Here is a 56,453-nt window from a genome sequence, read left to right as displayed (position 1 = left end):
CCAGCGGCTTTGTCGAGATCAACCCCAATTCGAAAATCCCGGCGCTGCTGGATCGCAGCGTAGAACCGACCATTCGCGTATTCGAATCCGGCTCGATCCTGCTCTATCTGGCAGAAAAATTTGGCGCCTTCCTGCCCACCGACCTGGCGGCACGCACCGAAACCCTGAACTGGCTGTTCTGGCAGATGGGATCAGCACCTTACCTGGGCGGCGGTTTCGGTCATTTCTATGCGTATGCGCCGGAAAAGCTCGAATACCCGATCAACCGATTCACCATGGAAACCAAGCGGCAGCTGGATGTTCTCGACCGCCGCCTGAGCGAAAGCGCCTTCCTCGCCGGCAACGACTACACCATCGCCGACATCGCGGTCTGGCCGTGGTACGGGCAATTGGTGCGCAACAACGTGTACTCCGCCGCCGAGTTTCTTTCCGCTCACGAATACACCCACGTGCAACGCTGGGCGCAAGAGATTGCTGACCGGCCTGCGGTAATTCGCGGCCAGCGCGTCAACCGGACGTGGGGCGATGAAGCCGGCCAGGTTCCGGAGCGGCATCAAGCAAGCGATCTGGACTGAAGTTCGCTGACACCACCCAACGCCCGCACTGCTCGGGCGTTGGGTGGTGTCCCACCCTTCTCAGGCCGTCTGCCGACGCATCGTCGCAATCGCAGTCCTGAAGTAGCGGCATACAGAAGCGCGAGACAACGGACCTCCGGCCGCTACGCTTTACTTCTCGGTATCAGCAGCCCAATGATGGAAAACGGCACCGACCTCGAATAACGACAACGGAGGGTCGTCCAGCGATCATGAACATTCTCTATGACGAACAGGTCGACGGCGTTTTGCCCGATGTCGACAAAGCCGCGCTGTTGCAAGCCCTGCACCACCAATGGCCGGATCTTGAAGTCCTGCATCAGCTTGAAGAACTGAAGCCGTATGAATGCGATGGCCTCTCGGCCTATCGCACCACGCCGCTGCTGGTGGTGCTGCCACGGCACATCGATGAAGTTCAGGGCGTGTTGCGAATCTGCCACGAACGGCGGGTACCGGTGGTGGCCCGGGGCGCCGGGACCGGTTTGTCCGGCGGTGCCCTGCCACTGGAAAAAGGCGTGCTGCTGGTGATGACGCGCTTCAACAATATTCTGCGGATCGACCCCGAAGCACGTACCGCACGGGTTCAACCCGGCGTGCGCAACCTGGCGATTTCCCAGGCCGCTGCGCCGTTCGGGCTGTATTACGCGCCTGATCCTTCCTCGCAAATCGCCTGCTCCATCGGTGGCAATGTGGCGGAAAACGCCGGTGGCGTGCATTGCCTCAAGTACGGCCTGACCGTTCACAACCTGCTCAAGATCGAGATTCTTACCGTGGATGGCGAACGCCTGACGCTGGGGTCCGATGCGCTGGATTCTCCCGGCTTCGACCTGTTGGCGCTGTTCACCGGCTCCGAAGGACTGCTCGGGGTGATCACCGAAGTCACGGTCAAACTCTTGCCCAAACCGCAAACCGCCAAAGTGCTGCTGGCGGCGTTCGACTCCGTGGAAAAAGCCGGCCGTGCAGTAGCCGACATCATCGCGGCCGGCATCATTCCCGGCGGCCTGGAGATGATGGACAACCTGGCGATCCGCGCCGCCGAAGACTTCATACACGCCGGTTATCCAGTAGACGCCGAGGCGATTCTGCTCTGTGAACTCGATGGTGTTGAAGCGGATGTCCACGATGATTGCGCGCGGGTTCGCCAAGTGCTCGAACAGGCCGGCGCCGCCGAACTGCGCCAGGCCCGTGACGAAGCCGAGCGCGTACGGTTCTGGGCCGGACGCAAGAATGCCTTCCCCGCCGTAGGTCGGTTGTCGCCGGACTATTACTGCATGGACGGCACCATCCCGCGCCGCGAGTTGCCCGGCGTACTGCACGCGATAGCGCAGCTTTCAGCCGAATATGGCTTGCGGGTCGCCAACGTATTCCACGCCGGCGACGGCAACATGCATCCATTGATTCTGTTCGATGCCAATCAGCCCGGCGAACTGGAACGAGCCGAAGCGCTGGGTGGCAAGATCCTCGAATTGTGCGTGAAGGTCGGCGGCAGCATCACCGGCGAACATGGCGTGGGCCGGGAAAAAATCAACCAGATGTGCGCGCAGTTCAACCGCGATGAGTTGACCCTTTTCCATGCCGTGAAAGCAGCCTTCGACCCCGGTGGACTGCTCAATCCCGGCAAAAATATTCCGACCCTGCATCGCTGCGCCGAATTCGGTGCCCTGCACGTACACCACGGGCAATTGCCCTTCCCCGAACTGGAGCGGTTCTGATGGGTGACACCAAAGATTTCGATGACAGCGCCGCACTGCTCGAACAGGTCAACCGGGCACTGGTAAACGCTACGCCGCTGCGCATTCAGGGAGCCAACAGCAAAGCGTTTCTCGGACGCATCGTCGGAGGGGAAATTCTCGATACCCGCGCCCATCGCGGCATCGTCAGCTACGACCCGACCGAATTGGTGATCACCGCGCGCTGCGGCACTCCGCTGGCAAAGTTGCTGGCCGTGCTGGACGCCTCGCAACAAATGCTGGCGTGCGAGCCCCCCGCCTTCGCCGACGACGCAACGGTCGGCGGCATGATCGCCACTGGGCTGTCCGGGCCGCGTCGGCCCTGGTCGGGATCGGTGCGCGATTTCGTGCTGGGCACGCGGATCATCACCGGTCATGGCAAACACCTGCGTTTCGGTGGCGAAGTCATGAAGAACGTCGCCGGCTACGATCTGTCGCGCCTGATGGCTGGCAGTTACGGGTCGCTGGGTGTCATCACTGAAGTGTCGCTCAAAGTGCTGCCCAAACCGCGCGCGTGCCTTAGCCTGCGTCTGGAAATGACCAGCGAACATGCTCTGCTGCGCCTGGCCGAATGGGGCCAGCAGCCGTTGCCGATCAGCGCCGCGTGTCACGATGGCCGGCAATTGCACTTGCGCCTGGAGGGTGGTGAAGGTTCAGTGGCGGCCGCCCGTGATCGCCTTGGCGGCGAGCTGATCGACAATTCGTTCTGGGCCGACCTCAACGAACAACGCCTGGACTTCTTCGATGAAGACCACCCGCTCTGGCGCCTGTCCGTACCACTCAACACACCGCCGCTGGACCTGCCCGGCAAGCAGTGGCTCGACTGGGGCGGAGCGCAACGCTGGCTCAAATCGACGGCCGAAGCGTCGGTCATTCGCAAAGCGGTCGGCGACGTCGGCGGCCATGCGACCTGTTATAGCCACGGTTTGATCGATGAACCGTTCCATCCACTGGCGCCCGCCTTGCTTCACTATCACCGTCAACTCAAACGACAACTCGACCCCCGGGGCATTTTCAACCCCGGCCTTCTGTACGCGGAGCTTTGAGCCATGCAGACCACCCTCAGCCCGCAAGCCCGACAACTGCCCCGCGCCGAAGAGGCCGAAAGCATCCTGCGCACGTGCGTTCATTGCGGATTCTGCAACGCGACCTGCCCGACTTATCAATTGCTCGGCGATGAACTGGACGGCCCGCGCGGGCGCATCTACTTGATCAAGCAGGTGCTCGAAGGCAACGAAGTCACGGCGAAAACCCAGCAACACCTGGACCGCTGCCTGTCGTGCCGCAACTGTGAAACCACCTGCCCTTCCGGCGTGGATTATCACAACCTGCTCGACATAGGGCGGGCGGTAGTCGACGCCGCCGTCCCGCGACCGCCCGGACAGCGCCTTCTGCGAGAAGGACTTCGAAGTGTCGTACCCAATCCACGGTTGTTCAAAGGATTGGTCAATGGCGGGCAGATGTTCCGGTCGCTACTGCCCGATACCTTGCAAGACAAACTGCCACGCAATGCGTTGACGCCTGCATCACGTCCAGTCATCCGCCATGCACGGCAAGTGTTGATGCTGGAGGGTTGCGTGCAACCGGGTTTGTCACCCAATACCAATGCAGCAGCGGCACGGGTGCTGGATCGTCTGGGCGTCAGCGTGATTCCCGTCCGTGAGGCTGGCTGTTGCGGCGCCGTGGATTATCACCTCGACGCCCAGATCACCGGCCTTGACCGCGCCCGCCACAACATTGATGCGTGGTGGCCGGCCATCGAACGGGGGGCCGAGGCGATCGTGCAGACCGCCAGCGGTTGCGGTGCGTTCATCAAGGATTACGGGCATTTGCTCGGCGCCGATCCGGTATACGCCGAGAAGGCAAGACGTGTCAGCACGCTGGCTCGGGATCTCGTTGAGGTGCTGCGCGAAGAACCGCTCGAATCCCTGGGCATCCACGCTGATCAGCGTCTGGCTTTCCACTGCCCTTGCACCCTGCAGCACGCACAAAAACTCGGCGGCGCGGTGGAATCGGTGCTGAACCGGCTGGGCTTCAACCTCACGACCGTACCGGACGCACATCTGTGCTGTGGCTCGGCAGGCACCTACTCGCTGACCCAGCCAACACTGGCCCGGCAACTGCGCGACCAAAAGCTCAACGCCCTGGAGAGCGGCCATCCTGATGTCATCGCCACCGCCAATATCGGTTGTCAGGCTCACCTCGACGGCGCGAGGCGTACGCCAGTCAGGCACTGGATCGAGCTGGTGGATGCCGCATTACCTTCGCTCAACGAGGCATAGACACGGCGACGACGCAAACGACAGGCGGAAAAAATCGCCTTTGCGGGGCTTTTTTTCGGCAAGACTCAGTGTGCGGAGGGTATGGCACTGGGCGACATCACGTTGTCGGTACGAGAAAAAGAAGTCTGCCTGGGCTTGCTGACCGGCGGCGCCGTACCGCAGATGGCCGAGAAGCTGAGGGTCAAAAAACAGCTCGATCGAAACCTACCTCAAGCATGCGGCCGCCAAGCTCGGTGTCAGCGGACGACACGGTCTGGCCAGATGGATGGCCGGCGCCTGATCCGCGCTTCCTTTTATCGGACGCCCGGCCTCCGCTCTTATTCGTGAACGAGGCTGTTTGATGTCCAGGCTCCCGATCTCCCTCCTGTCCGTGGCACTGCTGCTGGGCGGTTGCTCGTTGACTCCCGACTACCAGCGACCGGCATCGCCGAGCGCTGCGCAGTATCCACAAGGTCCGGCGTATGCCGCGCAATCCCCGCGCACACCCCGGGTCGAAGACTGGCGCGCGCTGTTCAATGACCCGGCGTTGCAGCAATTGATCGAAAGCGCGCTGATCAACAATCGTGATCTGCGGGTAGCCGCGCTGAACGTCGATCAGGAGTTGCTGACGCTGGCCCGGGAAACGCTGGCCGCCGACGAGCGAAGCCTGCACCTGACCATCCGCAACCGCGAGGCCGGCAAGGGTTGGCGCAACTGGTCGCGCAAGTGAACCTGTACACCGCACTGGGCGGTGGCTGGAGCCCGCCCGAGCCGTCTTCGCCATCACCTTGAGTCATTTTTTCTTACACCTTTTGTCGCCCGCTCCGACATTGACGGGTGATCAAAAACCGACCTGCCGGATCATTTTGGTATCATGCGCCGCTTTTACGGTTAACCCGCCCGCCTGTCCTGCCGACTGGCGGGCTCCAAAGGGCGGTATGAAATGACGGCTTTGTTGACTCGCCGCAAGGTGCTTGCGGGAATGGGCGTACTCGGTCTCGGCCTGCTCGCCGGCTGCGACACCCGCGGCGAACTGTCGTACAAGTACGGCAAGGATCTGAGCGACAAGATCCTCGGACGCACCTTCAAGCTCAAGGACACCGAAGGCAACACCGTGACGCTGTCGAGCTTTCGCGGCCTGATGCCGATGATCTTCTTCGGTTTCACCCAGTGCCCGGCGATCTGTCCGACGACGCTGGCCCGCGCCGCGAAAATCAAGAAATTGATGGGCAAGGACGGCGACATCCTGCAAGTGGTGTTCATCACCCTCGACCCGGAACGCGACACCCCGGAAATCCTCGACGCTTACGTCAAGACCTTCGATCCAAGCTTCGTCGCGCTGTATGGCACCCTCGAAGAAACCAAGGCCACCGCCAAGGAATTCGACGTGTTCTACGAAAAAGTCCCGGCCGGCGACACCTATACCCTTTCCCACACCGCCACCAGTTATGTCTACGACACCCGGGGCACGTTGCGTGTGGGCCTGTCTCAATCGCTTTCGGCACAAGAGTGCACGGAAGATTTGCTTACCGTCATGGAGGTCTGCTGATGAATCCTTTTCTGAACAACATCAAACGTGCCGTATTGGGCCTGTCGCTGCTGGGCCTGGCTTTCCAGGTCTCGGCGCAGACCAGGGTCGACGACGCGTGGGTGCGGGCGACCGTGCCGAACCAGTCGGCCAGCGGTGCGTTCATGACCGTCACCGCCGACAGCGACAGCAAGCTGCTCAGTGTTGCATCGCCCGCGGCCAAGAACGTGCAGATTCATGAGATGACCATGAAGAACGACGTGATGAGCATGGGCCCGGTCAACTCGGTCGACCTGCCGGCCGGCAAAGCCGTCAATTTTGATCCGAATGGCTACCACGTGATGCTGATGGGCCTGAACGGTCAGCTGAAGGAAGGCGACAGCGTGCCGCTGACCCTGACCGTCGAAAACGCCAAGGGTGAAAAGGAAACCGTTGAAGTGAAAGCGCCGGTCAAGGCGCTGACCATGGAAGGCCACGATCACAGCAAGATGCATTGATCGCTGATTGACAGATACGGCTTAAAAAAACAAAAGGGGCGGCATGATCGATGATCATGCCGCCCCTTTTGCGTCTGGAGGTCAGACCAGTTTCAATTCGACCTCGATGTTGTTGCGCGTGGCCTTGGAATACGGGCACACCTGATGCGCCGCATCCACCAACTGCTGCGCCGCACCGCGCTCCATGCCCGGCAGGCTCACATTCAGTCGCGCCTGCAGGAGATACCCTCCCGAATTAGTGCCCAGGTCCACTTCGGCATCCACCGCCAGGTCTGCCGGCAGGCTGATTTTCTGCTGCCCCGCCACCGCTTTCATCGCGCCGATGAAACACGCCGACCAGCCTGCGGCGAACAATTGTTCCGGATTGGTCCCGCCGCCACTGGAACCGGGCGACGACAGTTTTACATCAAGGATCCCGTCGGAACTGCGCGATGCGCCGTCACGTCCACCGGTGGTGTGGGTTTTCGCGGTATAGAGGACTTTTTCAATCTGACTCATGGCGATCTCCTGAATGAAAAACAGCAGATTGTTCACTCGGCGCCTCCCGTCGCAACTTGAGGTGCGCCACCCGTCTCACACAGCCCTCTCACTATAGACGCGGGTTTACCGCCCATCCGGCAAGCGGACGTGCGGGTTGTTCAACAATGACGAGTATTCAAGGCGTACGCTGGTTGAACCGGGTTTTGAGACCGTCGGCGTTCGACGACAAGCGTTTGGCGGTGTCCACGAACGGCGTGACGATCAGGCTGTACAGCGTCAGGTAGCGGGCGTGGTCCTGCTCGCCCGTTCCGAAGCGCAAGTCTTCGGGCTTTGAAGTGGTGACGTACAGCGTGCCGAACAGCCAGTCCCACAGTGACAGATTGATCGCGAAGTTCTTGTTGAAATGTCGTGGCGCGTCGCTGTGGTGGATCTGGTGCTGGGCCGGGCTGTTGAGCACATGTTCGACCACTGGCCCGAACGACAGCCAGACATGGCTGTGCCGTAGATTGGAGGCCAGGCTGTTGATGATCAGCGCCAGCCAGGTCACGCCGAACAGCGTATAGCGGCTGACTTCACCACCGCAGGCGTACCAGACCACACCCGCAAACGCGCCGAGGCCGGCGGTGATGACGATCCGTTCAACGATCGATTCGACGATGTGAATCCGGCTGGCGGTGGCCGGCACCAGCACCGGCGCCGAATGGTGAACCTTGTGAAACTCCCACAGATAGCGGGAGTGGAAGGCGCGGTGAATCCAGTAATGCAGAAAATCCCTGAACAGGAAAACGCCCAGACCGTAGAACAACGCGATCAGCGGGTGATCCGGAACCTGCTCGCGAGCGCCCCAGAGTTGGGTGAAAAACCGCGCATAGTCGCCCGAACGAAGGATGTACGGGTCGACGAGACCAACAACCGGCAATACCAGGGCCACCTTCAGAATCGCCTTGATGAAGTAATAACGGTAATCCAGCCAGGCCGAACGATGCCCGTGGACACGACCACCGCCGACAAATTGCCAGAAGGAGCGGGCCTGTGTCAGGTGTCGGGATTTTCGGTAGCGATAAAGGCCGTACGCCACGCCGTAGGACGTGAGCAGAAACGCCACACCAAGACGGCCGTTCAAATCGAACAGGCCAAGGAACCGCTGGGTGACCGGATCGATCACCCAGCGGCTGAGCTGCGCATGAAGTTGCGTGAGTAAATCCACGACGACCGACTCCATCAGGGAGCGCGCATTGTAAATCGGACTGGTTCGCAAATGCAGCAGCAATGGATCAAAAGCCGGTTAAACAGCCTGAAACAATAAAACCGCTGCCTCGCTCAGGCCGAAAAATCGCCAGGACTGACGCCGATCAAGGCCCAGCCTCGTCCGGGTGGCTCACCGTGGCTTTCAAGATCAGATCACCCGGCCGTTTAAAAAGGCGATCAGACAGCCCACCCTTGGTATGATCGCCCACACTTTTGTGACGATTTGATGGCTGGAAGGTCTTTTTTGTGAGCGCTCTTTGTCAACGGTTGCGGCGCCTGGATGCCCGTCTTCTTTCTCTGGTTTTCCTGGTACTGATCGTGCCGGTGTGCCTGCGGGCGGCACTCGGCTGGTCGAGCCTGTTCGGTTATCTGTCGGATCTGGCCATCGGCAGTCTGTTGATGGTTTTGTTACACCGCCGTCCCTGGTGGCTGGCGCTGCCGGTGCTGCTGTTTTGGGGATTGCTGGCGGTAGCGACCGCGGAACTGGTCAGCGCGGTCGGTCGCCTGCCGACCGTGGCAGACCTGCATTACCTGATCGACCCGCAGTTCGTGGAAAACTCCACCGGCGGTGGCTTCGCCCATCCCGGTGTGGCGGTTGCGCTGCTGGTGGCTCTCGCCCTGTGGCTGCTCAGTCATTGGAATCGACGTGCAACACCGGTTCGCGCTCTGCCCCGCGCAATCTGGGCGATGCCGGTGCTGCTGTTCTCAGCGTACTGGGGCGCGCAACACCTGGCCCCGAGCGATGACGACCCGTGGCGCCTGTACAACCTGCCGCACCAGTTGCTGGCCGCGCAGGTCGCCGATCTTCAAATGCAGACCGAAGAATGGCTGGACGGCGACACTCAGGTCGCTCCTCCGCCCATGGCCGGGCTCACCGATGTTGATCTGAATGGTCACCCGTTGCTGGCGGCCAAGGGCAAGGCGCGCAATGTGCTGATCGTTGCCCTCGAAGGCATTCCCGGCGCTTACATCGGCGCCAATCGCCGGGCCATCGGCAGTCATTATCAGGAAGACCTGATGCCCAACCTCAGCCGCTGGGCCGAGCGCGGCATGAACACTCCGGATTACGTGCTGCACACCCACCAGACCATTCGCGGTCTGTACGCCATGCTCTGCGGCGACTACGACAAACTCGACAACGGCACGCCCAAAGGCGTGGAAATGCTGACCCAGCACGAACGCAATCAAGCCTGCCTGCCGGCACAGCTGCGCCAGCACGGTTTTGCCACGCATTACCTGCAAGGCGCAGGGCTGCGGTTCATGGCCAAAGACAAGATCATGCCGCACATCGGTTTCGACGCGACCCATGGTCTGGAGTGGTTCACCAACGCCAACTATCTCGAGTTCCCGTGGGGCAAGGACGACAAGGCGTTTTTCGAAGGCGCGCTGAAATACGTCGGCGAACTGAAAAAACAGAAACAGCCGTGGATGCTCACGCTGTTGACCGTCGGCACGCACCAGCCCTACTCCGCGCCCGAGCAGTACCTGCAACGCTACGACACGCCCAAGCAGGCCGCCGTCGGTTATCTGGACGATGCGCTGGAGCAGTTTCTCAGTGGCCTGGAACGCCAGGGCGTGCTGAAAGACACACTGGTGGTTATCACTTCTGACGAATCCCACGGCATCGACGGCGTCCGCCTCGCGTCGTCCTGGGGCTTCAACCTGACCCTCGCGCCGGAGCAGGCGCAATTGCCCCGCCTGAACGCCGGGGTCTACGGTCACGTCGATCTGAGCGCGTCGATCCTGGATTACTTCGACTTTCCGGTGCCTTCCGCCCTCAGCGGCCGCTCGCTGTTTCGCGATTACGATTCGGGCCGCGAAATCATGTCGTTCACCAACGGCAAGCTGCGCTATCACGACGGTCGCGGCCTCCTGACCGAATGCGACATGCCACGCCGTTGCCGCAATTACGCCAGCGAAGGATTCATCGCCGAAAGCGCCACGTTCAAAGGCAACGCCAGCGGCCAGAACGCCCGGGACATCGCCGCCCGCGCCTCGGCCCTGGACCTGTCGCTGTTGCGCACCCCGCTGAACCAGCGCTATCAGTTCGGCAGTACCAACGTCATCCCGCTGCAAGCGCAGATCAAGGACGACTGGGCCGACAACCTGATCGGCGCGCAATACCTGGAAATGCCCAAGGGCTCCCACACCCGCGTGCGCCTGACCGTGCGTTCGGTCGACCCGCAGCAGGCAGCGTACATTCAGCTCAAGGCCAAGGAGTTCGAACAGGACGTGCAACTGGGACTGCCGACCGAGATGGTCGCCACGGCAGATCAGCCGCTGGAAATGGATTTCAGCTTCGACAACCCGCAACCGCGCAAGGCGTTCTCGTTCCACTTGTTGGGGTATGGGCTGGGCGCCGTGGAGGTCAGTGATTTCAGCGTGATCACAGAACTGCCGGGGCAACAGGATCTGCTGGACGAGATCCCGGAAGAAGACACCGCTCAATCGAGTTGAGATCAACGCCAGCGTCGCAACGACGCTGGCGCCTGTCCGGTGTGAACGATCAGAACGTGGTGCGCAGCCCGACCTGAATGCTGCGCCCTTCTGCCGGCGCAATATCGCGCAGGATCGAGCTGGCGTAACGCACGGTCTGGTTGGTCAGGTTCTCGGCATTGACGAAGGCCAGCCATTTGCTCTGACCAACATCAAAGTGATAACCCACATTTGCCCCCAGCGTGGTGTAGCCGTCGGTGCTGCTTTCGTTGTCCGGCACCCGGTGCTGGGAACTGGCGTGTTCCACATCGATCCGCGCCTGCCAGCGATCCAGCTCCCACAACAAACCGGTGTTCAATCTAAGCGGTGCGATGCGCGGCAGGTCCTGACCGTTGTCGAGGTTCTTGGCCCGGGTGTAGTCGCCCGACAGCTCCAGTGCAAACTTGCCGTAGGCGTTTTCGCCGAGGGTCCAGCGATCCTGCGCTTCGATGCCGCTGAAACGGGCCCGAACGCCGGAGTAGGTGTACTCGGGAATGCCGTCGGCGTCCCCCTCGCCTTCGTCGTTGAGTGTGCGGCCCGTCCCGAGCAGGCCGATGTAGTTGGAGAAATGGCTATAGAAGACGCCGACGCTGCCCTTGTGCGTACCGTTGTCGAAACGCAGGGCCAGGTCGCTGGAGACGGCTTTCTCTTTCGACAGCCCCGCGTCCCCGACTTCATAGGTGCCGGTGGCGACGTGAGCGCCGTTGGCGTAAAGCTCATAGAACGTCGGCGCGCGTTCGGTGTAGCCGAGCGTGGCAGCCACCGACCAGACCGGCGTCAGCGTGTACACCGCACCGGATGACAGGCTGCCGGCGGTGAAACTGCTGGAGCGATCGGCATTGGCGAAGCGCTCTTTGCCTTTGGCGTCGGGGTCGACCGTGGTGTGTTCAAGGCGTCCGCCGAGGGTGAACAGCAGGCGATCCGTGGCTTGCAGCTCTTCGAGAATGAATAGCGCGCCGACATCGGTATCAGTGTGCGGCACGAACGCTTCTTCGCCCAACGCCGAGAACTCGTTGCGACTGACTTGCGCGCCAATCACCCCGTTGAACGGCCCCAGCGGCTGATGCCGGGCTTCGACCCGCGCCTCGTAGCCCTTGTTCTTGAACGTGGTGCCGACCTCGCCGCCCTCGATTTCACGGTGCTGGTAATCGGTGTAGCCAGCGTCGAGTTTCACCGAGCTGAACGGGCCGTCGAGGTTGCGGATTTCCGAGGCGAAGGCGTAGTGCTCCTGCTCCATGCGGATGCGCACATCGTCTTCAGCCGGCGAGCCGTAGTTCGAATCGTAATTGCTGTACGACAGCCCCGCGTAACCGTCATCCCAGGTGTACGACCCGCCCACCGCACCGCCGTCCTGACGACCGTCGCTGTTGGCCAGCCGATGCTTCTTCGAATCGCCATCGTCGTTCGCCCGTTCACGACGGGTCTTGGCGTAGCCGGGAATCTTCAGGTCATTGAACTCGCGGGCGCTGGCGTCTAGGTGCAAGGCGAACTGACCGTTACCGGCTTCGAGCTTGCCAGCGCTGCTGCGGGTGGTGTCGGCGCCGCCGTAGCGCAACTCGCCGGCACCGTGAATGCCTTCGATGGCTTCGGTCGGGATGCGGTTGTCGAAGGTGTTGACCACCCCGCCGATGGCACTGCCGCCGTACAGCAAGGCCGCGGGGCCACGGACGATTTCGATGCGCTCGACGTTGACGGGGTCCAGCGGCACCGCGTGATCGTAGGACAGCGACGAGGCGTCCAGCGCGCCGACGCCGTTACGCAGGATGCGAATGCGATCGCCGTCCTGCCCGCGAATGATCGGGCGACTGGCACCGGGGCCGAAGTAGGACGAGGACACGCCCGGCTGCTTGTTCAGGGTTTCGCCGAGGCTGCCTTTTTGCTGCAGCGTCAGGTTGTCGCCGCTCAACACGGTCGAGGGCGAGGCCAGGGTCTGACTGCCCAGCGGATTGCCGGTGATGACTTGCGGTTGCAGCTCCAGCGGGTCGGCGGCGAATGTCGGGGAAGCGATCAGCAACGCAGAGGCCATGAGCGTCAGGCGGGGTTGGAAGGAGTGGAAACGGGAAGGCATTTCAGGAATCCGTCAGGCAGAAAAGTGAGGATCAATGCCGGCGAGACAGAGTGCGTGTGACCGGCATCAATCAGATGAAATCATTTTTATGTTATACAATAACATTTCCAATGACCATCACGTTTCTTCCACACATTGGCAAAACATCGCTCAAGCACGGGCATTTCAGCGCCCTGCCCGGCGCCGGCGCCCGACAGTTCACGTAAGAGACTGCGCCTATCAGGCACCAATAGTCGGCCTATTAGCTGACTCTCCGAGTCGGGTCTAGCCTTACTACTCCGAAGTCGGCACGAGCCGGCCGCAGATGACCTGATAAGGACCCGAACATGGCAAATGAATCGAAATGCCCGTTCAATCACGCCGCCGGCGGTGGCACGACGAACCGCGATTGGTGGCCGAATCAACTGAACCTGAAAATCCTGAGTCAGCACTCGCCCGCGTCCGATCCGCTGGGCAAGGACTTCGACTACGCCAAGGCTTTCAAAAGCCTGGATTTCCAGGCCCTCAAACGCGATCTGACGGCGCTGATGACCGACTCGCAGGAGTGGTGGCCAGCGGACTTCGGCCACTACGGACCGCTCTTCATCCGCATGGCCTGGCACAGCGCCGGCACCTATCGCACCGCTGACGGCCGTGGTGGCGCCGGCTCCGGCCAGCAACGCTTCGCCCCGCTCAACAGCTGGCCGGACAACGTCAGCCTCGACAAGGCCCGCCGCCTGCTGTGGCCGATCAAGCAGAAATACGGCCGCAACATTTCCTGGGCCGACCTGATCGTTCTCACCGGCAACGTCGCGCTGGAGTCCATGGGCTTCAAGACCTTCGGTTTCTCCGGCGGCAGGCCCGACGTCTGGGAACCGGATGAAGACGTGTACTGGGGCTCGGAAAACAAATGGCTGGGCGGCGACAACCGCTACGGCAAGGATCCGGAATCCATGCAGCCGCCGGGCGAAGGCACGCTGGTGGCCGAGCCCGCCGAACACGGCAATGAAGAAAGCCGCACCAATCAGGGCGAACGCAACCTCGAGAACCCGCTCGCCGCCGTGCAGATGGGCTTGATCTATGTGAACCCGGAAGGTCCGGAAGGCAATCCGGACCCGGTGGCCTCGGCCAGGGACATCCGCGAAACCTTCGGCCGCATGGCCATGAACGACGAGGAAACCGTCGCCCTGATCGCCGGCGGCCACGCTTTCGGCAAGACACACGGCGCGGGCCCGGCCGATAACGTCGGCCCGGAACCGGAAGCCGCCGGCCTTGAAGAACAAGGCCTGGGCTGGAAAAGCACCTTCGGCACCGGCAAGGGCGCCGACACCATCACCAGCGGCCTGGAAGTGACCTGGACCACCACCCCGACAAAGTGGAGCAACAACTATCTGGAAAACCTGTTCGGCTTCGAGTGGGAACTGACCAAAAGCCCGGCCGGCGCCCATCAGTGGAAACCGAAAAACGGCGCCGGGGCCGGCACCATTCCCCACGCCCACGACCCGAACAAACGCATAGACCCGACCATGCTTACTTCCGACCTGGCCCTGCGTTTCGACCCGGCCTACGAGAAGATTTCGCGACGTTTTCTGGCCAATCCCGATCAACTGGCCGACGCCTTCGCCCGCGCCTGGTACAAGCTGATTCACCGTGACATGGGCCCACTGTCGCGCTACCTCGGCCCGGAATTGCCCCAGGAAGAACTGCTGTGGCAAGACCCGATTCCCGAGGCCAGACATCCACTGGTGGACGACAGCGATATCAAGGCGCTCAAAGACAAAGTGCTGGCATCGGGGCTGTCCGTTTCGGAACTGGTCTCCACTGCCTGGGCGGCCGCATCGACCTTCCGGGGTTCGGACAAACGCGGCGGCGCCAATGGCGGGCGTCTGCGTCTGGCGCCGCAAAAGTTCTGGCAGGCCAATCAGCCGGAGCAACTGGACAAGGTGCTGAAAGTCTACGAAGGCATTCAGAACGAGTTCAACGCCGGGGCATCCGGCAAGCAAGTCTCGCTAGCGGATCTGATCGTGCTGGCTGGTAATGCCGGGGTCGAGCAAGCGGCGAAAAATGCCGGGCACACGGTGACCGTGCCGTTCAATCCGGGGCGCACCGATGCGAGTCAGGAGCAGACCGACGTCGAATCGTTCGGTTTCCTTGAGCCGCACACCGATGGCTTCCGCAACTACGCTGCCACCACCTATCGCGTGCCGGCCGAAGCGTTGCTGATCGACAAGGCGCAACTGCTGACCCTTTCGGCACCGGAAATGACCGTGCTGATTGGCGGCCTGCGCGTACTGGACACCAACGTCGGTAAAACCAGACACGGGGTGTTCACCGACAAACCCGGCACCCTGACCAACGACTTTTTCCGCAACCTGCTAGACATGGGCGTGGAATGGAAACCGACGTCCAAAACCGAGTTCGAAGGTCGTGACCGTAAAACCGGCAGCGTGAAATGGACGGCGACCCGGGTCGATCTGGTGTTCGGTTCCAACTCGGTACTGCGGGCGCTGGCCGAGGTGTATGCCAGTTCCGATGCGAAGGAACAGTTCGTCAACGACTTCGTTGCCGCGTGGGCGAAGGTGATGGACCTGGACCGGTTTGATCTGAAGTAACTGAGGAAACGCAAAACAACTGTGGGAGCGAGCTTGCTCGCGAAGAGGGCGTATCAGACACGCAGATGTCGTTTGAACTACCGCATTCGCGAGCAAGTCGAATCGTCGCACCGTCGCCCCCACAGTTTTAAGCGGTGCTATCCCAGCTTACGCCAGGCTTTTGCTGACCACTTCATACACATCACTGGACAGCTGACCGGACGCCAGAATCCGCTCCAGCTCCGCCTTCATCAGCGCCTGACGAGCACCGTCATACTTGCGCCAGCGAGTCAGCGGCGCCAGTTGACGCGAAGCGATCTGCGGGTTGAAGCCGTTCAGCTCGATCACCAGATCCGCAAGGAAGCGATAGCCCGAACCGTCCGCCGCGTGGAAGTTGATCAGGTTCTGCCCGGCAAAGGCGCCGACCAGCGCACGCACCTTGTTCGGGTTCTTGATGTTGAACGCCGGGTGCTGCATCAGCGCCTTCACACGTTCCAGACCGCCCGGCAAGGTGCTGCCGGCCTGCACGCTGAACCACTGATCCATGACCAGCGGGTTGTCCTTGAAGTGCTCGGCGAAACTGGCCAGCGCCTTGGCTTTCTGTTCGTCGAACGGCGAGTTGACCAGCACGGCCAGCGCGGTCAGGCGCTCGGTCATGTTGTCGCAGCTGTCGAACTGTTCGAGCGTCGCCGCCAGCACTTCCGGCTTGCCGCTGAGCATCAGGTACGACAGCGCGATGTTCTGCAACGCGCGACGGGCGAAGTGCTCGGCTTCGGCCACGTACGGGGTTTGCTTCGACAGATCGCGGTTGGCCTGATAACGCAGCCACAGCGCCTCGAACAGGTTGTCCGCCAGTTGCTGACGGGCGAATTCGCGGGCGGTGTGGATCGCCTCCACGTCGGCGATTTCGCTGATTTCGGTCAGGTAGGCTTCGCTTGGCAGCGAGAGCATTTCCGCGACCATCGCCTGATCCAGCGACTCGTCCGACAGCACGGTACGCAGCGCGGAAACCAGACGCGGGTCGAGCACCAGACTTTCGCCCTTCTGCTGCTGACCGATCAACTCTTGCAACACCTGCACCGACAATTGCTGGCCGGCATCCCAACGGTTGAAACCGTCGGTGTCGTGCTGCATCAGGAACATCAACTGATCGCGGTTGTACGGGAAGCTCAGTTTCACCGGCGCCGAGAAGCCACGCAGCAATGACGGCAGCGGCTGTTCGGCGATGTCGATGAAGGTGAAGGTCTGCTCGGCTTCGGTCACCGAGATCACACGAGTGGTGCCTTGAGCAGCGCTTTCGCCGGCCAGACGCAGGGCGATTTCGTTACCTTGGCTGTCGAGCAGGCCGAGTTCCACCGGGATCACGAACGGCAGTTTTTCAACCTTGTCCGGGGTTTCCGGGCAGCTCTGGCGGAAGGTCAGGCTGTAGGTTTTCGCAGCGGCGTCGTAAGACTCGCTGACCGCCAGTCGCGGTGTACCGGCCTGGCTGTACCAGCGTTTGAACTGGGTCAGGTCGACGCCGTTGGCATCTTCCATGGCCTTGATGAAGTCATCGCAGGTCACGGCCTGGCCGTCGTGGCGTTCAAAGTACAGGTCGCTGCCCTTGCGGAAGCCTTCGGCGCCGAGCAGGGTGTGGATCATGCCGACCACTTCCGAGCCCTTTTCGTACACGGTCAGGGTGTAGAAGTTGGAAATCTCGATGAAGCTGTCCGGGCGCACCGCGTGGGCCATCGGGCCGGCATCTTCGGCGAACTGGTGGGTACGCAGGTACGCCACGTCCTGAATGCGCTTGACCGTGGCCGAGTTCATGTCGGAGGAGAACCCGGCGTCGCGGAATACCGTGAAGCCTTCTTTCAGCGACAGCTGGAACCAGTCGCGGCAGGTCACGCGGTTGCCCGACCAGTTGTGGAAGTATTCGTGGGCGACGATCGCCTCGACCCGCTGGTGCGCAGCGTCGGTGGCGGTTTCGGCACGGGCCAGTACGGCACTGGAGTTGAAGATGTTGAGGCCCTTGTTCTCCATGGCGCCCATGTTGAAGTCGTTCACGGCGACGATCATGAAGATGTCCAGATCGTACTCGCGACCGTAAACCTCTTCATCCCAGCGCATCGACTTCTTCAGGCTGTTCATGGCGTGCTGGCACTTGTCGATGTTTTCCGGCTCGACATAAATGCGCAGCGCCACGTTGCGGTTGGTCATGGTGGTGAAAGAGTCTTCAACGCACCACAAGTCACCGGCCACCAGCGCAAACAGGTACGCCGGCTTCATGAACGGGTCTTCCCAGGTTGCCCAATGACGGCCGTCTTCGCCGGGGCCGCTGGCAATCGGGTTGCCGTTGGACAGCAGCACCGGATAGCTGTGCTGCTCGGCCACTACGGTGGTGGTGAACTTGCTCATCACGTCCGGGCGGTCGAGGTAATAGGTGATCTTGCGGAACCCTTCGGCCTCGCACTGGGTGCAGAACATCGTGCCGGACTTGTACAGGCCTTCCAGTGCGGTGTTGGTTTCCGGGTGGATCCTGACGCTGGTGTCGACCGTGAATGTTTCGCTGGCCGGTTGCAGGGTCAGGTGGTTTTCCGTCAGCTGGTAGTCGGCGGCGCTCAGTTCCTGGTCTGCCAGGGTCACCGACAGCAGTTCCAGCTGTTGGCCGTCGAGCACCAACGGCGGCAGGCCCGGGCCACGGGCCGGGTTGCGGCGCATCACCAGTTGCGCGTGGACCAGACTGTGGTCCTCGAACAACTCGAAGGTCAGGTGTGTTTCATCGATCAGGTACTCGGGCGCCTGATAGTCCTTCAGGTAAATCATCTTCGGTTGTTCGGTGCGCATGCTGAAGTCCTTATTGATGCACGGCGAGCTGATAGGCCGTGTACTTGCGAATGTTGATCACGCCGGTGTCGAAGATCAGGTACTGGCCCTTGATCCCCAGCAGCGTGCCTTCGGCAATCGGGTTCTTGTCCAGGTTGAAGCTGACGATCTTGGCCGGGTACTGCTCGACCGGGTAGCGGATTTCCAGCGGCTCGACGTCGGCGATGGTCTGAATGGCCTGCAGACCGAATCGCTCCTGCAAACCTTGCAAACCCGGGGCGCAGCTTTCGAACAGCTGATCGCGCACCTGCGCCAGATCCACCGCCGCCGCGTCGCCCTTGAGCAAGGCGCGCCAGTTGGTCTTGTCCGCCACCTGACTGCGGAACAGGTCTTCGACGAAGCCCGATTGCTGGCGCGTGGAAACGCGCATGATCGGCAACGCTTGACTGGCGCCCTGATCGAGCCAGCGGGTCGGCAACTGGGTGGCGCGGGTGATGCCGACCTTGATCCCCGACGAATTGGCCAGGTAGACGATGTGGTCGGTCATGCAGAACTTCTCGCCCCACTCAGGCTCTCGGCAGGTGCCGGCCTCGAAGTGGCAGCGCTCCGGGCTCATGATGCATACGTCGCATTGGGCCAGTCTGGTCATGCACGGGTAGCAGTAACCCTGACTGAAACTGGTCTTGGTCTTGCGCCCGCAATGGGTGCAGTGAATCGCCCCCAGGTATTCCAGACGCACCGTGCTGCCAATCAACGGGTTGACCGGCACCTCGACGTCATCCAGACGAAACGCGTACTGCACGTTCGGCCCGTCCAGGCGCGCCGACATTTTGCTGATTGCACCGCGGCCGATCTCGATCAATGGATGGCGTCCGACTTGAACAGGATGTTCGGCACTTCGATCGACTTCGACGCACATTCCTGCGGGCCCATGTAACCGGTGCGCTCTTCCTCGGGCAGGTTCTGGATTTCCCAGGCGATCATCGCCTGCAGCGACAGCTCACGCTGTTCGGCGGTGAGCTTGCCACCGTCCGACCATTTGCCGATCTCTACGGCCAGTTTCAGGCTCTGGTAGATGTCCGGGGTGATGTTCTTGATCAAATCGTTAAAAGAGGACATCAGGGTCTCCGTGCTCTTTATTCAAAAAATTCAGGCGGCCAGTTTACGGCGGTTGTACAAACCGCCCAACAAACCGGTGAAGCATCCGATGAGTAACCCGCCGACGTGGGCGGCATTGGCGATTTCGCCGAAACCGATCATCGAGATCAGCCCCGACATGCACACCAGCAACCACACCAGCATCATCACCAGCACACCGCGCGGCAGGCGATAGGCCGGGTTCGGCGCCAGCAGCTGGAAGATCCAGCAGTGACCGAGCAACCCGTAAAGCACGCCGGACAGACCGCCGAACAGGCTCGGACCGCTCCAGGCGAATTGCGCGTAGTTGGACACCAGGCTGAACAGCAGCGTCAGGCCGATCAGGTTGACGCTGCCCTGGCGCGACTCGATGCGCCGCCCCAGCTCCCAGTACCACATGCCGTTCATGGCCAGGTGCAGGATGCCGAAGTGGATCAGCATGGGGGTGAACAGGCGCCACCATTGCCCCGCCGCCAGGCTGTCGGCCAACGGTGTGAAGTGGATGTAGTCGCCGACCACGCGAAAATCGAGGAAGGTCAGCCAGCGCATCGTGTCGAGGTTGTCGCCCAGATACGTCAGCCCCGCTACCAGCAGGCTGAGCAACAGGATGAAGCCGGTGGCCCTGGCATGTTTCAGTTGCTCGGCGAAGCTCGGACGCTTGAAGGTCGGCGCCACCGGAATGTCCAGTTGCTGATCCGGATCACCCGCCGGAAAGCGCTCGTATAGCGAACGCACGTCTTCGCTGATTTCCGACGGCACCCACAACACCTGCTCGCCCGACTCTTCGCTGACGCGGTGAGGCACCTGCATGCGTTGCAGCAGTTTGACGAAACCGCTCAAGTCCGCCGCCAGTGGCAGACGCAATACCGCTACCGCGCTCATCGCAGCACCTCCGGCCGCTCGACGTCGACCCAGACAAATTTATGCGGATCGAGGCGGGTTTCCTGATCCAGACGATAGGCCACCAGTTTGCCGTACAGCACCGCGCTGTAATCCAGGCAGGCGAGGTTCGGCCGGATGGGCGCCGGTTTGCCGCTGCGCCAGTAATGACCGACGAACAGCAATGGCTCATCGATGCCATAGCGCAGCAGGGAATTCTTTTCGCTGGAGGTCAACGGCTTTTGCGCCACCGGTTCCGGCAGTGCGTCGGGCTGGAACACGATGTCGCCGTAAGTCTGCGGATCGTCTTCCCAGAATTTGGTGCGGAAGAATGAACGCACCAGGCCGTCGCCACTGGTCATGGTCAGGCCATCCGGCAGGCGCATGTCGGTGCCGCGCAGCAGGCGGTCGAACACGGTGCAGGCGAAACTGCCCGGTACCGCCGAGGCCTGGAGGAAGTGTTCATCGACGCAGCCATCAGGGAACAATGCGCGCAACGGCTCGATCAGGCCGGCGTCCCAACAGGCATGCACCACCCGGAAGCGACCGGCGTCGACAAACAGCGGCAGCTCATAGAACCATTGCTGGAAATCGTGCCAGTCGCCGGGATGCTGTTCGAACTGGGTCAGGGTTTCGTGCAGCAGACGGGCATGGCGCGGCGTGTGCTCGCGCACGAACTGCTTGCCGCTGCCCGGAGGCGCCGGCGTGCTCCAGCCCAAGGCATTGAACTCGTGGTTGCCCATGATGCACAACGCCTGACTGGCCTCGACCATGTCGTGGACGATGTGCAGCGCCTCGCGAATCCGCGGGCCGCGGTCGATGATGTCGCCGACAAACACGGCCATGCGCGATGGATGCCGCCAGACCCCGCCCTGCTTGTGGTAACCAAGACGGTCCAGCAGGTGTTCCAGGGTCAGGGCGCATCCGTGCACGTCACCAATCAGGTCATAACTGCGCGCGGGATCGAGCATCAGTCGCCTCCACCACCCAACTTGCTGCCCCAGCCGAGCTTGGTCCGGCAGACTTCGTAGTAGTTGTGGTCGAGCGGATGGATCAGCCGCAACTTCTGCGCTTTCTTGCTGACGGTGATGGTGTCGCCCGGCGCGCAGGTGAAGTGGTTCTGCCCGTCGCAGGAGACCTGCGGGTAGATCTGCATATCTTTGGACACGACGATTTTCAGCTCACTGTTGCCATCGACCACGATCGGTCTGCCCGACAAGGTATGGGGGTACATCGGCACAATCACAATAGCGTCAAGCTTGGGATGCATGATCGGGCCGCCGGCAGACAGTGCGTACGCGGTGGAGCCGGTCGGGGTCGACACGATCAGGCCGTCGGCCTTCTGGCTGCAGACGAACTGGCCGTCGATGTACAGCTCGAACTCGATCATCCGCGTCGATTTGCCCGGGTGCAGCACCACGTCGTTCAGTGCATCGCCCTGGCCAATGGCTTCGGCGTGGCGACGGACTTCGGCTTGCAGCAGGAAGCGGTTTTCCACCAGATAGTGGCCGTCGAGCACTTCGGCGACCTTGATTTCCAGCTCGTCAGGGCGGATATCAGTGAGAAAGCCGAGGCTGCCACGGTTGATCCCGAGCACCGGAATATTGTGCTTGGCCAGTGCCCGCGCCGCGCCGAGCAGGCTGCCGTCACCGCCGACCACGATGACCATGTCGCAGACCTCGCCAAGCATCTTGCGCGACGAGGTTTGCAGGCCATGGCCCGGCAGGACTTCGGCGATGGTGTCTTCGAGAATCACATGCAGGTGACGATCGAGCAGGAAGCGTTTCAGTCGGCGGACGGTATCCAGCACCTGGGAACTGCCCAGGCGACCGATGATGCCGATATTACGAAATTGCTCCATGGGACTCCTGCGGGGGACTGAGACGGCGAAAAGCACGATTATGGGCGAAAGCGCCGGATAGACAAAATCCTTTCAGCCCCGAGGAGGCCGCGGTGTTTGAGGCTATGCTCGCAAGATGATCCTATTTCCCGATTTGTTGCAGTTGCCCCACCAGTTGCGCCACCCCGAGGTGCGTGATCTGGCGTGGGTGATCCTCGCCCCGCCGATGCTCGCCGCCACCCCGTGGCCGCAGCGCCATCCGCTGGCGGGCAGCGACTGGGTCAGCGACCCCGAGCGTCTGGAACACTGGTTGCGCCAGCTCGACCGCGACAGTTACGGCCTGCTGCACTGGCTGTCCCAGGCTCGCACCCGGCGCCTGGGTCTGTATTACGAGCGGTTGTGGCAATTTGCGGTGGAACACGCGCCGGGCATTGAGCTGATCGCCGCCAACCTGCCGATCCGCCGCGAAGGCCACACCCTTGGCGAATTGGACATGCTGCTGCGCGACCGCGACGGCGTGCATCACCTGGAACTGGCGATCAAGCTCTACCTCGGCCCGCAGAACGGCGACGGCCATGATCCGGCGTCGTGGCTGGGGCCGGGTTGCCATGATCGACTGGACCGCAAACTGGCGCATTTGAACGAACATCAGCTGCCGATCTCCGCGCGCCCGGAGAGCCGCGAAGTGCTGGCGGCGCTGGATGTGGGGTCTTTGAGTGCGCAATTGTGGCTTGGCGGGTACTTGCTGTACCCGTGGCCCGGTCAGTCCGCACCTCCCAACGGCGCCCACCCGCAACATTTGCGTGGCAGCTGGCTGCATCAGAAAGACTGGCCGGCCTTCGTCACCCAGCGCCCGGACGGACGCTGGCAACCCCTGCCCCGCCACGCCTGGCTGGCGCCGGCGCACTACCCGGCAGACCAGACCTGGAGCAACGGCCACTTGCAGGCCTGGCTCGACGAACTCGAACCGCTGGCCCCGGCGCAACTGATGGTGCGCCTGACCGAAAATGCCCGGGGCGAGTGGGAAGAAGCCGAGCGGCTGTTTCTGGTGTCGGATCTGTGGCCGAATGTGCCCGGCCAATCCTGATTTCTGTGGCGCCTGATCTGGCCCCTTCGCGAGCAAGCTCGCTCCCACAGGTTCAGTGTTCACCGCATCACCCGTGGGAGCGAGCTTGCTCGCGATTGAAGCCAACCTGTTCTAAAGGGATAACCGCACGGCGAGTGCCGCCAGGGTAACCAACAGAACCGGCACGGTCAGCACGATCCCGACCTTGAAGTAATAACCCCAGCCGATCTTGATGTTCTTGCGCTCCAGCACATGCAGCCAGAGCAGGGTCGCAAGACTGCCGATCGGGGTGATTTTCGGCCCCAGGTCGCTGCCGATCACGTTGGCGTAGATCATCGCTTCCTTCACCACGCCGCTGGCCTGGCTGGCATCGATCGACAGCAACCCGACCAGCACCGTCGGCAGGTTGTTCATGATCGATGACAACAACGCCGTCAGCACCCCGGTGCCCATCGCCGCGCCCCATATGCCGTAGCCGGCGAACACATCGAGCCAGCCGGCCAGATAATCGGTGAGCCCGGCGTTGCGCAGGCCGTAGACCACCAGGTACATGCCCAGCGAGAAAATCACGATCTGCCACGGCGCCTCTTTCATGACTTTGCGCGTGGAAATCTTGTGTCCGCGCGCCGCAATCGCCAGCAGCAGCGCCGCACATACTGCCGAGATCGCGCTGATCGGAATCCCTAGCGGCTCCAGCGCGAAGCAGCCGATCAACAGAATCAGCAACACCGCCCAACCCGCGTAGAACGTGGCTTTGTCGTGGATGGCGGTTTCCGGGTGCTCAAGCTGTTCCGGGTCGTAACTCTTGGGAATGTCTCGGCGGAAGAACCACAGCAACATGCCCAGCGTGGCCGCGACGCTGACGAAGTTGACCGGCACCATCACCGCTGCATAGCGGTTGAAACCGATGTGGAAAAAGTCGGCCGAAACGATGTTCACCAGGTTCGACACCACCAGCGGCAGGCTGGCGGTGTCGGCAATGAACCCAGCGCCCATGACGAACGCCAGGGTCGCCGCCGGGGAAAAACGCAGGGCCAGCAGCATGGAAATCACGATCGGCGTGAGGATCAGCGCCGCGCCGTCATTGGCGAACAGCGCCGACACCAGTGCGCCGAGCAGCACCATGAAAGCAAACAGCCTGCGCCCACTGCCCCGCCCCCAGCGCGCCACGTGCAACGCGGCCCAGGCGAAGAACCCGGCCTCGTCGAGCAGCAGGCTGATGATGATCAGCGCCACAAACGTGCCGGTGGCGTTCCAGATGATTTGCCACACCAACGGGATGTCGCCCAGGTGCACCACACCAAAAATCAGCGCAACGATGGCGCCGAACGTTGCACTCCAGCCGACCCCGAGGCCTTTGGGTTGCCAGATCACCAGGGTAATGGTCAGCAGGAAAATCAGTGACGCAGCGAGCATTCGCGACAGCCTTCAATAAAGTTTTGGGGGAAATCAAACCACACGAAAAAACCTGTGGGAGCGAGCTTGCTCGCGATTGCAATGTGTCATTCAACTGATGTGTCAGCTGATACACCGCTATCGCGAGCAAGCTCGCTCCCACAGGGTCGATATCTTGTCAGAAAAAACGGTGGATCACTTCTTGTGCTGTGCCACCCACTCTCCAAAGGCATTGATGAAACTTTGCAGGAAAGGTTTCACCGATTCGTTCAGCTTGCCCGCCTCGTCGAACGCGGTGCCCGCGCCGCCCAGATAGGCTTCCGGCTGCTGCATGCATGGCACGTTAAGGAAAACGAAGGACTGGCGCAGATGCTGGTTGGCGCCGAAACCGCCGATGGCGCCCGGCGAAACGCTGATCACCGCCCCCGGTTTGCCGCTCCAGACACTCTTGCCATATGGCCGCGAACCGACGTCGATCGCATTCTTCAACGGCGCCGGCACCGAGCGGTTGTACTCCGGAGTGACAAACAGCAGAGCGTCGGACGAACCCACTTTTTGCCGGAAAGTGCTGTAGGCTGCCGGCGGTGAATCGCCGTCGATGTCTTCGTTGTAGAGTGGCAAATCGCCAATTTCGACAATGTTCAGCTTGAGATTGGCCGGTGCCAGTTCCGCCAGCGCCAGGGCAACCTTGCGGTTGATGGACGCTTTGCGCAGGCTGCCGACCACTACTGCGACGTTATAGACATTGCTCATTGGAGGACTCTCGACTGTCCGTGGGAGGAGCCAGTAGTTATAGATGATCCGGCGACGATTCCACCAGACGCTGAAGGTAATTTCCTGCGTCTGGAATATTTTTTTCCTGTAGGAAAACTTACCAAGCTCGATGACGGTCTACCAAGCCGCAAATCAGGCGTTTTATCTCCAGAGGTTCTAAGCAGATGGCAGCAGTACTCGTCGGTCAGTTCCATGCAAGAGATGCGGAAGGCCGCGTTTATTCCGTGCATGAGTTCCAGGAATCCAACCCGTCGGCAGACGGCTTCACCGGCACGGAGCCCGTTACCACCTACAAACTGGCGATTGGCGACCGCGTCAACAAGATCGACGACAACGAGTTTTTGCTGGTTCAGTCGGGCATCACCCTGATCCGCGAACCCGAACCATCGGTCGCTTCATAACCGATCGTTATGAGCAGAAGTCATCCGCGCCGAGTTGGGGTAGGATTCAGCCACTGACCCCAACGGCCGGACATGGACTTCACGCATGCGTTTACGTCATATCGAAGTGATTCAGGCGCTTTTGCAGACCGGTCACGTGGGCACCGCCGCCGAATGGCTGCAACTGGCGGCGCCCGAGGTCGAGGAGCGTTTGCGCGAAGCCGAGAGCCAGCTCGGTTTCATGCTGTTCGCCAGCGTACGCGGACGACTTCAGCCGACCCCGGAGGCCCGGGCGCTGCAAGTCGAGATCGGTCACATCTATGAAGCGCTGGAACCGGTGCAACGGCTGGCCAGCAGTCTCAAGCAATACCTTGCCCCGCCCCTGCGGATCATCGGCACCCCGCCGCTGGCCCAGCAACTGCTGCCGCAAAGTCTCGCTGCCCTGCGTCGGCGTCTGCCCGACGTGCCCTGCACCCTGCTCAGCGAACCGACCCGCGACATCGTCCGTCACCTTCTGCTGCGCGACAGCGATCTGGGCCTGAGCCTGCACGATCCACAGCACCCCGATATTCATTGCCAGCCGCTGGCCCAGGGCAAGCTGCAGTTGCTCGCGCCCCACGGCTGGCTGCAACCGAAGCAGAAGTACATTTCCCTGCAGGATCTGGCCGGCCAGGCGATGGTCGGCCTCGAAGGCCAGGACCCGCTGAGCCCGGCCCTGGAAAACAAGCTTCAGGCCCTGCGCCCGGCGCCGACCATCCAGACCCGGGTGCAAACTCACCAGATGATGCGCGGCATGGTCGAGGCCGGCGAAGGTCTGGCGATCGTCGACCCGTTCACCGCCCTCGGCGCGCGGGCGGGCGGTCTTGATGTCTGCCCTCTGTCGCCGGCGGTGCCGATCAGCCTCTATGCCCTGACCTTCAAACACGCCACGCCGTCGGCGGCGATTCAGACGCTGCTCGCAATCGTCACGGAACAAGCCGAGGCGATGCTGGCGAGCTGATCGGGTGTTCCAGCGGGTTATCGAACAATCGATACCAGAACAGCGCCACTTCGGCGGTATTCGGATCGATACCGCGATAACGCAGGTGGTCGATGCCGCCAATCACATAACCGCAACGCTCATACAGGCGACAGGCGCCAAGGTTGTTGTTCTGGGTTTCGAGCATGATCCCCGGCAGCTTTTTCTTGCGACTCCAGAACTGCGCCACGTCGAGCAAGGCCTTGGCCACGCCATGGCGCCGCGCCGGCGCGTGCACCGCCAGTTCATCGATATGGGCGAAACCGTTCCAGTTGGTACTGATCACCAGATGACCGACCGGCTCGTCCTCCAGATACGCCATGAATATTGCACTGTCGGCGGCATCGCGAAAGCTGCTGAATTCCTCCGGATCGATGCCGTAGCACTTGCGGTACGGCACGATAGGTGTCACGCCCCATTGCGCCACGGGTTTGCCGATTTCGGCCACGCCGTAGGCGGCCACCTCGAAACTGAAATCGCTGCCCCAGATATATTCAGCAAAACCCTCGTCGGCGACCCGCACCGACAGCCCTGGGTATTTCGGATTCATGACCGGTTGCATACTCGGAAAAGCCCTCATTCCTTGACGCAATCGACGGTGTAATGCCGTCCATTGCCCTCATCTTCGTGTTGCAGACCGTGCACATCGACCACGAACCCCGGAAACATTGCATCGAACGTGCGAGCAAACCTGAGGTATTCGATGATCGAGCGCGTAGATTCGGTAAAACGCTCGCCGGGCATGATCAGCGGAATGCCCGGCGGGTACGGCACCAGCATCACCGCCGCTACCCGGCCTTCCAGTTCATCGATCGGCACCGCCTCGACTTCGCCGCGCACCAACTGGTCGTAGGCGTGGGCCGGTTTCATGGCGATTTCCGGCAGCACCGTGTACATGCGCTTGAGGTGTTTGGCGGTGGCATTGCTGCGATAGCAGGTGTGGAGCTGATCGCACAGATCGCGCAGACCCATGCCCCGATAGCGCACAGGATCTTCCTGGGCAACGCATTTCAGGCAGGTGTCGAGGCTGACATTGGCGTCGTAACTGCGCTTGAACTCCAGCAGTTCGGTCAACAGCGTGCTCCACTTGCCCTTGGTGATGCCCATGGAGAACAGCACCAGAAACGAATAGAGCCCGGTTTTCTCCACTACCAGTCCGCGCTCCCAGAGGAAACGGCTGACCACCGCCGCCGGAATGCCCTTGTCGCTTAACGCGCCGCCGGCGGTCAGGCCCGGCATGACCAGGGTGACCTTGATCGGGTCGAGCAGGACGTAGTCGTCGCTGACTTCGCCGAAACCGTGCCAGTCCGCCTCGGGCTTCAGCAGCCAGTCCTCGGTCTGTACCCGGTCAATCCCCTCGACGCCCGGCGGCTGCCAGATCGAGAACCACCAATCGTCAGCCGCGATGTGCTGGCGCAAATTGGCCAGGGCCCGGCGAAAACTCAAGGCTTCATCGAAAGTTTCCTGTAGCAGCGAGCGGCCGGCCGGCCCTTCCATCATTGCCGACGCCACGTCCAGCGAGGCGATGATGCTGTACTGCGGCGAAGTCGAGATGTGCATCATGAACGCTTCGTTGAACCGGTCGCGATCCAGCTGCCGCGCGCCGCCGTCCTGCACATGGATCATCGAGGCCTGGCTGAACGCCGCCAGCAGTTTGTGGGTGGAGTGGGTGGTGAACACCAGCGGACTGTCATCGCTGCGCGAGGTGGCCATGCCGTAACGGCCGGCAAAGAATTCGTGAAACGCCGCGTAGGCATACCAGGCTTCGTCGAAATGCAGGACTTCGACGCTGTTGCCCAGACTCTGCTTGATCAGCTCGGCGTTATAGCAAAGGCCGTCGTAGGTCGAGTTGGTGATCACCGCCAGTTTGACTTTCGGTTCGCGGCCCTTGGTCAGCGGGCTGGCATCGATCTTGGCCTGGATCGATTCGCGGCTGAATTCACTGAGCGGAATCGGGCCGATAATGCCCAGCTCATTACGCTCCGGGCACAGGTACAGCGGAATCGCGCCGGTCATGATGATCGCGTGCAACACCGACTTGTGACAGTTGCGATCCACCAGCACCAGATCATCGCGCCCGACCATCGAGTGCCAGACAATCTTGTTGGCGGTCGAGGTGCCGTTGATCACGAAAAAGGTGTGATCGGCGCCGAAATTGCGTGCAGCCCGTGCTTCTGCCTCGGCCAATGGACCGGTGTGATCGAGCAGCGACCCCAGCTCCGGCACCGAGACCGACAAGTCCGAGCGCAGAGTGTTTTCACCAAAAAACTGATGAAACGCCTGCCCCACCGGACTCTTGTGATACGCAACCCCGCCGCCATGGCCGGGGGTGTGCCAGGAGTAGTTGGAATCGGCGGTGTGCTGCACCAGCGCCTTGAAGAATGGCGGCAACAGGCCGTCCAGATATTTGCGCGCCGCCCGCGCCACCTGCCGGGCGAGAAACGGCACCGTGTCTTCAAACAGGTAGAGAATGCCGCGCAACTGGTTGAGCTCGGCCATGGCATCGGCCGGGGCGTTTTCCAGGGTGACTTGCTCGCCGAGGGCAAAGATCGGCAGATCCGGCGCCCGCACCCGGGCCAGACCGATCAGTTCGGCCATGTTCTGCAACAGATGGGAATTGGTGCTGGCATCTTCGGCAGCGATCAGCATGCACGCCAGACCATGGTGGGTCGACGCAACCAGCCGGCCCTCGGTGTAGTCCGTGGCCGAAACGATACTGAAACCTTCCTGCTCCAATTCATGGGCGATGCCGCGAATGCGTTCGCCAGCAACCGTATCGGCCTTGATGTCGCGGTGAACGATCAATACCGGGAACTTCAGATCTTTGTACATGGGGCTCAGTGTCCTGAGGCGGCGGAGAGTGATCTGCCAATGTCCTCAGGGTAGAGGGTCGGAGCGGATGTGGCGAGGGTGGCCAGTTGTCAGTACTGCCAAAAACAAAGGATCGCCCGAATACGGCTGGTATGTTCGGGCGATCCCCTTTGCTTTACGCCTGAGCTTCGGCTTCCAGCAGTTGAGTCCACAACGCCGGGGCGCCGGCCGACTTGGCGATGATTTCCAGGCGCACCTGGTGTTCGGCCAGTTCGGCTTCGGTGGCGCGAATGATTCGCCCCGGCTGACGATCCGCCGGCAGACGACGGATTTCGGTGGCGGAATTGTCCGCGCCCTCGCCCGTGCCATTGCCGTCGGAGGCATTGCCGGCCAGCGACAGGCTGGTCTGGCCGCCGGTCATGGTCAGGTAGACGTCGGCGAGAATCTCCGAGTCGAGCAGTGCGCCGTGCAGCTCACGGCCGGAGTTGTCGACGCCGTAGCGTTTGCACAAGGCATCGAGGCTGTTGCGCTGACCCGGGTGACGCTCCCGGGCCATTATCAGGGTATCGAGGATCGTGCAGTGCTGCGTGATATCGGCACGATCGTGCTGCCCCATCAAGGCGAATTCGTTGTTGATGAAGCCAACGTCGAACGCCGCGTTATGGATGATCAGCTGCGCACCGTTGATGAACTCGAAGAACTCGTCGGCCACTTCAGCGAAACGCGGCTTGCCGACCAGGAATTCATTGGTGATGCCGTGGACGCCGATCGCGCCTTCGTCACTCTCGCGGTCCGGTTGCAGGTAAACGTGAAAGTGCCGGCCCGTCAGGCGTCGACCGATCAGCTCGACACAACCGATTTCAATAATCCGGTGGCCGTCGGTCACCGGCATGCCGGTGGTTTCGGTATCGAGTACAACGGATCTGGTGGCCATCAGTGTTCAGCTCTCAACGGGTCAATCGTGCAAAAGCGGCGATGTTAACACGCTCGCCGGAAGGGTTTCAGTGCCAAGGGCTCAGCTCTGCTTGTAACCGCGAACCTCATCCACTCCGCGGTTGGCCAACTGGTCGGCCCGTTCGTTGCCGTGGTGACCGATGTGGCCGCGGACCCATTTCCAGGTGACCTTGTGGCGGTTGACCTGCTCGTCGAGCTCCTTCCACAGGTCGGCGTTTTTCACCGGCTCCTTGGCCGCGGTTTTCCAGCCGCGCTTTTTCCAGTTGGCCATCCACTCGTTGATGCCTTTCATCACGTATTGCGAGTCGGTCACCAGCAACACTTCGCAAGGACGCTTGAGGGCTTCGAGGCCGCGAATCGCGCCGAGCAGCTCCATGCGGTTGTTGGTGGTATTGGCTTCGCCGCCCCACAGCTCCTTTTCGACGCCCTTGCACACCAGCAAGGCGCCCCAGCCACCCGGGCCGGGGTTGCCCTTGCAGGCGCCGTCAGTGAACAGTTCTACGCTATCGACACTTTCGCTCATGCCAGTCTATCCAGAAAAATGCGTGGCCTCGCCGATCACGAATCGACGATGGCCGAGGCCGGGATTGACCCGGCCGTAAATAAAAGAAGGTTTTACGGTTCGATGCGCCGGCGGTTGACCTTGGCCATCGGCAGCGGAATCAGCTTGCCCATCGGCTCGCGGCGTTCCTGCCGCACCGGACGCAGGCCGACCACGATCTTGCGTGCGACCAGTAAATAGAAGCCGCCGCCTGACAATTGCCAGTCACCGGCCTTGCGTTCCCAGCCGGCCAGACGGGCCTGCCACTTGGGTGACGCGAGCGGCGGACGATAGCACCCGAAGCGGCGTTTCTCCAGCGCGAAGCCCAGCAGATTGAGCCAGTCCGCCACACGTGACGGCGAGATGCAGCGCGCCTTGCGCAAGGCATCATGGGCGAACACATGGCGCAGTCCCCAAGTGCTCCAGGGGTTGATGCCGACGATCAGCAGATGCCCGCCGGGGCGCACGCTGCTGGCCGCTTCGCGCAAAAGTCCGTGGGGCGACAGACAGAAATCCAGACCATGCTGCAACACCACCACGTCGGCGGCGTGCTCGCTCAATGGCCAGGCCTGTTCTTCGCAGACGATCTCCACGCCCGGCAACGGCGCGCCCAGCCGCACATTGCGCTGCACTTGCGGCGCCGACGGCGGCGTCTCGGCGGACGGACCGTAATGCACCAGATAGCCGCCGAAGAACCGGCCCAGTTCGTCTTCGAGCATGCGCCGTTCTTCGTCCAGCAGAAATTGCCCGAGGGGGCCGGACAGCCATTCACGGGCTGCACCGATCAGCGCGAGCCAGTCAGGATCGGCCTGAGCGAACGCTTTATCGATCATTGCATTCTCCAACACGCCAGGAACCTCTAAGATGCGCCAATGTTACCCGCTTGGCGAATTCGACGATGATACAGATCAGTGCCCTGCCCGCCTTCACCGACAACTACATCTGGTTGTTACAGGATCATGCCACCCGGCGTTGCGCAGTGGTCGATCCGGGAGATGCCGCCCCCGTACAGGCGTGGCTCGACGCACATCCGGGCTGGGTGCTCGGCGATATCCTTATCACTCACCATCACCACGACCATGTCGGCGGCGTCGAGACACTGAAAAAGGCCACCGGCGCCACGGTCTACGGACCGGCCAGCGAGAGCATTCCGGGGCGGGACGTGGCCCTCAAGGACAACGACACGGTGCGCGTGCTCGGCTGGGACTTCGACGTCCATGCCGTGCCCGGCCACACCCTGGGACATATCGCCTACTACCATCACGGCCTGCTGTTCTGTGGCGACACCCTGTTCGCCGCCGGTTGCGGCCGTCTCTTTGAAGGCACGCCGCAGCAGATGCACCAGTCACTGAGCCGTCTGGCAGCGTTGCCGGAAGACACGCTGGTCTACTGCACCCACGAATACACCTTGAGTAACCTGAAATTTGCCGCCGCCGTCGAGCCGGGCAACCGGGACATCGCCGCCCGTCTGGAAAAAGTCACCCAGCAACGTGCGAACGGCGTCATGACCCTGCCCTCGACCCTTGCACTGGAAAAGCTCACAAACCCCTTTCTGCGCACCAGTGAAATATTAGTTACACAAAAAGTGGACGAACGGAACGGCCCTCAAAACCGGGCGCCGAGTGAGGTTTTTGCGGCTCTGCGGGCATGGAAAGATACGTTCTAAGCAGCGCACCGCTTGGTTCAAAAGTTCTGAATGGTTGACCGCAGGGGGGGCGCTTTCTAGAATCGCCCGACATTTTTGCCCGGAACTTACTTCCAGCCAATGTCGTCATCCATACGTAAGTCCGTCAATTCAGATGCATTGACCCGCCTGGCGCAAGCCATCGCGGTGGCTGTGTCCGCCACACTGGCGGGTTGTTCCAGCCATGCTCCGCAGACTGAAGCGACGCATACGCCGAACATTGCTGCGCGAGCCAAGCAGAAGCCTATCTGGTTGTCGGAAAAGCCCAGCCCGCAGGTGCCCCAGGACATCTGGGAGCGCATGCGCAGCGGTTTCCAGCTGCAGGAAGGCCTGGGCGTAAACCCGCGCATCGAGCAACAGCGCCTGTGGTTCGCCAGTAACCCTTCCTTCCTCGAGAACGCCGGTGAACGCGGCAGCCTCTACATTCATTACATCGTCGAGCGCCTCGAAGAACGCAACATGCCGCTGGAACTGGCGCTGCTGCCGGTCATCGAAAGCGCCTACAACCCGATGGCCTATTCCCGGGCCGATGCGGTGGGCCTCTGGCAGTTCATCCCTTCCACCGGGCGCTACTTCAACCTGCGTCAGACCCGTTTCTACGATGGCCGTCGCGACATTACGGCTTCGACCACCGCAGCGATGGACTACCTGACCCGTCTGCACGACATGTTCAACGGTGACTGGCTGCTGGCACTGGCCGCGTACAACGCCGGTGAAGGCACAGTGAGCCGCGCCATCGAGCGCAACGAGAAGCTCGGCCTGCCGACCGATTACTGGAACCTGCCCCTGCCGGCGGAAACCCAGGCTTACGTGCCGAAACTGCTGGCACTCTCGCAAGTGGTTCTGACCCCTGAAGCCTATGGCGTGAACCTCAACCCGATCGCCAACGAACCGTATTTCCAGGTCGTCGAAATCAACCAGCGCATGGACCTCTCCAAGGTCGCGGCGGTGGCCAACATAGACGAAGACGAACTGTTCCAGCTCAACCCGGCGTTCAAGCAGCGCACCACCATCGATGGCCCGCAGCACCTGCTGGTGCCGACCTCGAAGGCGCAACTGCTGACCGCCAGCCTGCAAACCATGCGCCCTGAAGAGCTGATCAGCCCGCGTTCGCTGAAACCAGTGTTCGAAGGTGCCGATCCGAGCGAAATCGCCCAGGCCAAGCGCGCCTATCGGGTCAAGCGTGGCGACAACCTTGGCTCCATCGCCAAGGCCAACAAGGTCGAGGTCAAGGACCTGCAACGCTGGAACAAGCTGACCGGCAAGAACCTCAAGGTCGGCCAGACCCTGGTCATGCAGGACACCACCAAACGTACGCCGGTACGCAAGAGTGGCGGGCGCATCAATACGGTCATCGCCGCCAACAGCAAGACCAGCAGCAAGACCAAAGACAACGACGACGGCAAGCAGACCCAGTACAAGGTCAAGCGCGGCGACACCCTGTACGTGGTGGCCAAGCGTTTCAACGTCGAGATGCAGCACCTCAAGCGCTGGAATCCGGGCGCTGGCAAGGCGCTCAAGCCTGGGCAAATGCTCACGGTCTACCAGCCGCACTGACAAGGAGCCCCTGCTTTTCAGGGGCTTTTTTTCGTCTGTCATTTTTTTGATATTTGCGTAGATCGGCGCAGACGGCTCCCACAATTAACCGCGCATTAAGCCCCTGTCTTTTTCCTGTCCATACAAGCTGTTACTGTACGGCCCACAAAGCCCAAGCCGCCTGGATCGGATCTGACTTGAAGCGTCCCCTCCTCCTGCTCCTGATCAGCCTGGCCTTGAGCTCCCCCGTCAGCGCGACGATCACCGAAAGCCACGGTTATGCGCAGTTCGGCACGCTCAAGTACCCGGCCAGATTTACCCACTTCGACTGGGTCAACCCGCAAGCGCCCAAGGGCGGCACCTTGCGGGTGATGGCGTTTGGCACCTTCGATACGCTCAATCCCTACACCTTCAAGGGCACCAGCCCGGTCACCACGGCGAACTTCCTCCAATACGGCATCAACGAGCTGAACGAGCCGCTGATGGTCGGCACCGGGCAATACGCACCGTCGGGGGACGAACCAGCGTCCAGTTACGGTCTGATCGCCCAATCGGTGGAGTACAGCGAAGATCGCAGCTGGGTGGTGTTCAATCTGCGCCCGCAGGCGCGCTTCCACGACGGCACGCCGATCACCGCGTACGACGTGGCGTTTTCCTATCGCCTGCTGCTCAAGGAAGGTCATCCGCTGTACCGCACCGCCCTTCAGGAAGTGCTGCGCGTCGATATCCTCAACCCGCAACGTATCCGTTTTGTGCTCAAGCGCAGCGGCAATCCGTTGCTGATCCTGCGCCTGGGCGAATTACCGGTGCTGCCCCAGCATTACTGGAAGGGTCGCGACTTCAAGGCCACCACCTTCGAGCCACCGCTGGGCAGCGGGCCGTACCGCATCACCTCGGTCACGCCGGGGCGGCAGTTGATTTTCGAGCGGGTCAAGGACTACTGGGGCAAGGATCTGCCGGTCAATCGCGGCAAATACAACGTCGATCGCATGGAAGTCGAGTTTTATCGCGACAGCGATGTGGCCTTCGAGGCGTTCAAGGCCGGCGAGTTCGACATCTATATCGAGCATCAGGCCAAGAACTGGGCCAACGGTTACAACTTTCCGGCGATCCGTCGCAGCGACGTGATCAAGGCACAAATCCCCCACCAGATCCCGACCCAGAGTCAGGGCCTGTTCATGAACACACGGCGCCCGGCGTTTGCCGATATCAAGGTGCGTGAAGCGCTGGGCCTGATGTTCGACTTCGAATGGACCAATCGCGCACTGTTCAGCGACGCCTACAAGCGCACCACCAGTTACTACCCCAACAGCGAGTTCAGCGCCGTCGGCCTGCCGGTCGGCCATGAATGGCTGATGCTCAAACCCTACAAGGATCAACTGCCGGCGCGCCTCTTCACTGAGCCATTCACGCTGCCGCAGACCGATGGCCGCGGGATCCCCCGGGAAACCATGCGCAAAGCCTTGGCCCTGCTGGCCGAGGCCGGCTGGAAGCTCAACGGCCAGCGTCTGCAGAACGCCGCCGGCCAGCCGCTGCGTTTCGAGCTGCTGCTGGTCAATCCGAACCTGGAGCGAATCCTCCAGCCGTACATTGAAAACCTCAACAGCATCGGCATCGACGCGCGCCTGCGCACGGTGGACCGCGCCCAGTACAAACAGCGTCTGGACCAGTTCGATTTCGACATGATCCTGATGACCCTCAACCAGACCCTCAGCCCAGGGCTGGAACAGTGGCAGTACTTCCACTCCAGCCAGGTCGGGGTCAAGGGCAGCAAAAATTACGCGGGCATCGCCAACCCGGTGGTCGACCACTTGCTCGAGCAACTGCTCGCCGCCCGTACCCGCGATGAACAGGTCGCCGCCGGCAAGGCGCTGGACCGCGTGCTGCTCTGGCAGCACTACAGCATTCCCAACTGGTACCTCAATTATCACCGTCTGGCGTACCGCAACCGGTTCGCCTTTGTCACTACGCCGCCCTACACCTTGGGCCTTAGCGCGTGGTGGCTGAAATCTTCGGAGAAAGATCGATGAAGCCTATCCGCGCCCTGCTCGTGCAGGCCAGCGGTCTGCTGTTCGCCGGGCTGGCCTTTGCCGCCCCGCAACACGCCGTGACCCTGTACAACGAGCCGCCGAAATACCCCGCCGACTTCAAGCACTTCGATTACGTGAACCCCGACGCGCCCAAGGGCGGGATCTTCCGCCAGGCCGGCTTCGGCGGATTCGACAGCCTCAACCCTTTCATCAGCAAGGGTGTGCCGGCGGACGATATCGGCCTGATCTACGACACGCTGGCCAAACAGGGTCTGGACGAGCCGTTTACCGAATACGGCCTGATCGCCGCCAAGATCGAAAAGGCCCCGGACAACAGTTGGGTGCGCTTCTACCTGCGCCCCGAAGCGAAGTTTCACGACGGCCACCCGGTACGTGCCGACGACGTGGTGTTCAGCTTCCAGACCCTGACCAAGGAAGGCGCGCCGATGTACCGCGGCTACTACGCCGACGTTGAAGAAGTGATCGCCGAAGACCCGCTCAAGGTGTTGTTCAAGTTCAAGCACACTAACAATCGCGAGCTGCCGCTGATCCTCGGTCAGTTGCCGGTGCTGCCGAAGCACTGGTGGGCCGATCGTGATTTCAACAAGGGCAACCTGGAAATCCCGTTGGGCAGCGGTCCTTACAAGGTCACCGAAGTGAAGGCCGGACGCTCGGTGCGCTATGAGCGGGTCAAGGACTACTGGGGCAAGGACCTGCCGGCCAACCGCGGTTTCTACAACTTCGATGTGATGACCACCGACTATTACCGTGACAACACCGTCGCGCTGGAGGCGTTGAAGGCCGGGCAGTTCGATTACTGGCTGGAAATGGCCGCAAAAAACTGGGCCAACGCCTACAACGTGCCGGCAGTGAACGAAGGGCGGCTGATCAAGGAACAGATTGCCAACAGCAACCCGACCGGGATGCAGGGTTTCGTCTTCAATCTGCGCCGCCCGGTGTTTCAGGACGTGCGGGTACGACAGGCTCTGGGCTTGTTGTTCGACTTCGAATGGACCAACAAGCAACTGTTCAACGGTGCTTATGCGCGCACCCGCAGTTATTTTGAGAATTCGGAAATGGCCGCCACCGGCCTGCCTGATGCCGAGCAGGTGGCGATCCTTGATCCGTTTCGCAGCAAGCTGCCGGCGCAGGTGTTCAGCGAAGCCTTCGAAAATCCGAAAACCGACGCCAGTGGCATGATTCGCGCGCAACAGCGCGAGGCGTATCAGTTGCTGCAAGAGGCCGGCTGGAAAATCGTCGACGACAAAATGGTCGACGCCACCGGCAAACCGGTGGTCATCGAATTCCTGCTGGCGCAGACCGAGTTCGAACGCGTGCTGTTGCCGTTCAAGCGCAACCTCAGTGACCTCGGCATCGATCTGGTGATCCGCCGTGTCGACGTCTCGCAATACGTCAATCGCGTGCGATCGCGGGATTTCGACATGATCGTCGGCAGCTTTCCGCAGTCCAACTCGCCGGGTAACGAACAACGCGAATTCTGGATGAGCGCGGCCGCCGACAAGGCCAGCAGCCGCAACTCGATGGGCCTCAAGGATCCGGTGGTCGATCATCTGGTGGAAAGCCTGATCAACGCCGATTCGCGCAAAAGCCTGGTGGCCCACGCCCGCGCCCTCGACCGCGTGCTGCAATGGGGTTACTACGTGATTCCGAACTGGCACATCAAGACCTGGCGCGTGGCGTACTGGAACCACATCGGCCACCCGAAAGTCTCCCCCAAGTACGACATCGGCATTAACACCTGGTGGGTCAAACCCGATGCGAAACCGGCGGTAGAAGTCGAAACCCAACTGCAAGCCGACCCTGCGGGCACGGAGTAATCAGATGCTGGCGTACATTTTTCGGCGACTGCTGCTGATCATCCCGACCCTGTTCGGCATTTTGCTGATCAACTTCGTGATCATCCAGGCCGCGCCCGGCGGGCCGGTGGAGCAGATGATCGCCAAGCTCGAAGGCTTCGAAGGCGCCACCAGCCGCATTGCCGGCGGTGGTGCCGAAGTGTCGGTGGCCGGTTCCTCCTATCGCGGTGCGCAGGGTCTGGACCCGGCGCTGATCAAGGAAATCGAAAAGATGTACGGGTTCGACAAGTCGGCCCCTGAGCGTCTGTGGATCATGGTCAAGAACTACGCCCGGCTGGATTTCGGCGACAGTTTCTTTCGCGACGCCAAGGTCATCGACCTGATCAAGGAAAAGATGCCGGTGTCGATCTCGCTCGGATTGTGGAGCACGCTGATCATGTACCTGGTGTCGATCCCGCTGGGGATCGCCAAGGCCACGCGGCACGGCAGTCATTTCGACGTCTGGACCAGTTCGGCGATCATCGTCGGTTACGCGATCCCGGCGTTCCTGTTTGCGATCCTGCTGATCGTGGTGTTTGCCGGCGGCAGTTATCTGGACTGGTTTCCCTTGCGCGGCCTGACGTCGAACAACTTCGATGAACTGAGCCTGGGCGGCAAGATTCTCGATTACTTCTGGCACCTGGCGCTGCCGGTGACGGCACTGGTGATCGGCAACTTCGCGACCATGACACTGCTGACCAAAAACAGCTTCCTCGACGAAATCAACAAGCAGTACGTGGTCACCGCCAAGGCCAAAGGCCTGACCCGCAATCGCGTGCTCTACGGCCACGTATTTCGCAACGCGATGCTGCTGGTGATCGCCGGGTTCCCGTCGGCGTTCATCGGCATCTTCTTCACAGGTTCCCTGCTGGTGGAAGTGATCTTCTCCCTCGACGGCCTCGGCCTGATGAGTTTCGAAGCGGCGATCAACCGCGATTACCCGGTGGTGTTCGGTACCCTGTTCATCTTCACCCTGCTGGGGCTGGTGGTGAAACTGATCGGCGACCTCACCTACACCCTCGTCGATCCGCGCATCGACTTTGCCAGCCGGGAGCATTGAGATGAACCTGTCCCCTCTCAACCGCCGGCGCTTCGAACTGTTCAAGGCCAACAAGCGCGGCTGGTGGTCGCTGTGGCTGTTTCTGATCCTGTTCGGCCTGAGCCTCGGTGCCGAACTGATCGCCAACGACAAGCCGCTGGTGGTGCACTACGACAACAACTGGTACTTCCCGGCGATCAAGCGTTACCCGGAAACCACCTTCGGCGGCGAGTTCCCGCTGGAGGCCAACTACAAGAGCCCGTACATCCGCGAACTGCTCAAGGCCAAGGACGCGTGGGTGCTGTGGGCGCCGATTCCGTTCAGCTACCAGAGCATCAACTACGACCTGAAAGTCCCGGCCCCCGCCCCGCCATCGGCGGACAACCTGCTGGGCACCGACGATCAGGGCCGCGATGTGCTGGCGCGGGTGATCTACGGCTTCCGTATCTCCGTGCTGTTCGCCCTGACCCTGACCGTGCTCAGCTCGATCATCGGCGTCATTGCCGGCGCCTTGCAGGGTTTCTATGGTGGCTGGGTCGATCTGGCCGGCCAGCGCTTCCTGGAGATCTGGTCGGGCTTGCCGGTGCTGTATCTGCTGATCATTCTCGCCAGTTTCGTCCAGCCGAACTTCTGGTGGCTGCTGGGCATAATGCTGTTGTTCTCGTGGATGAGCCTGGTGGATGTGGTGCGCGCCGAGTTCCTGCGCGGGCGCAACCTCGAGTACGTGCGCGCGGCCCGAGCGCTGGGCATGCAGAACGGCGCGATCATGTTCCGCCACATCCTGCCCAACGCCATGGTCTCGACCATGACTTTCATGCCGTTCATCCTGACCGGCGCCATCGGCACCCTCACCGCCCTGGACTTCCTCGGTTTCGGCTTGCCGGCCGGCAGTCCGTCGCTGGGAGAACTGGTCGCCCAGGGCAAATCTAACCTGCAGGCGCCATGGCTGGGCATGAGTGCGTTTGCGGTGCTGGCGCTGATGTTGAGTTTGCTGGTGTTCATCGGCGAGTCCGCTCGCGATGCCTTCGACCCGAGGAAGTGACATGAATCAGGACAATCTGATCGAAATCCGCGACCTCGCCGTCGAATTCGGCCTCGGCGATCGCGTGCAACGGGTGGTCGAGGGCGTGAGTTTCGACATCAAGCGCGGCGAAACCCTGGCGCTGGTCGGCGAGTCTGGCTCGGGCAAGTCGGTGACGGCACATTCGATCCTGCGCCTGCTGCCCTACCCGCTGGCGCGACATCCGTCCGGCAGCATCAACTATTCCGGGCAAAACCTGTTGGGGCTGAGCGAAAAGACCATCCGTCACATTCGCGGCAACCGGATCGCAATGATCTTTCAGGAGCCGATGACCTCGCTCAACCCGCTGCACTCGATCGAAAAGCAGATCAACGAGGTGCTGGGCATCCACAAGGGCCTGACCGGCAAGGTCGCGACCAAGCGCACGCTCGAGCTGCTGGAAATGGTCGGCATCCCCGAGCCGCACAAGCGCCTCAAGGCCCTGCCCCACGAATTGTCCGGCGGCCAGCGCCAGCGGGTGATGATCGCAATGGCCCTGGCCAACGAGCCGGAACTGCTGATCGCCGACGAACCGACCACCGCGCTGGACGTGACCGTTCAGCTGAAAATCCTCGACCTGCTCAAGCAATTGCAGGCCCGATTGGGCATGGCGCTGTTACTGATCAGTCACGATTTGAACCTCGTGCGAAGAATTGCGCATCGTGTATGTGTCATGCAGCGCGGTTGCATCGTCGAACAGGCATCGTGCGAAGAGCTGTTCCGTTCGCCGCAGCATCCGTACACTCGGGAACTGCTTGGCGCGGAGCCCAGCGGAGGCCCGGCAAGCAATAAAATCGGGGCGCCGCTGCTTGAGGTCGAGGACTTGAAAGTCTGGTTCCCGATCAGGAAAGGCCTGCTCAAGCGCACGGTGGATCACGTCAAGGCAGTGGACGGCATCAATTTCAGCTTGCCTCAGGGTCAGACCCTGGGGATTGTGGGAGAAAGCGGTTCCGGTAAATCCACCCTGGGTCTGGCGATCCTGCGGTTGATCGGCAGCCAGGGTGCGATCCGTTTTGAGGGCAAACAGCTGGATTGCCTGACGCAAAGCGAAGTCCGGCCGTTGCGCCGGGAGATGCAGGTGGTGTTTCAGGACCCGTTTGGCAGCCTGAGCCCGCGGATGTGCGTGAGCGACATCGTTGGCGAGGGTTTGCGGATCCACAGGATGGGCACCGCCGCCGAGCAGGAAGCGGCAATTATTGCGGCATTGAAGGAGGTAGGTCTGGATCCGGAAACCCGGCACCGCTACCCCCACGAATTTTCCGGTGGGCAACGGCAGCGAATTGCCATAGCCCGGGCCTTGGTGCTCAAACCGGCGCTGATCCTGCTGGACGAGCCGACTTCGGCCCTCGACCGGACGGTGCAGCGGCAAGTGGTGGAGTTGTTGCGTTCACTGCAAGCCAAGTACAACCTGACGTATTTGTTCATCAGCCATGACCTGGCTGTTGTGAAAGCGCTGAGCCACCAGCTGATGGTGGTCAAGCATGGCCAAGTGGTCGAACAGGGAGACGCGCAAAGTATCTTTGCCGCCCCCCAACATCCGTATACACAGCAGTTGCTGGAGGCCGCTTTCCTGGCACCAGCCACTGCGCAATAACCTGAAAGAGGAGCAACACATGGGTTTTCTCGCCGGTAAGCGCGTACTGATCGTCGGTGTCGCCAGCAAGCTGTCCATCGCATCCGGCATCGCTGCCGCCATGCATCGCGAGGGCGCTGAGCTTGCCTTCACTTATCAGAACGAAAAACTGAAAGGTCGCGTCGAAGAGTTCGCACAGGGCTGGGGTTCGAGCCCTGAGCTGTGCTTCCCGTGCGACGTGGCCAGCGATGAAGAAATCGCCAAGGTCTTCGAAGAGCTGAGCAAGAAGTGGGACGGCCTGGACTGCATCGTGCACTCCGTCGGCTTCGCCCCGGGCGACCAACTGGACGGCGACTTCACCGAAGTCACCACCCGTGAAGGCTATCGCATCTCCCACGACATCAGCGCCTACAGCTTCGTCGCGCTGGCCAAGGCTGGTCGCGAAATGATGAAGGGCCGCAACGGCAGCCTGCTGACCCTGTCCTACCTGGGCGCCGAGCGCACCATGCCGAACTACAACGTCATGGGCATGGCCAAGGCTTCGCTGGAAGCCGGCGTGCGCTACCTGGCCGGCTCCCTGGGCCCGGAAGGCACTCGCGTCAACTGCGTATCGGCCGGCCCGATCCGCACCCTGGCCGCTTCCGGCATCAAGAGCTTCCGCAAGATGCTGGCCGCCAACGAAGCGCAGACCCCGCTGCGTCGCAACGTCACCATCGAAGAAGTCGGCAACGTCGGCGCCTTCCTGTGCTCGGACCTGGCGTCCGGCATCAGCGGTGAAATCACCTACGTGGACGGCGGCTTCAACACCACCGCCATGGGCAACATCGAAGAGTAATCTTCGCGCTGCCGATAAAAAGCCCGCCTGTTCAGGCGGGCTTTTTCATGCCTGCGATTCCAGGCAACGGGCAAACATCTGTTGAATCGGTTGAGAACGCTGACTGTAGCGCTGCAAAACCACCATCTCCCGATGAAACGTCAGTTCTCCCAGTTCGATCACCCTCACCTTCAGCGGATGCTCCAGCCATAGCCCGGCTCTGGGCAGCAACGAAACCCCGAGCCCGCACTCGACCATCTTCACGATCGCTTCCAGCTCATCCAGCTCCAGCGCTACGTGAACGTCTATCCGCTGCTCTCGCAGAAATCGCGTCACCAGCCTTCCGCCAAACGAATTACGGTCATAGCGGACGTGCGGCTGTTCTGCGAGCAATTGCAGCGGATCGTCGCCCTCGACGTCGGGCGGCACGATCAGCACAAACGGCTCGCGCCGGATCACCTGCGCCGACAACTCCTTGGGCAATTCGAACGGCGGCTTGATCATGATCGCCAGATCGACTTCCCCGGCATCCACCTGGCTCAACAGGTTCAACGACACACCCGGCACCAGCTTCGGCTCCACGCCCGGCGCCTGCTGGCGTAAACGCAGCAAGGCCTGAGGCAACAACCCGGTCTGTGCGGTGGCCACGGCACCGATTCTCAGCTCGCCGCGAAACTCGCTGGCGTCTTCACTGATCGCCATGCGGCTGAAAGTGGCGAGCATTTCCTTCGCCATCGGCACCGCGCGCTGTCCGGCCGGATTGAGGATCGCCTGCCGCCCGGTGCGATCGAACAGTTTTACCCCCAGCGCCTGTTCCAGATTGCGAATCTGCGCACTGACCGCCGATTGGGTCAGGCCGACATGCAGGCCCGCCGAGGCAAAGGTGCCGTGCTGCGCCACTGCCAGAAAGGTTCTTAATTCACGCAGCATGGACACCTCGATTGATCGAAATAATTTGAGCTCGGCGCAAAAACTATCGTCTTTCAATCGAAATGCACAGCGTTAGACTCAACCCATCCCAATCGCTGATCGAGACCAGCCCATGCCACTCAGCCCCTTCCATCTGGCCATTCCCGTATACGACCTCGAAGCCGCCCGGCACTTTTACAGTGAAGTGTTCGGCCTGGAGGAAGGTCGTTCCAGCGATCACTGGGTCGACTTCAATTTCTTCGGTCATCAACTGGTGATTCACCTGGCGCCGAAAAACGCCTCACAGGAAGCCGCCCACACCAACGCCGTGGACGGGCATGACGTGCCGGTGCCGCATTTCGGTGTGGTGCTGGGCATGAAGGAATGGCACGCCCTGGCCGAGCGTCTGAAATCACTGGGCACGCGGTTCGTGATTGAGCCCGGCATTCGCTTTCAGGGTCAGGTGGGAGAACAGGCGACGATGTTTCTGTTTGACCCATGCGGCAATGCGCTGGAGTTCAAGGCGTTCAAGGATATCGGGCAGTTGTTTGCCAAATAGCAGCGTCTTCAAAGACGCCTCGCCAGCAGGCTTGCTCCCACAATCCGGGTGGCAGCGAGCCGGCTGGCGAAGAGGCCCGCACTAACAACGCTTCAATGCCTGCTTGTGCTCATACATCGCTGCATCCGCATCCGCCAGCAACTTGTCTACCGTTTCATGCCGTCGCGGGTCGTATTCGATCTGGCCGACACTGAAGCGAATCGCGTAACCCCGGTGCAATGTGGCATTGCGCTCTTCGAGAATGTCCTTGAGCCGCGCCATGATCCGGGTGGTTTCCACGTGACTTGAGCCGGTCAGCAGCGCCACGAATTCATCGCCACCCAGGCGCCCGACCACATCACTCTCGCGAAAGGCGATGCGCAGCACATCGGCGAAGTTCTTCAGCGCGCTGTCGCCCTCGGCATGCCCATAAAGATCGTTGATCTGTTTGAAGTCATTGAGATCGAAAAACAGCAGCGTCGCCGGTTTTTCCAGGCGTGCGCAGGCGTCGAGCGCATGCTGGGCCAGCATCTTGAAGCCACGACGGTTGGACAGCAGCGTCAGCTCATCCATGCTCGCCATCTGCACGGCCATCAGTTCCTGTTCGGCCATGCCGGCCAGATCGCGCAACAAGGCGCGTTCCTCATCGTCAAGATCGCGGGGTTTGGTGTCGATCAGGCACAAGGTGCCCATCTTGTTGCCGTTGGGCACGGTCAGCGGATAACCGGCGTAGAACCGGATGTTTGGTTCCCCGGTAACCAACGGGTTGTCGTGGAAACGGTCGTCCTCTCGGGCGTCAGGCACCAGCATGAGCTCGTCCCTGAGAATCGCATGACCGCAGAATGAAACCGAGCGCGGCGTTTCGGTCGTGTCCAGACCCACGCAGGACTTGAACCATTGCCGCTCCTTATCCACCAGCGTGACCAGTGCGATCGGCACATTGAACAGGCGCTTGGCCAGTCGCGTCAGCCGGTCGAAGCGCTCTTCCGGTGCGGTGTCGAGCAGTTTCAGGTCCTGCAACGCTTGAATACGGACAGCTTCATTGGCGGGTTTGCCGGGTACCAGCATCACACACTCCTTTGACGTCGATGCAGTTGAGAGTAGCCCGAATCAGCGATCACTCAACCTCTCACCCGCCGACCACCGGACACGGCCCGCCCGCATCGGCCCACAGTTTGAACTGGGTCACGAAGATATCGTGCGGCACCGGAACCGGCGCGCGCCCTGCTCCGGGATTCCAGCCCCAGAGCACCAGTTTGTCCTCGCTGACGTGTTTGATCAGTGCGGCGAAATCCCGGTCGCCGTTGCTGGCGCGGTCCTTGATCATTGCGCACAAGCGGTCCGGCGGCAGACCGATCCAGGCCATTTTGTGGGCGGCGGGCGGCAGGCTCCAGTGCGGCGCGCCGGGTGGCGCGTGAGGGCCGTAACTGGCCGGCGGATTGCTCTCGGCGTGGCAGGTGGCGCAAGGCAAACCAGCCGCGCCCTTGCCGTCCATGCCGCGCACCACGCTCATGGCGTGGGGAATGCCGGCGTCGAACTGCAACGGTGAATCGCCGGGAATGTGGCAGTTCTGGCAACGCGGGCTCTGGAAGACTTTCTGCACCGTGCCGAAGGCTTTCAAGGCTTCCTGATCGTCGGCAAACAAGTCCGACGCGTAACCGCCCAGCCCGACCAGCATCACCGTGCCCAACAACAGATGTCGCTTCATCTCACACCCCCGACAGTTGCAGCGGCAGTTCCCGCAAACGCTGCCCGGTCAGGGCGAACACCGCGTTGGCCACCGCCGGCGCGGTCGGCGGCACACCGGCCTCGCCGATGCCGCCGGGTTTGTCGGTGCTCGGCACGATGTGCACCTCGACCACCGGCATTTCATTGAGCCGCAACACTTGATAGTCGTGATAGTTGGACTGCACGACCTGGCCGTCCTTGAGCGTCAGTTTGCTGTGCAGCGCCATGCCCAGGCCGAAAGTGATGCACGACTCCATCTGCGCCGCGATGCTCTGCGGGTTGACCGCGACTCCGCAGTCCACCGCGCAGACCACGCGATGCACGCGGATCGCCAGATTGTCCTGGGACACCTCGGCGACCTGCGCCACATAGCTGCCGAACGACTCATGCACCGCCACGCCCAGCGCATGACCGTCCGGCAGCGGCGCTTTCCAGTTGGCCTTCTCCACCGCCAGGTTCAGCACGCCGAGATGCCGGGCGTGATCCTTGAGCAGCGTTCGTCGGTACTCCACCGGATCCTTGCCCGCCGCCGTGGCCATTTCATCGATCAGCGATTCCACGACAAACGCGGTGTGGCTGTGGCCCACCGAACGCAGCCACAGCACGTTGATCCCGGTGGTCGGCGAATGCAGATCGACCTGATGATGGGCCAGGCCCTTGATGTACGGGCTGTCCGAAACGCCTTCGACCGACGTCTGGTCGACGCCATTCTTGACCATGGTTTTCTCGAGCATGGTGCCGGCCATGATCGACTGCCCGACCAGCACATGCTGCCAGGCCAGCGGCATGCCGTCGGGGCCGAGGCCGATCTTCGCCTGATGCAGGAACATCGAGCGGTAATAACCGCCACGAATATCATCCTCACGCGACCACACGGTTTTCACCGGCATCGCGGCAGCCTTGGCCACTTGCACCGCTTCGGCGACAAAGTCCGAGGTCGGGTTGGCCCGGCGACCGAAACCGCCACCGAGGAACTCGGTGTGGATCTCGACCTGCTCCGGTTTAAGCCCGGTAATTTTGCCGGCGACCATCTGATCCAGCGTCTGGAACTGGGTGCCGGTCCAGATCTCGCACTTGTCGGCACTGATCTTCACCGTGCAGTTCAGCGGTTCCATCGGTGCATGGGCCAGGTACGGCACGCTGTATTCGACGTCGATTTTCTTCGCAGCCTTGCCGAAGTTGCCTTTGGCATCGCCAGCCTGCGCCGCCGAGGTGCCCGGCGTGGCCGCCAGTTTGCGGAAACTCGCCAACAGCTTTTCACTGCTCAGGTCAGCGCCAGGCCCAAGGTCCCAATCGACCTTCAGCGCATCGCGCCCGAGTTTCGCCGCCCAGTAATGCTCGGCGACTACCGCCACACCGGTCGGCACCTGCACCACTTTGTGCACGCCGGGGATCGCCAGCGCTTCAGCGCCTTCAAAGGATTTCACCGCGGCGCCAAACGCCGGGGCACGCGCGACCATCGCCGTCATCAATCCCTCAAACTGCACGTCCATGCCGAACTTCGCGCGGCCAGTGATTTTCTCCGGGGTGTCGAGGCGTTTGGTGGGTTTGCCGATGACCTTCCAGTCCTTGGCTTCCTTGAACGTGATCGACTTCGGATCCGGCACCGGCAGTTGCCCGGCGGCGTCCGCCAGTTCACCGTAGGTGGCGCGGTTGTCACCGGCAATCACCACGCCGGACTCGGTGCGGATCGTCGAGGGTGCCACGTTGAAACGCTTGGCCGCGGCCTTGATCAACATCTGCCGCGCCGTAGCGCCCGCGAGTCGGTAGCGGTCGAACTCCATCCAGGTCGAGGTCGACCCACCGGTGATCTGCATCCCGCCAAACGCGGGCATGCCGTAATCGGCTGCCGACGCCGGAGAGTGCTCGACACGAATCTTCGACCAATCGGCGTCCAGTTCTTCGGCGATCAACATGGTCAGGCCGGTCCAGATACCCTGCCCCATTTCCGAATGGCCGAGCAGCACCGTGACGCTGTTGTCCGGGGCAATCCGCAGGAATGCGTTCGGCGCAAAGGCCTCGCCTTCATTTTCCGCTGCCGTGGCAAAGCGGTTGCCGCCGGGCACCACGAACGCCACCACCAGACCACCGCCAAGCACGGCGCTGCCCTTGAGAAATCCGCGACGGGATACAGGACTGTTCATCACTCACTTCCCCTCGCTCAACCAATGTCGGCGGCGCGTTTGACCGCCGCACGGATTCTTGGATACGTGCCGCAGCGGCAGATGTTGCCGGAGAGCGCCTGATCGATATCGCTGTCGGTGGGTTTGGGGATTTTCGCCAGCAACGCGGCGGCGGACATGATCTGCCCGGACTGGCAATAGCCGCACTGCACCACGTCCAGCTCGGCCCAGGCCTGCTGCACCGGGTGCGAACCGTCACTGGACAAACCTTCGATGGTGAGGATTTTCTGGCCGTGGGCCACGGCGGTGGCCGGCGTGATGCACGAGCGCAGCGGTGCGCCATCGACATGCACGGTGCAAGCACCGCACTGGGCCATGCCGCAACCGAATTTGGTACCGGTCAGGTGCGCGACATCGCGCAGAACCCAGAGCAACGGCATGTCCGCAGGGACATCGAGCTCCTGATCCTTGCCATTGATGTTCAAGGTCAGCATCGGGGATTTCCTCAGACTCACGGTGTTCTGAAGGGCGCGGCTACAGCTTTCGATGGCTGCGCGCGCCTCGGCTTATCCCTTTCAGCTAAGCGCATTTTGACTCGACGACCAGTTGCCGCGACCACCGGTCATGGATCTACAGCATCGCGGCAACACGTTGCGCCGTAGCCTTGGCCGATTGCGGGTTCTGCCCGGTTACCAGTTTGCCGTCGGTCACCACATTCGACGTGAACGGTAGAAACGCCTTTTCGTAGCGTGCCCCGCGATCTTTCATCTGTTGTTCCGAGTCGTACGGTACTTTTTTCGCGACACCAGCCAACACTTCTTCCATCCACGAGTAACCGGTGACCTTGCGCCCCGCCACCAGCAGGCTGCCGTCCGATAGTCGCGTGTTGAGCAACCCGCAATAACCATGGCAGACCGACGAAACGATCCCGCCGCGCTCGAAGATCTCCCGGGTCAGCCGTTGCAGACCGGGGTCATCGGGAAAGTCCCACATCACCGCATGGCCACCGGTGAAGTAGATGGCGTCGAAATCCGCGCTGTCGATCTGTTCCGGGCTGGCGGTATTCGCCAGTAGCGCCATGCTGGCGGGGTCGTTCAGCCAGGCCTTCGCCGAGCGGTCGAGCATCGGCCACTTCAGCGCCCGTGGCTCCAACGGACTTTGCCCGCCCTTGGGGCTGACCAGTTGCTGCTCAAAGCCTTTTTCCGCGAACACCTGCCAGGCATGGGTCAACTCCCCCAACCACAGCCCGGTGGGTTCGGTCGGATCGGCATAGTGAGCGACATTGGTCACGACATGCAGGATACGGTGGGTCATTTGGCAGCCTCTCTCTGGGTAACACCGGCCTGACCGAACGCCGTCAGCGGCACCGGCAGGTTCAGCACGATCTGCGCGTCCTTGATCACGTCCAGCCGCAGGATCCGCGTAGCCCCGAGGCCATCGAGCAACTGGCTCAGCGGGCCGCCGTTGCGATCCAGCTGCACATCGCGGGGAAACAGGCGTTGGGCAAAGGATAGTGTGTTGCTCTGCACCACGCTCTGGTGCCACAGGCCATCGACCTGATGAATCATGGTGGCGGTGCTCATGCGCGATTGCGGCGTGACGTTTTTCAGGGTTGGCAGCGGCGCTTTCAGCACCAGGTCCGGCAAGCCCTTGGGCCCGTCGATGTGGGCACTGACGCTGGTGCCGATGTTCACGTTGATGTCGGCGCGCCACTTGGGCAATTGATAGCCGTGCACGCCGCGCACCCGGGCGATTTCGGTGTTCACCGGCAGCGCCAGCACATGGGCGGTGAAACTGCGTCGGCGCATGGCGTCCATCAGTGCCCGCGCATGGGAGCCGCGGGCGCCGGGGCGACGCACGACAATCGCCACGGAGACTTCGTCGTACGGGTCGTTGTCGCAAACCGAATAGGAGAAAAACGTCAGCGCCACCAGTCCGTAACCGGGAAACGCCCGCAGCGGTTCAAGCGGCGCAGGCAAGGTGGCGCGCAGACGGTCCAGCGGCGCCAGGAACAGCAACTGCACGCTGCCGGAACGGTAATAGAAGTTCGGCGCCCAGGTCGGCCCGACTCTCGACGCGACCTGTAGCTTGGGAATGCGCCGGAAGAAGTCGATGTTGCCGGCTGCATTGTCCCGGGCCACTTCGTCGAGGTTGGGGTTCATCCGGAATCGGTCGTAGTAGCCGCCCTCCAGCACTTCAACCTTGTGCGTTCCGAATTCCACCTCTGTAAAGCGCTTGTTCATGTTCGCTGACCCTCTCGCTGATTGACCCGGCGAATGGCCGGTGAGCAAGAACTCTAAGGTTCAACCAAACTTTAAGGTCAAGCGCACAACGCCTATGACCCACCATTCACTCCAGCAATGACCGTTCGGAACTTGCTTGACCTTGAAGTGCACTTCAATCCTAGAGTTGATAACGCTTGTCATCACTCCCTTCGGGGTCACGTTCCGCATTTCCAGGAGTCGCAAACATGGGATTTGTCACAACGAAAGACGGCGTCGAAATCTTCTACAAGGACTGGGGCCCGAAAGACGCTCCGGTCATCCACTTCCACCACGGCTGGCCGCTGAGCGCGGATGACTGGGATGCGCAGATGCTGTTCTTCCTTGCTCAGGGCTTCCGGGTCGTGGCCCATGATCGACGGGGCCACGGGCGTTCGAGCCAGGTCTGGGACGGCCACGACATGGATCATTACGCCGACGACGTGGCAGCGGTGGTCAACCATCTGGGGACGCAGAAAGCAGTGCACGTCGGCCACTCCACCGGTGGTGGCGAAGTCATTCATTACATCGCCCGGCATGGCGAGGATCGGGTATCCAAAGCCGCGATCATCAGCGCCGTGCCGCCGCTGATGGTGAAAACCGAGAGCAATCCCGGCGGCTTGCCGAAGTCGGTATTCGACGATCTTCAGGCGCAACTGGCAGCCAATCGCTCGCAGTTCTACCACGACGTGCCGGCCGGCCCGTTCTATGGCTACAACCGGCCCGGGGCCAAGGCTTCGGAAGCGGTGGTTCTCAACTGGTGGCGTCAGGGCATGATGGGCGGCGCCAAGGCTCACTACGACGGTATCGTCGCGTTCTCGCAGACCGACTTCACCGAAGACCTGAAAGGCATCTCGATCCCGGTGCTGGTGATGCACGGCGATGACGACCAGATCGTGCCGTACGAAAACGCCGGCGTACTCTCGGCGAAGCTGCTGAAGAACAGCACGCTGAAGATCTACCCGGGCTTCCCCCACGGCATGCCGACCACCGAGGCGCCGACGATCAACGGGGATTTGCTGGCCTTTATTCGCGGCTGATCATATCGGCCGGGGTCAGTCGCCCAGCCTGACCCCGCTTACTCTTCAGTTCGCCCCGTTCCCTCGCGATCACGCGCGTAGTGTCGGGCCAAAGGAAAGTCCGGCAGCCACGACTCGCGACGCACCGTCCACAGCTCATAGGCAGGCTGGAATTGATCCGGCGCATCCAGCACACCCAGATTGACCTCGACTTCATCGCCACTGCGGCCGAACACCGAGGAGCCACAGCGCGGACAGAAATGTCGCCCCGCAAAGTCACGGGTTTCGCCGCTGATCGCCACCGCGTCCTCGGGAAAGATCGCCGACGCGGCAAACAGCGCGCCATGGTGTTTGCGGCAATCCAGACAATGACAAACGCCAACCCTGTAGGGGCGCCCCGATGCCTCGATCCGCACTTCGCCGCACAGACAACCGCCGGTCACTCGGTCCATGGGACACCTCGTCTGAAAATGGAATATCCGGTGAGTGAAAATAGCAGCCCAATGGGGGGAACGCTTACAATCGTGGCCCATTAATACTACTCAGGCAGACCTGTTCTTTCATGGCGCTCGATCCTCTCACGATGCTCACCATTTCCACCGCCCTGGCCGCGGCGGCCGCCCTGTATCTGGCGGTCGAATGGCGCAGCATCCGCGAACCCTCCCTGCTGTTCTGGAGCGCCGGTTTCGCCACCATCACCGTCGGTTCGAGCCTGGCCCTGTTGCGCGCCAACGGTTATCCGCTGATCGGCATCTGGTTCGCCAACGGCTTGCTGGTGGTCGCGCACTGGCTGTTTCTGCTGGGGGTCGCGCGGTTTACCCAGCGCCGGTTGTCGCGAGCCTGGTACTTGATGTTCCTGCTGTGGCTGGCGTTGCTGCTGTTACCTGAAAGTCCATCGTGGTCAAAGATCATGCTGATGGCCAACTCGCTGCTGGTGGCCGCGTTGATGCTGCGGGCCAGCCTGTTACTGCGCCCGCATGGCAGTTCGCTGAGCGTCGGCGCGGTGCAATTGCGTTATGTGCTGCTGATCCACGGCACGTTCTATTTCACCAAGGCGATCATCGCGGTAATTCCCGGCACGCTGATCGATCTGGCGTCGCTGCGCGGCGAGATCATTCAGATTTCCCTGGTCGAGGGCGCAATGGCGATCATGCTGATCGCGCTGTCGATGACCGGCACCGAGCGCTATCGTCGGGAAAAACAGATCGCCGAACTGGCCGCCCGGGATCCGCTGACCGCGCTGTACAACCGTCGCGCCCTGGAGGTCCGTGCACCGCGCCTGCTCGATGAAGTCTCCAACACCCGCCCCGGCGCCCTGCTGCTGATCGACATCGACAACTTCAAACTGATAAACGACCTGTATGGCCATACCGCCGGCGACCGGTTGCTCATTGCCCTCAGCGAAATGATCCGCGCGGTGCTGCCCAAAGGCGCGCTGGCGGCACGGCTGGGCGGTGACGAATTCGTGATGCTGCTGGGCGATGCATCCCACGCACAGATCATGCTGCTGGACAGTGCGCTACGTGAGCAGTTTCAGCAGATGACGACCCAGACCTACACCACCCCGCAGGCCGTCACCCTGAGCATCGGCGCCAAGGTGTTCGATCAGCCGCCGGCCAGCCTCGCAGCGTTGATCGAGCAAGGTGACAGCGCGCTCTACGAATCCAAGCGCGCCGGGCGCAACCGCATTCAACTGGTCGACTACACCTGACCTATCCTTGCCTGCATCCCGCGATCCCGGAGTTTGTCATGTCCTCGCCTGAATCCACCCTCCTCCAGAGCTGGCACCACAACGCCCGGGCCTGGACCGAAGCCGTGCGCAGCGGCGCCATCGAGAGTCGCCGGCAAGTGACCGATCAGGCCATTCTGCTGGCGGTGATGGGACGCCAGCCCGAGCGCGTGCTCGATCTGGGATGCGGCGAAGGCTGGCTGTTGCGGGCGCTGGTCGAGCGAGGATTAGAGGCGGTCGGCGTGGACGGTGATGCGACACTGGTCGAGGCTGCGCAGTTGGCCGGTTCATCACCCGTGCATGTCGCCAGTTACGAAGATCTGGTTGAGGCGAAAGTCGAGATTGGCCGCGACTACGACCTGATCTGCGCCAACTTTTCCCTGCTGCATCAGGACATCATCCCGCTGCTCGCGGCGATGAATGGCCTGCTCGCGCCGGGCGGTGCGCTGGTGATCCAGACGCTGCATCCATGGGCGGTGGCCGCCGGTGATTATCAGGATGGCTGGCGGGAAGAAACCTTCGACGGGTTCCAGGGCGAGTGGTCGCCGATGCCGTGGTATTTCCGCACCTTGTCCAGTTGGCTGAATGCGCTGGACATGGCCGGCCTGCAATTGACCGACCTGCGCGAGCCGCAGCATCCGCAAAGCCCGGTGCCGCAGTCATTGCTGATGATTGCCGAGCGTCGCGGGTAAAACGCTAGAGCCTTGGCTAGAGCAGGATCCCGGTGTAATGCCGTAAAAACAGCCCGAACCCCGCGCCCCAGAGCACCACGGACAAGCCGAGGCCAAGGCTGGAAAACGGCACCACCAACACCCGGCAACCCGCCGCGATCAACACCAGTGCAAACCCAAGCACCACGCCCGAGCAGCCAGACCGACACCAACGCGATCAATGCCCCGCCGCGTACGCCGGGAATGCCGGTCCAGTTGGGCACCGCAGTCAACAGGAATCCGCCAACAATCGCCGCCGCAAAACCAAACGGCATTTCATGCCGATGCCAGGCGAGCATGCCGCCCGTCGGTTGCAGATCGAACCAATGGCCGTAAAGCCACAGACCCCAGATCAGCACCGTCAGAGCGGCGAATCCGGTCCCGGCCAGAAACAGCGGCCGAAAGCCAAGGCTGAACACTGGCGCCGCCGCGAGTCTGCGCATCTCAGGCCACCGCCAGTGCGGGTGACTGGCCCAACCGATACTGCGACAGCAGGCGCATCACATAGCCAATCTTGATCAACGTCGGGCCGACGATGGTCATCGCATGCATCGCCACCAGCAACGCAATGGGCATGTGGCCCTGATACAGATAAGCGCCGTAGATTCCCGCCAGCAACATGACCAGACCGGCGACGAGCACTTTGCTCGACAGGTGCAGAACGTTCAGCGGATTCTCGAAGAAAGCGAACATGTTGTCGTACTCCTGAGCGGATCGGTTTGTACGCAAGACACTTCAACTTGCGTGCCAGATTATTCGCCCAGCAATATCAGTCAGTTGCGCAAACACGAGTCAATTTGACACAGACGAAAACAGTCGTTTTGACAAACAACAAGGTCAATACGACTACATCCCGTCCTCCTTGCATCCAACCATCGATCCGGGGCACAGCCAGCCGAGCACAGACTGGCTACGCTATTAATCCAGCGTGTCCAACCTGCCGAGGAAGACTGCCATGCAACGCTTTCAAAAACTCACACCCTGCCTGTGGTTCGACGATCAGGCCGAAGCGGCGGCGAAGTTTTACTGCTCGATCTTCGACCACTCGAAAATCACCACCGTCACCCACTACGGCAAGGCCGGCCAGGAGTTTCACGGCCGCCCGGAAGGCTCGGTGATGACCGTCAGTTTCGAACTCGACGGCCAGACCTTCACCGGGCTCAATGGCGGGCCGATGTTCAAGTTCAATGAGGCGATTTCGTTTCAAGTCAATTGCCAGACCCAGGAAGAGGTCGACCATTTCTGGGGCAACCTCAGCGCCGGCGGGCCGGTGGAAGCGCAACAGTGCGGCTGGCTCAAGGACAAGTTCGGCGTGTCGTGGCAGATCGTGCCGGTAGCGTTGACGCACATGATGACCGATCCCGACCAGACCAAGGCGCAACGGGCGATGCAGGCCATGCTCGGAATGAAAAAACTCGACATCGCCGAACTGGAACGAGCCTTCGCCGGCCAGAGCTAATACACTCGGGCACTGGTCTGCCGAGAACCCCAACAATGAAAGCTGCCACCAAGAACCCCGAACAAGCCCCGCGCTTCTGGCGCGACGACGCCCTGCCCTTTATCGAAGCGCGGGCCATCGCCGACGGGCGTGAGGTCTGCTATTCACGGCACTCCCACGCGCACTTTTCCATCGGCGCGATCACCGCCGGGCGCAGCACTTACGTGCATGAGCAATCCTCGTTCGAAGTGACGGCCGGCACCGTGGTGCTGATGAATCCCGGGGACGTGCACGCCTGCAACCCGATCGACGATCAGCCGTGGTCGTATTTGATGTTGTATGTGGAAACACCGTGGCTGACGGATCTGCAGCATCAGCTGGGCTTCAGTGGGGAACTTGAGTTTCGGCGGTTTTCCGATACCCATTTGAATGACGCCCGCCTGTTTCGCGACTTGAACGGGTTGTACGCCGTGTTGGTCGACGAACAGCAAGACGTACTGCGCAAACAGAGTGCAGCGGTGGAGTTTTTCAGCGACCTGCAACTGTGTCTGAACCCTATCGAGCCACCGTTGCGAGAACCGAATTTCAAACTTGAACGCGCCGCCGACTTCATCCGCCAGCACTGCACCGATCTGCTCAGCCTTGACGACATTTGCGTCGCCGCAGAACTCTCACCGTCCTATCTGATCCGCGCCTTCAAACAGCACTTCGGCATGACGCCCCATGCGTTTTTGGTCAACCAGCGCATTCAGTTTGCGCGTGAGTGTCTGCGTCGCGGGCAGTTGATTGCGGATGTAGCGCTGGAGGCCGGGTTTGCCGATCAGGCGCACTTTCAACGGGCGTTCAAACAGCATCTGGCGGCGACGCCGGGGCAGTATCGGGGATAACAACAAAACGGCCCGCGATGGGCCGTTTCGGTTTCAGCACTCAGACACGCGGCTCAGCCGCCACATCCAGATTATCCAGCACCCGATTCACCGCCAGTTCCGCCAGCATGATCAGCTGCCCGATGCCCAACAGCACATGCCGCTGCGGCGCCTCGATCATCCCCGCGAAATCGCTGGCCATGGTTTTGGCCGAGGTCAGGGTTTCGCAGGCGTCGGCCAATAGTTCTTCGTTCGGGATGCCGGGGGCGATGAGGTAGCGGGTATTGGGTTTGAGGAGTGGTTTTCGGGGGAGCAGCGGATTGAGGTAATGATCGAGGGCGCGGTCGGCGGCTTCGTGGAATTTCTTGGAGTCGAGGGTTTCGTAGGGCGAAGTGGTGTCGGTTTCGGGTGGGTTTGGCGTTGGTTTGATCATGGTAAAACTCCTTGATAGACGGAGCTGCTACCGTTCGCGGTCAATCGAAAGGTGGCA

At 61.5% G+C, this 56,453-nt stretch carries 52 protein-coding genes and 3 pseudogenes (1 of these 55 only partly in view); 27 read left to right on the top strand and 28 right to left on the bottom strand.

Annotated elements, in window-relative coordinates:
• The 8 genes and pseudogenes from yghU to AC1MDC_RS23070 form a co-directional block, all read left to right on the top strand.
• Window positions 1-575 carry the 3' portion of a glutathione-dependent disulfide-bond oxidoreductase gene (gene yghU, locus AC1MDC_RS23105; protein ID WP_480393734.1) on the top strand. It extends 265 nt beyond the left edge of the window, so only the last 575 of its 840 coding nucleotides appear in the window; the start codon falls outside the window, past its left edge; its stop codon occupies window positions 573-575.
• 230 nt (window positions 576-805) lie between these two features.
• The gene (gene glcD, locus AC1MDC_RS23100; RefSeq protein WP_480393733.1) at window positions 806-2,305 is read left to right on the top strand and encodes a glycolate oxidase subunit GlcD; all 1,500 of its coding nucleotides are present in this window, start codon (window positions 806-808) and stop codon (window positions 2,303-2,305) included.
• A complete protein-coding gene (gene glcE / locus AC1MDC_RS23095) occupies window positions 2,305-3,369 on the top strand; it encodes a glycolate oxidase subunit GlcE (RefSeq protein ID WP_085704327.1) in 1,065 nt (354 codons plus the stop codon). Before glcD ends, glcE begins: the two co-directional genes overlap by 1 nt.
• 3 nt (window positions 3,370-3,372) lie before the next feature.
• Window positions 3,373-4,605, top strand: a complete 1,233-nt coding sequence (gene glcF, locus AC1MDC_RS23090) for a glycolate oxidase subunit GlcF (RefSeq protein WP_480393732.1) — start codon at window positions 3,373-3,375, stop codon at window positions 4,603-4,605.
• Between the two features lie 81 nt (window positions 4,606-4,686).
• Window positions 4,687-4,885 (top strand): annotated as a pseudogene (locus tag AC1MDC_RS23085) (LuxR C-terminal-related transcriptional regulator); the annotation flags it as partial.
• 60 nt (window positions 4,886-4,945) lie between these two features.
• A pseudogene (locus tag AC1MDC_RS23080) lies at window positions 4,946-5,200 on the top strand (multidrug transporter); the annotation flags it as partial.
• 327 nt (window positions 5,201-5,527) lie between these two features.
• Window positions 5,528-6,133 carry an SCO family protein gene (locus tag AC1MDC_RS23075; RefSeq protein WP_039770777.1) on the top strand — a complete coding sequence of 202 codons (606 nt, stop codon included), beginning with the start codon at window positions 5,528-5,530 and terminating at the stop codon, window positions 6,131-6,133.
• Window positions 6,133-6,609 carry a copper chaperone PCu(A)C gene (locus tag AC1MDC_RS23070; RefSeq protein WP_480393731.1) on the top strand — a complete coding sequence of 159 codons (477 nt, stop codon included), beginning with the start codon at window positions 6,133-6,135 and terminating at the stop codon, window positions 6,607-6,609. The genes AC1MDC_RS23075 and AC1MDC_RS23070 overlap by 1 nt, the downstream gene beginning before the upstream one ends.
• Before the next feature lie 81 nt (window positions 6,610-6,690).
• Here AC1MDC_RS23070 and AC1MDC_RS23065 read toward each other — a convergent pair whose 3' ends face one another.
• Together AC1MDC_RS23065 and AC1MDC_RS23060 are read right to left on the bottom strand one after the other, a co-directional pair.
• Window positions 6,691-7,107: an organic hydroperoxide resistance protein gene (locus AC1MDC_RS23065; RefSeq protein WP_007956881.1), complete on the bottom strand. Its 417-nt coding sequence runs from the start codon at window positions 7,105-7,107 to the stop codon at window positions 6,691-6,693.
• Window positions 7,108-7,264: 157 nt separating this feature from the next.
• Window positions 7,265-8,311 (bottom strand): sterol desaturase family protein, encoded by a 1,047-nt coding sequence (locus tag AC1MDC_RS23060; protein WP_413541592.1) that lies wholly within the window; start codon window positions 8,309-8,311, stop codon window positions 7,265-7,267.
• 272 nt (window positions 8,312-8,583) lie between these two features.
• Between AC1MDC_RS23060 and AC1MDC_RS23055 the strand changes: the two genes are divergently transcribed.
• Window positions 8,584-10,794: an LTA synthase family protein gene (locus AC1MDC_RS23055; protein ID WP_480393730.1), complete on the top strand. Its 2,211-nt coding sequence runs from the start codon at window positions 8,584-8,586 to the stop codon at window positions 10,792-10,794.
• Between the two features lie 49 nt (window positions 10,795-10,843).
• Here the strand turns inward: AC1MDC_RS23055 and AC1MDC_RS23050 are convergent, their stop codons facing one another.
• On the bottom strand, window positions 10,844-12,880 hold the full coding sequence (locus AC1MDC_RS23050) for a TonB-dependent receptor (RefSeq protein WP_480393729.1): 2,037 nt from the start codon (window positions 12,878-12,880) through the stop codon (window positions 10,844-10,846).
• Between the two features lie 326 nt (window positions 12,881-13,206).
• Here AC1MDC_RS23050 and katG point away from each other — a divergent pair, with 326 nt between their 5' ends.
• Complete coding sequence (gene katG / locus AC1MDC_RS23045; RefSeq protein ID WP_480393728.1) at window positions 13,207-15,471, top strand: catalase/peroxidase HPI; 2,265 nt, start codon at window positions 13,207-13,209, stop codon at window positions 15,469-15,471.
• Between the two features lie 147 nt (window positions 15,472-15,618).
• Here katG and pepN read toward each other — a convergent pair whose 3' ends face one another.
• From pepN to AC1MDC_RS23015, 6 genes are read right to left on the bottom strand one after another with little or no spacing between them, the layout of a single operon-like run.
• Window positions 15,619-18,276 carry an aminopeptidase N gene (gene pepN, locus AC1MDC_RS23040; RefSeq protein ID WP_480393727.1) on the bottom strand — a complete coding sequence of 886 codons (2,658 nt, stop codon included), beginning with the start codon at window positions 18,274-18,276 and terminating at the stop codon, window positions 15,619-15,621.
• A gap of 10 nt (window positions 18,277-18,286) precedes the next feature.
• On the bottom strand, window positions 18,287-19,117 hold the full coding sequence (locus AC1MDC_RS23035) for a DUF2797 domain-containing protein (RefSeq protein WP_085698880.1): 831 nt from the start codon (window positions 19,115-19,117) through the stop codon (window positions 18,287-18,289).
• A complete protein-coding gene (locus AC1MDC_RS23030; RefSeq protein WP_085698878.1) occupies window positions 19,114-19,374 on the bottom strand; it encodes a YeaC family protein in 261 nt (86 codons plus the stop codon). Before AC1MDC_RS23030 ends, AC1MDC_RS23035 begins: the two co-directional genes overlap by 4 nt.
• Window positions 19,375-19,404: 30 nt before the next feature.
• Window positions 19,405-20,274, bottom strand: coding sequence for a rhomboid family intramembrane serine protease (locus AC1MDC_RS23025; RefSeq protein ID WP_085698876.1), 870 nt, complete (start codon window positions 20,272-20,274; stop codon window positions 19,405-19,407).
• The gene (locus tag AC1MDC_RS23020) at window positions 20,271-21,242 is read right to left on the bottom strand and encodes a metallophosphoesterase (protein WP_480393726.1); all 972 of its coding nucleotides are present in this window, start codon (window positions 21,240-21,242) and stop codon (window positions 20,271-20,273) included. Before AC1MDC_RS23020 ends, AC1MDC_RS23025 begins: the two co-directional genes overlap by 4 nt.
• A complete protein-coding gene (locus AC1MDC_RS23015) occupies window positions 21,242-22,132 on the bottom strand; it encodes an NAD(+) kinase (RefSeq protein WP_007956919.1) in 891 nt (296 codons plus the stop codon). The genes AC1MDC_RS23020 and AC1MDC_RS23015 overlap by 1 nt, the downstream gene beginning before the upstream one ends.
• A 115-nt stretch (window positions 22,133-22,247) precedes the next feature.
• Between AC1MDC_RS23015 and AC1MDC_RS23010 the strand changes: the two genes are divergently transcribed.
• A complete protein-coding gene (locus tag AC1MDC_RS23010) occupies window positions 22,248-23,198 on the top strand; it encodes a DUF1853 family protein (protein ID WP_480393725.1) in 951 nt (316 codons plus the stop codon).
• 111 nt (window positions 23,199-23,309) lie between these two features.
• Here the strand turns inward: AC1MDC_RS23010 and AC1MDC_RS23005 are convergent, their stop codons facing one another.
• Both AC1MDC_RS23005 and AC1MDC_RS23000 read right to left on the bottom strand, forming a co-directional pair.
• Window positions 23,310-24,593: an arsenic transporter gene (locus AC1MDC_RS23005; RefSeq protein WP_480393724.1), complete on the bottom strand. Its 1,284-nt coding sequence runs from the start codon at window positions 24,591-24,593 to the stop codon at window positions 23,310-23,312.
• A gap of 174 nt (window positions 24,594-24,767) precedes the next feature.
• Complete coding sequence (locus tag AC1MDC_RS23000) at window positions 24,768-25,325, bottom strand: NADPH-dependent FMN reductase (protein WP_007956924.1); 558 nt, start codon at window positions 25,323-25,325, stop codon at window positions 24,768-24,770.
• Window positions 25,326-25,510: 185 nt separating this feature from the next.
• Here AC1MDC_RS23000 and AC1MDC_RS22995 point away from each other — a divergent pair, with 185 nt between their 5' ends.
• Both AC1MDC_RS22995 and AC1MDC_RS22990 read left to right on the top strand, forming a co-directional pair.
• The gene (locus tag AC1MDC_RS22995; RefSeq protein WP_007956926.1) at window positions 25,511-25,747 is read left to right on the top strand and encodes a hypothetical protein; all 237 of its coding nucleotides are present in this window, start codon (window positions 25,511-25,513) and stop codon (window positions 25,745-25,747) included.
• 85 nt (window positions 25,748-25,832) lie between these two features.
• Complete coding sequence (locus tag AC1MDC_RS22990; protein ID WP_085704306.1) at window positions 25,833-26,726, top strand: LysR family transcriptional regulator; 894 nt, start codon at window positions 25,833-25,835, stop codon at window positions 26,724-26,726.
• Here AC1MDC_RS22990 and AC1MDC_RS22985 read toward each other — a convergent pair.
• From AC1MDC_RS22985 to AC1MDC_RS22965, 5 genes are all read right to left on the bottom strand, one after another.
• The gene (locus AC1MDC_RS22985; protein WP_085704304.1) at window positions 26,692-27,306 is read right to left on the bottom strand and encodes a GNAT family N-acetyltransferase; all 615 of its coding nucleotides are present in this window, start codon (window positions 27,304-27,306) and stop codon (window positions 26,692-26,694) included. The genes AC1MDC_RS22990 and AC1MDC_RS22985 overlap by 35 nt on opposite strands.
• A 14-nt stretch (window positions 27,307-27,320) precedes the next feature.
• Window positions 27,321-29,576 carry an Orn/Lys/Arg family decarboxylase gene (locus AC1MDC_RS22980; protein WP_085704302.1) on the bottom strand — a complete coding sequence of 752 codons (2,256 nt, stop codon included), beginning with the start codon at window positions 29,574-29,576 and terminating at the stop codon, window positions 27,321-27,323.
• A 154-nt stretch (window positions 29,577-29,730) separates the two neighbouring features.
• The gene (dnaQ, locus tag AC1MDC_RS22975; RefSeq protein ID WP_085698862.1) at window positions 29,731-30,489 is read right to left on the bottom strand and encodes a DNA polymerase III subunit epsilon; all 759 of its coding nucleotides are present in this window, start codon (window positions 30,487-30,489) and stop codon (window positions 29,731-29,733) included.
• An 81-nt stretch (window positions 30,490-30,570) separates the two neighbouring features.
• Complete coding sequence (gene rnhA / locus AC1MDC_RS22970) at window positions 30,571-31,032, bottom strand: ribonuclease HI (RefSeq protein ID WP_003224162.1); 462 nt, start codon at window positions 31,030-31,032, stop codon at window positions 30,571-30,573.
• Window positions 31,033-31,124: 92 nt separating this feature from the next.
• Window positions 31,125-31,883, bottom strand: coding sequence for a methyltransferase domain-containing protein (locus tag AC1MDC_RS22965; RefSeq protein ID WP_085698860.1), 759 nt, complete (start codon window positions 31,881-31,883; stop codon window positions 31,125-31,127).
• Between the two features lie 65 nt (window positions 31,884-31,948).
• On the opposite strand from AC1MDC_RS22965, the gene gloB reads away from it, so the two are divergent.
• The 8 genes from gloB to fabI all read left to right on the top strand — a co-directional run bounded on the left by gloB (window position 31,949) and on the right by fabI (window position 42,663).
• A complete protein-coding gene (gene gloB / locus AC1MDC_RS22960; RefSeq protein WP_085704299.1) occupies window positions 31,949-32,716 on the top strand; it encodes a hydroxyacylglutathione hydrolase in 768 nt (255 codons plus the stop codon).
• Between the two features lie 99 nt (window positions 32,717-32,815).
• The gene (locus AC1MDC_RS22955; RefSeq protein WP_085698855.1) at window positions 32,816-34,291 is read left to right on the top strand and encodes a transglycosylase SLT domain-containing protein; all 1,476 of its coding nucleotides are present in this window, start codon (window positions 32,816-32,818) and stop codon (window positions 34,289-34,291) included.
• Between the two features lie 176 nt (window positions 34,292-34,467).
• Window positions 34,468-36,300: an extracellular solute-binding protein gene (locus AC1MDC_RS22950; protein WP_480393723.1), complete on the top strand. Its 1,833-nt coding sequence runs from the start codon at window positions 34,468-34,470 to the stop codon at window positions 36,298-36,300.
• Window positions 36,297-38,138 carry an extracellular solute-binding protein gene (locus tag AC1MDC_RS22945; RefSeq protein WP_085698851.1) on the top strand — a complete coding sequence of 614 codons (1,842 nt, stop codon included), beginning with the start codon at window positions 36,297-36,299 and terminating at the stop codon, window positions 38,136-38,138. The genes AC1MDC_RS22950 and AC1MDC_RS22945 overlap by 4 nt, the downstream gene beginning before the upstream one ends.
• A gap of 4 nt (window positions 38,139-38,142) precedes the next feature.
• Complete coding sequence (locus AC1MDC_RS22940; RefSeq protein WP_085686478.1) at window positions 38,143-39,216, top strand: microcin C ABC transporter permease YejB; 1,074 nt, start codon at window positions 38,143-38,145, stop codon at window positions 39,214-39,216.
• Between the two features lies 1 nt (window position 39,217).
• Window positions 39,218-40,237, top strand: coding sequence for an ABC transporter permease (locus tag AC1MDC_RS22935; protein WP_085698849.1), 1,020 nt, complete (start codon window positions 39,218-39,220; stop codon window positions 40,235-40,237).
• 1 nt (window position 40,238) lies between these two features.
• Window positions 40,239-41,849: an ABC transporter ATP-binding protein gene (locus AC1MDC_RS22930; RefSeq protein WP_085698847.1), complete on the top strand. Its 1,611-nt coding sequence runs from the start codon at window positions 40,239-40,241 to the stop codon at window positions 41,847-41,849.
• Window positions 41,850-41,868: 19 nt separating this feature from the next.
• Window positions 41,869-42,663, top strand: coding sequence for an enoyl-ACP reductase FabI (gene fabI / locus AC1MDC_RS22925; RefSeq protein ID WP_085698845.1), 795 nt, complete (start codon window positions 41,869-41,871; stop codon window positions 42,661-42,663).
• Between the two features lie 45 nt (window positions 42,664-42,708).
• Here the strand turns inward: fabI and AC1MDC_RS22920 are convergent, their stop codons facing one another.
• Complete coding sequence (locus tag AC1MDC_RS22920) at window positions 42,709-43,572, bottom strand: LysR family transcriptional regulator (protein ID WP_480393722.1); 864 nt, start codon at window positions 43,570-43,572, stop codon at window positions 42,709-42,711.
• 112 nt (window positions 43,573-43,684) lie between these two features.
• Here AC1MDC_RS22920 and AC1MDC_RS22915 point away from each other — a divergent pair, with 112 nt between their 5' ends.
• On the top strand, window positions 43,685-44,110 hold the full coding sequence (locus tag AC1MDC_RS22915) for a VOC family protein (RefSeq protein WP_480393721.1): 426 nt from the start codon (window positions 43,685-43,687) through the stop codon (window positions 44,108-44,110).
• An 81-nt stretch (window positions 44,111-44,191) separates the two neighbouring features.
• On the opposite strand, the gene AC1MDC_RS22910 is transcribed toward AC1MDC_RS22915, so the two are convergent.
• The 6 genes from AC1MDC_RS22910 to AC1MDC_RS22885 all read right to left on the bottom strand — a co-directional run bounded on the left by AC1MDC_RS22910 (window position 44,192) and on the right by AC1MDC_RS22885 (window position 50,183).
• A complete protein-coding gene (locus AC1MDC_RS22910) occupies window positions 44,192-45,157 on the bottom strand; it encodes a sensor domain-containing diguanylate cyclase (RefSeq protein ID WP_085698839.1) in 966 nt (321 codons plus the stop codon).
• A gap of 61 nt (window positions 45,158-45,218) precedes the next feature.
• A complete protein-coding gene (locus AC1MDC_RS22905; RefSeq protein WP_085704281.1) occupies window positions 45,219-45,797 on the bottom strand; it encodes a hypothetical protein in 579 nt (192 codons plus the stop codon).
• Window position 45,798: 1 nt separating this feature from the next.
• Window positions 45,799-47,961 (bottom strand): xanthine dehydrogenase family protein molybdopterin-binding subunit, encoded by a 2,163-nt coding sequence (locus AC1MDC_RS22900; RefSeq protein ID WP_480393720.1) that lies wholly within the window; start codon window positions 47,959-47,961, stop codon window positions 45,799-45,801.
• 17 nt (window positions 47,962-47,978) lie between these two features.
• Window positions 47,979-48,434, bottom strand: a complete 456-nt coding sequence (locus AC1MDC_RS22895; RefSeq protein WP_007956954.1) for a (2Fe-2S)-binding protein — start codon at window positions 48,432-48,434, stop codon at window positions 47,979-47,981.
• Between the two features lie 136 nt (window positions 48,435-48,570).
• The gene (locus tag AC1MDC_RS22890; protein WP_085698831.1) at window positions 48,571-49,254 is read right to left on the bottom strand and encodes a type 1 glutamine amidotransferase domain-containing protein; all 684 of its coding nucleotides are present in this window, start codon (window positions 49,252-49,254) and stop codon (window positions 48,571-48,573) included.
• Complete coding sequence (locus AC1MDC_RS22885; protein WP_480393719.1) at window positions 49,251-50,183, bottom strand: acetoacetate decarboxylase; 933 nt, start codon at window positions 50,181-50,183, stop codon at window positions 49,251-49,253. Before AC1MDC_RS22885 ends, AC1MDC_RS22890 begins: the two co-directional genes overlap by 4 nt.
• Before the next feature lie 227 nt (window positions 50,184-50,410).
• On the opposite strand from AC1MDC_RS22885, the gene AC1MDC_RS22880 reads away from it, so the two are divergent.
• Window positions 50,411-51,241 carry an alpha/beta fold hydrolase gene (locus tag AC1MDC_RS22880; RefSeq protein WP_480393718.1) on the top strand — a complete coding sequence of 277 codons (831 nt, stop codon included), beginning with the start codon at window positions 50,411-50,413 and terminating at the stop codon, window positions 51,239-51,241.
• 38 nt (window positions 51,242-51,279) lie between these two features.
• Here the strand turns inward: AC1MDC_RS22880 and AC1MDC_RS22875 are convergent, their stop codons facing one another.
• On the bottom strand, window positions 51,280-51,672 hold the full coding sequence (locus AC1MDC_RS22875) for a GFA family protein (RefSeq protein ID WP_480393717.1): 393 nt from the start codon (window positions 51,670-51,672) through the stop codon (window positions 51,280-51,282).
• 110 nt (window positions 51,673-51,782) lie between these two features.
• On the opposite strand from AC1MDC_RS22875, the gene AC1MDC_RS22870 reads away from it, so the two are divergent.
• Together AC1MDC_RS22870 and AC1MDC_RS22865 are read left to right on the top strand one after the other, a co-directional pair.
• Window positions 51,783-52,931 (top strand): GGDEF domain-containing protein, encoded by a 1,149-nt coding sequence (locus tag AC1MDC_RS22870; protein WP_480393716.1) that lies wholly within the window; start codon window positions 51,783-51,785, stop codon window positions 52,929-52,931.
• Window positions 52,932-52,969: 38 nt separating this feature from the next.
• A complete protein-coding gene (locus tag AC1MDC_RS22865) occupies window positions 52,970-53,641 on the top strand; it encodes a class I SAM-dependent methyltransferase (RefSeq protein ID WP_227235259.1) in 672 nt (223 codons plus the stop codon).
• Window positions 53,642-53,657: 16 nt separating this feature from the next.
• On the opposite strand, the gene AC1MDC_RS22860 is transcribed toward AC1MDC_RS22865, so the two are convergent.
• From AC1MDC_RS22860 to AC1MDC_RS22850, 3 genes and pseudogenes are all read right to left on the bottom strand, one after another.
• Window positions 53,658-53,807, bottom strand: a complete 150-nt coding sequence (locus tag AC1MDC_RS22860) for a hypothetical protein (protein WP_170929737.1) — start codon at window positions 53,805-53,807, stop codon at window positions 53,658-53,660.
• A pseudogene (locus AC1MDC_RS22855) lies at window positions 53,797-54,102 on the bottom strand (NnrS family protein); the annotation flags it as partial. The pseudogene AC1MDC_RS22855 and the gene AC1MDC_RS22860, both read right to left, overlap by 11 nt.
• A gap of 1 nt (window position 54,103) precedes the next feature.
• A complete protein-coding gene (locus AC1MDC_RS22850) occupies window positions 54,104-54,352 on the bottom strand; it encodes a transmembrane sensor/regulator PpyR (RefSeq protein ID WP_085698819.1) in 249 nt (82 codons plus the stop codon).
• A gap of 262 nt (window positions 54,353-54,614) precedes the next feature.
• Between AC1MDC_RS22850 and AC1MDC_RS22845 the strand changes: the two genes are divergently transcribed.
• Together AC1MDC_RS22845 and AC1MDC_RS22840 are read left to right on the top strand one after the other, a co-directional pair.
• Complete coding sequence (locus AC1MDC_RS22845; RefSeq protein ID WP_480393715.1) at window positions 54,615-55,118, top strand: VOC family protein; 504 nt, start codon at window positions 54,615-54,617, stop codon at window positions 55,116-55,118.
• A gap of 35 nt (window positions 55,119-55,153) precedes the next feature.
• Entirely contained in the window at window positions 55,154-55,984 is an 831-nt protein-coding gene (locus AC1MDC_RS22840) for an AraC family ligand binding domain-containing protein (RefSeq protein WP_480393714.1), read from the top strand.
• Between the two features lie 40 nt (window positions 55,985-56,024).
• Here the strand turns inward: AC1MDC_RS22840 and AC1MDC_RS22835 are convergent, their stop codons facing one another.
• A complete protein-coding gene (locus tag AC1MDC_RS22835; protein ID WP_480393713.1) occupies window positions 56,025-56,396 on the bottom strand; it encodes a DUF6124 family protein in 372 nt (123 codons plus the stop codon).
• Between the last annotated feature and the right edge of the window lie 57 nt (window positions 56,397-56,453).

The organism is Pseudomonas sp. 1 (assembly GCF_056626735.1).
Note: the sequence above shows the minus strand (reverse complement) of the source record. Positions and strands in the feature narration are given on the sequence as shown.

Excerpts from the sequence above, each read along its gene's own strand:
- AC1MDC_RS22955 (WP_085698855.1), top strand. The coding sequence starts at position 32,816 with ATGTCGTCATCCATACGTAAGTCCGTCAATTCAGATGCATTGACCCGC.
- AC1MDC_RS23000 (WP_007956924.1), bottom strand. The coding sequence starts at position 25,325 with ATGAGCAATGTCTATAACGTCGCAGTAGTGGTCGGCAGCCTGCGCAAA.
- AC1MDC_RS22980 (WP_085704302.1), bottom strand. The coding sequence starts at position 29,576 with ATGTACAAAGATCTGAAGTTCCCGGTATTGATCGTTCACCGCGACATC.
- katG (WP_480393728.1), top strand. The coding sequence starts at position 13,207 with ATGGCAAATGAATCGAAATGCCCGTTCAATCACGCCGCCGGCGGTGGC.
- AC1MDC_RS22875 (WP_480393717.1), bottom strand. The coding sequence starts at position 51,672 with ATGGACCGAGTGACCGGCGGTTGTCTGTGCGGCGAAGTGCGGATCGAG.
- AC1MDC_RS23005 (WP_480393724.1), bottom strand. The coding sequence starts at position 24,593 with ATGCTCGCTGCGTCACTGATTTTCCTGCTGACCATTACCCTGGTGATC.
- AC1MDC_RS22880 (WP_480393718.1), top strand. The coding sequence starts at position 50,411 with ATGGGATTTGTCACAACGAAAGACGGCGTCGAAATCTTCTACAAGGAC.
- AC1MDC_RS23065 (WP_007956881.1), bottom strand. The coding sequence starts at position 7,107 with ATGAGTCAGATTGAAAAAGTCCTCTATACCGCGAAAACCCACACCACC.
- fabI (WP_085698845.1), top strand. The coding sequence starts at position 41,869 with ATGGGTTTTCTCGCCGGTAAGCGCGTACTGATCGTCGGTGTCGCCAGC.
- AC1MDC_RS23025 (WP_085698876.1), bottom strand. The coding sequence starts at position 20,274 with ATGAGCGCGGTAGCGGTATTGCGTCTGCCACTGGCGGCGGACTTGAGC.
- AC1MDC_RS23070 (WP_480393731.1), top strand. The coding sequence starts at position 6,133 with ATGAATCCTTTTCTGAACAACATCAAACGTGCCGTATTGGGCCTGTCG.
- AC1MDC_RS22850 (WP_085698819.1), bottom strand. The coding sequence starts at position 54,352 with ATGTTCGCTTTCTTCGAGAATCCGCTGAACGTTCTGCACCTGTCGAGC.
- AC1MDC_RS22965 (WP_085698860.1), bottom strand. The coding sequence starts at position 31,883 with ATGATCGATAAAGCGTTCGCTCAGGCCGATCCTGACTGGCTCGCGCTG.
- AC1MDC_RS22930 (WP_085698847.1), top strand. The coding sequence starts at position 40,239 with ATGAATCAGGACAATCTGATCGAAATCCGCGACCTCGCCGTCGAATTC.
- glcD (WP_480393733.1), top strand. The coding sequence starts at position 806 with ATGAACATTCTCTATGACGAACAGGTCGACGGCGTTTTGCCCGATGTC.
- AC1MDC_RS22905 (WP_085704281.1), bottom strand. The coding sequence starts at position 45,797 with ATGAAGCGACATCTGTTGTTGGGCACGGTGATGCTGGTCGGGCTGGGC.
- AC1MDC_RS22945 (WP_085698851.1), top strand. The coding sequence starts at position 36,297 with ATGAAGCCTATCCGCGCCCTGCTCGTGCAGGCCAGCGGTCTGCTGTTC.
- AC1MDC_RS23060 (WP_413541592.1), bottom strand. The coding sequence starts at position 8,311 with ATGGAGTCGGTCGTCGTGGATTTACTCACGCAACTTCATGCGCAGCTC.
- AC1MDC_RS22995 (WP_007956926.1), top strand. The coding sequence starts at position 25,511 with ATGGCAGCAGTACTCGTCGGTCAGTTCCATGCAAGAGATGCGGAAGGC.
- AC1MDC_RS22935 (WP_085698849.1), top strand. The coding sequence starts at position 39,218 with ATGAACCTGTCCCCTCTCAACCGCCGGCGCTTCGAACTGTTCAAGGCC.
- AC1MDC_RS22990 (WP_085704306.1), top strand. The coding sequence starts at position 25,833 with ATGCGTTTACGTCATATCGAAGTGATTCAGGCGCTTTTGCAGACCGGT.
- AC1MDC_RS22910 (WP_085698839.1), bottom strand. The coding sequence starts at position 45,157 with ATGCTGGTACCCGGCAAACCCGCCAATGAAGCTGTCCGTATTCAAGCG.
- AC1MDC_RS22845 (WP_480393715.1), top strand. The coding sequence starts at position 54,615 with ATGCAACGCTTTCAAAAACTCACACCCTGCCTGTGGTTCGACGATCAG.
- glcF (WP_480393732.1), top strand. The coding sequence starts at position 3,373 with ATGCAGACCACCCTCAGCCCGCAAGCCCGACAACTGCCCCGCGCCGAA.
- AC1MDC_RS22920 (WP_480393722.1), bottom strand. The coding sequence starts at position 43,572 with ATGCTGCGTGAATTAAGAACCTTTCTGGCAGTGGCGCAGCACGGCACC.
- AC1MDC_RS23015 (WP_007956919.1), bottom strand. The coding sequence starts at position 22,132 with ATGGAGCAATTTCGTAATATCGGCATCATCGGTCGCCTGGGCAGTTCC.
- AC1MDC_RS22885 (WP_480393719.1), bottom strand. The coding sequence starts at position 50,183 with ATGAACAAGCGCTTTACAGAGGTGGAATTCGGAACGCACAAGGTTGAA.
- rnhA (WP_003224162.1), bottom strand. The coding sequence starts at position 31,032 with ATGAGCGAAAGTGTCGATAGCGTAGAACTGTTCACTGACGGCGCCTGC.
- AC1MDC_RS22870 (WP_480393716.1), top strand. The coding sequence starts at position 51,783 with ATGGCGCTCGATCCTCTCACGATGCTCACCATTTCCACCGCCCTGGCC.
- AC1MDC_RS23030 (WP_085698878.1), bottom strand. The coding sequence starts at position 19,374 with ATGTCCTCTTTTAACGATTTGATCAAGAACATCACCCCGGACATCTAC.
- AC1MDC_RS22985 (WP_085704304.1), bottom strand. The coding sequence starts at position 27,306 with ATGCAACCGGTCATGAATCCGAAATACCCAGGGCTGTCGGTGCGGGTC.
- AC1MDC_RS23050 (WP_480393729.1), bottom strand. The coding sequence starts at position 12,880 with ATGCCTTCCCGTTTCCACTCCTTCCAACCCCGCCTGACGCTCATGGCC.
- AC1MDC_RS22940 (WP_085686478.1), top strand. The coding sequence starts at position 38,143 with ATGCTGGCGTACATTTTTCGGCGACTGCTGCTGATCATCCCGACCCTG.
- AC1MDC_RS22835 (WP_480393713.1), bottom strand. The coding sequence starts at position 56,396 with ATGATCAAACCAACGCCAAACCCACCCGAAACCGACACCACTTCGCCC.
- AC1MDC_RS23010 (WP_480393725.1), top strand. The coding sequence starts at position 22,248 with ATGATCCTATTTCCCGATTTGTTGCAGTTGCCCCACCAGTTGCGCCAC.
- AC1MDC_RS23075 (WP_039770777.1), top strand. The coding sequence starts at position 5,528 with ATGACGGCTTTGTTGACTCGCCGCAAGGTGCTTGCGGGAATGGGCGTA.
- dnaQ (WP_085698862.1), bottom strand. The coding sequence starts at position 30,489 with ATGGCCACCAGATCCGTTGTACTCGATACCGAAACCACCGGCATGCCG.
- AC1MDC_RS23020 (WP_480393726.1), bottom strand. The coding sequence starts at position 21,242 with ATGCTCGATCCCGCGCGCAGTTATGACCTGATTGGTGACGTGCACGGA.
- AC1MDC_RS22895 (WP_007956954.1), bottom strand. The coding sequence starts at position 48,434 with ATGCTGACCTTGAACATCAATGGCAAGGATCAGGAGCTCGATGTCCCT.
- AC1MDC_RS22915 (WP_480393721.1), top strand. The coding sequence starts at position 43,685 with ATGCCACTCAGCCCCTTCCATCTGGCCATTCCCGTATACGACCTCGAA.
- AC1MDC_RS22865 (WP_227235259.1), top strand. The coding sequence starts at position 52,970 with ATGTCCTCGCCTGAATCCACCCTCCTCCAGAGCTGGCACCACAACGCC.
- pepN (WP_480393727.1), bottom strand. The coding sequence starts at position 18,276 with ATGCGCACCGAACAACCGAAGATGATTTACCTGAAGGACTATCAGGCG.
- gloB (WP_085704299.1), top strand. The coding sequence starts at position 31,949 with ATGATACAGATCAGTGCCCTGCCCGCCTTCACCGACAACTACATCTGG.
- glcE (WP_085704327.1), top strand. The coding sequence starts at position 2,305 with ATGGGTGACACCAAAGATTTCGATGACAGCGCCGCACTGCTCGAACAG.
- AC1MDC_RS22890 (WP_085698831.1), bottom strand. The coding sequence starts at position 49,254 with ATGACCCACCGTATCCTGCATGTCGTGACCAATGTCGCTCACTATGCC.
- AC1MDC_RS22900 (WP_480393720.1), bottom strand. The coding sequence starts at position 47,961 with ATGAACAGTCCTGTATCCCGTCGCGGATTTCTCAAGGGCAGCGCCGTG.
- AC1MDC_RS22840 (WP_480393714.1), top strand. The coding sequence starts at position 55,154 with ATGAAAGCTGCCACCAAGAACCCCGAACAAGCCCCGCGCTTCTGGCGC.